The following is a 45,027-nucleotide window of genomic DNA, read 5'->3' as shown; positions in this document are numbered from 1 at the left end:
GCTACAACATATATATTTGCTTTTATACTCATTTATTCGCTGGTGTAGAACTAGACACTTGGGAACCAGAAATAGCAGGTTACAGGGCTGTTATGGCGCAGTTGAAACAATATTCTGCTCAGATTTATTTGGATATGGTTCAGCAGACGGTGCAAAACTTGAGGGAAACCCATACTCGGCCGGATTTGTTAATAGGCGAGGCCTACGATGAAACGGTGATGATTCCCAAGCACTATCAGGATAATGAATTTACGGCGATCGCCTGTGCCTGCATCTTCAAACTGCTGCTTGCTTACTGCTATGGCAATTACACGGCTGCCCTAGACCACATTACCCAAGTCAAACAGTATTTGATGGGAGTATCGGGATCGATTTTTGTTCCCCTTTTCCATTTTTATGCCGCCCTCACCCACCTGGCACTTTTTCCCACACAGCCAGAAACCGAGCAAGCTTCCATTCTTGCCCTGGTGAAAACCCATCAAAGCACGCTGCATCAGTGGGCGCAAAATGCTCCCATGAATTATTTGCATAAATGGTATTTAGTAGAGGCTGAACGACATCGAGTTTTAGGTCAAAATATGGATGCGATGGATGATTACGATCGCGCCATTAAACTCGCTAAAGAAAATCAGTACATTAACGAAGAAGCACTTAGCAATGAGCTGGCAGCCAAATTCTATTTAACCTGGGGAAAAGAAAAAATTGCCCAAGTCTACCTAACTGATGCTTACTACGCCTATGCACGCTGGGGCGCCCAGGCAAAAGTTGAAGATTTAGAAAAGTGCTATCTCCAATTACTTGCGCCTACTTTTAACTCTGAAACGAGCTTAAAAAGAGGTCAGACACTTGCCAAAATGATGACGGAAACTGTGGCCAGTACCAGTTCAGGTGTTTCACAAGTTCTGGACTTGGCAACAGTAATCAAAGCATCTCAATCACTTTCAGGAGAAATCAACATCGATAAGTTGCTCTCCACTTTGATGCAAGTGATGATTGAGAATGCGGGAGCAGAAAAAGGAGCTATGATTTTGAGAGAAAAAGATTCTTGCTTCGTCGCGGCTCAATGTGCGATCGGTAAATCGTGCAACCTGCACTCAACTCCCGTTGCTGAGTCTAACGAAATTCCGATCGCGATTATTAACTATGTCTCGCGCACCCAAGAAACTTTGGTAATTAATGATGCGACGATAGAGGCTACCTTTGCTGCTGACTCTTATATCATCCAGCATCAACCCAAGTCGGTTTTGTGTCTGCCGATTCAACATCAAGGAAAGGTGATCGCCATTCTTTACTTAGAAAATACTCTCGTTACAAATGCCTTTACTCCCGATCGGTTGGCAGTCTTAAATATCTTAGCCTCCCAAGCTGCCATCTCCATAGAAAATGCCCAACTGTATGCCAACTTAGAAGCAAAAGTAGAAGAACGCACCCAAGAATTATCGCAAGCTTTAATCAATCTCGAAGCCACCCAAGAAGGATTGATTCAATCAGAAAAAATGGCAGCTTTAGGACAACTTGTGGCAGGAGTTGCGCACGAAGTCAACACTCCCTTGGGTGCAATTCGCTCGTCGGCAGGAAATGTTTCTAAGTTCTTGAATCAAACTTTAGAACAGTTGCCCGCACTTTTTCAATCTCTCTCCTCAGAAGAAGCACAGAATTTCTTGAGTTTACTTCAGCGTTCCCTCCAACAAGAAGCAAGCTTATCAACCAAAGAAGAACGTAAATTGAAGAGAGCTTTGAGAAGCCAACTGGAAGAATTAGAGATTTATAGTTCCGATACCGTAGCCGATCGCCTAGTGATCATGGGCGTTTATAATGAAATTGATACCTTTGTCCCTTTGTTGCAAAGATCGGATAGTTTACATCTCCTAGAAATAGCCTACAAGATTTCTGAATTAAAAAGAGGCATTGCTACTATCAACACAGCTACGGATAGAGCATCAAAAGTAGTTTTTGCCTTGAAAAATTATGCCCGCTACGAACAGTCTGGCGAAAAAATAGTAGCCAGTCTCACAGAAGGTATTGAAACAATCTTAACCCTGTATCAAAATCTACTCAAACAGGGAGTTGAGGTCATCAAAAACTATGCCGACATCCCGCCGCTACTGTGCTATCCGGACGAACTCAATCAAGTTTGGACGAATTTAATTCACAATGCTTTGCAAGCCATGGATTATCGAGGCACGTTAACAATTGAGTTAACGGCTCAAGATGACCAGGCTAAGATTAGCATTAGCGACAGCGGCAAAGGGATACCAGAAGAGATAAAAGGGAAAATATTTGACCCGTTTTTTACTACTAAGCCGGCAGGAGAAGGCAGCGGATTAGGACTAGATATTGTGAAGAAGATTGTTGACAAGCATCAGGGAAAAATTGAAGTCGAATCAATTCCGGACAAAACTACATTTAATGTTTTCCTGCCAATGAGCGGTGTATAATACCAATTTTATATGGGGCTGCATAGAATCTGATCCCCCCTAACCCCCCTTAATAAGGGGGGGGGACAAGAGCTTGGTCAAAGTCAACCCCTACTCCCCTTATTAAGGGGGATGCAAGGGGGATCGAAATATATGTAATTTCACATTAAATTGGTATAAGCAGGTGAAGGATATCGCCAACGATGTAAAGCAGTAAGTAGGTCGGGTTTTAGTTGGTTACACCTCACATCTTGCACCATTGTCAATAAACCTTTTATGAACAGGCTTTCCGGTCTGTTCCACAAAAAAAATTATCTCTCGTGGAACAGGCCGGAAAGCCTGTTCTTGAGAATGGTGCAAGATGTCAGTTACACCCAACCTGCAATCTACCCAACTGGGAGGATTTTAAAAGTTAAAGCGTTATGATGCCAATAAGTTGGATTCCACAGGAAACGGATGTAAAACAGCACTACAATGCGTTATGCTTACGCATATAAATTGCTTGGTTTCGGCGACTGTGGAGGGGGAGAGGATTGGGCGAGCCGTGGACTTGTGACATCTTAAGATAAGATGGGGTCGACTAATACACTTTACTACTGTGACTACTTTTGCTACTAATAACAAGTAAAAAGGAGAAAAAATAGATGTCTAAACCAGTTATTTTGTGCGTTGACGATGAGAGAATGGTATTAGACAGTCTCAGGACGCAGCTAGCAGCAGAATTTGGCAATGCCTACACCTACGAAGCAGCCGAAGATGCTGAGGAGGCTTTAGATGTAATCAGCGAACTTTCTGACGAACAAACCCACGTGATTCTGATTATTTCGGATTGGTTGATGCCCGGTATTAAGGGAGATGATCTACTAATTCGCATTCATAAGAAACACCCGCATATTATTAAAATTATGCTGACTGGTCAAGCGGATGAAGTAGCAATTAATCGAGCCAAAAAACTGGCTAACCTTCATTGTTGCTTGTCTAAACCTTGGTTGGAATCCGATTTACTAGAAACTATTAAATCTGGTTTATCTAAACTATGAGCCAACAGGTAATTATCTGTGTTGATGATGAAAAAACTGTACTCAGGAGTCTTAAAGCAGAACTGCAAGAGGCTGTTGGCAATGATTATATAATCGAAATTGCTGAAGGTGGGCAAGAGGCATTAGAGTTAATTGAAGAATTGCTAGAGGATGGGGATGAAATTCCTTTAATTATTTCCGACCATATTATGCCTGAAATGAAGGGAGATGAGCTGTTAAAACAGGCTCATATAATTTCGCCTAAAACTATAAAAATTATGCTGACAGGACAAGCAGATATTGGGGCGATCGCCAATGCTATTAACTCTGCAAACTTATATCGTTATATTACTAAACCTTGGCAAGCTGAAGACTTGAAATTGACGGTTAGAGAAGCACTAAATAGTTATCTTCAACATCAACAACTCGCACAACAAAATGCCCAACTCCAGCAAATAAATCAGGAGTTTGCCGAGTTAAACAGCCAGCAAACCGTACTCATTGCTAAACTACACGAAGATGAAAATCGGTTGACGCAGTTTTTGGAAGCAATGCCGATTGGTGTGGGTGTCCTAGATGCGGACGGCCAACCTTACTACATTAATCGGAAAGCAAAAGAGATATTGGGTAAAGGAGTTTTGCCGGATACCCGTTTCAAGGAATTGTCAGAGGTTTATCAACTCTATCAAGCAGGGACAAATCAAAAGTATCCTACGGAGAATTTGCCCATCGTGCGCGCCTTGAAGGGGGAAAGTGCTACGGCTGACGATGCAGAAGTTCATCAAGGCGATAAGATTATTCCCTTAGAGATATTCGCTACTCCAATCTACGATCAACAAGGAAATATTGTTTATGCTATCAACACTTTTCAAGATATCACGGAACGCCAAGAAGCTGAGGCAGAACGCAAAAAGTTCATTGAGGATCTCTTTGAGGTCAATTGCAATTTGGAACTTTCACTGGATGCAGAATTAGAAATTGCGGAGGCGACAAGTCGCTTTGTACCCAATGAGTTTTTAGCTTTTTTGGGATGTGATAGTATTGTTGATATTAAATTGGGAGAAGCGGTGGAGTTAGAAATGTCAGTTTTGTTTTCTGACATCCGCGATTTCACTACTCTCTCGGAAAAGATGACACCGGAAGAGAATTTCAAATTTATCAATTCTTATCTGAGTCGAATGGAACCGCTGATTGTGGAACATCAGGGGTTTATTGATAAGTATATTGGCGATGCAATTATGGCTTTGTTTAGTGAGGGGGCGGATGATGCTGTGAAAGCCGGAATTGCGATGCTGCATACTCTGGCTGAATACAATCGAGATCGCGCTTCTGTGGGTTATGTGCCAGTTGAGATTGGGGTGGGAATTAATACTGGTTCTTTGATTCTGGGTATAGTGGGCGGAAAAAGCCGCATGGAGGGTACTGTGATTAGCGATGCGGTTAATTTGGCTTCTCGGATAGAAAGTTTGACGAAGAATTACGGGGTGTCGCTGTTAATTACTCAGCAGACTTTCGATCGCTTGACAAATCCTGCTGATTATGGAATTAGGGTAATTGATAAAGTTCAGGTTAAGGGTAAGTCTGAATGGGTGACTGTTTATGAAGTTTTCGATGCAGATTTCCCCGAAGTTAAAGCGGGGAAGTTAGCGACTCTGCAACTATTTACTGAGGCTTTGTCTTTGTACAATATGAATAATTTTAGGGAAGCTGCGGGACTTTTGGCGGATTGTTTGGGGCAAAATCCGAGGGATAAGGTGGCTCGAATTTATTGGGAAAGGTGTCAGTAGTTAGTTGGTAGTTGGCAGTTGGTAGTTGTTAGTTGGCAGTTGGCACTTGTCAGTTGTTATTAGTCATTAGTCATTGGTTAGCGATCAAGCGTCATCAGTCAACAGTCAACAGTCAACAGTCAACAGTCATAAATAACCAATAACTAATGACTAATGACTAATGACTAATAAATGCTGACTACGGTTGTTCGATCGGCAATTCTATGATAAACTCGGCTCCGTGGCCGAGTGCGGAAACGCAGCTAAGTTTGCCACCGTGTTCTTGGACAACTTTGTAGGAAATTGACAGGCCTAAACCGGTGCCTTTGTCGGCGGGTTTGGTGGTAAAAAAAGCCTCGAATAACTGCTGGGAAACTTCTTCTGGCATACCGGGGCCGTTGTCAGAAATCCTAATTACAGCATGGGAGTTTTGGACTTCTGTCCTAATTTTAATCTTGCTGCGGTTAGCTTTGACTTCGGCAACTGAACGCCCTTCGTTGTATTCCTCGATCGCGTCGATCGCATTTCCGATCAAATTCATAAATACCTGATTGATTTTTCCAGCATAACACTCAACCAAAGGCAAATTTCCATAGTCCTTAATTACTGCAATTTCGGGATAGTTGCCTCTGGCTTTCAGGCGGCTTTGCAGGATCAGCAACGTTCCTTCAATCCCTTCGTGCAGGTTAACTTTGCTCATTTGAGAATCATCTTTGCGGGAGAAATTTCTGAGCGATCGCACGATTTCCCGAATGCGATCGGCCCCAACCTGCATCGAAGACATCGCTTTCGGCAAATCTTCTAGCAGAAACTCTAATTCGATATCCTTAATTTTATTTTGAATTGCTGCTGGCGGCTGCGGGCAGTGCTGCTGGTACATATCGAGCAAATTCAGCAAATCTTCCGTGTAGTGGCCAACGTGAACGAGATTGCCGCAAACGCTGCTAACGGGATTGTTAATTTCGTGAGCAACACCGGCTACCATTTGACCGAGAGTAGACATTTTTTCAGTGTGAATCAATTGAGCTTGAGTTTGCTGCAATTCGTGCAAAGTATTTTCAAGTTGAAGTTTTTGTTGGGTTAACTCTGTTTGTGATCGCCGCAAAGCTTCTTCACTGCGTTTCTGCTCGGAAATGTCAGTAATTAACCCTTCCAAAGCTATCAATTCTCCCGAGTCGGAAAATACTCCCAAACCTTGCTCCCAAACCCATTTTAATTCGCCATTTTTAGCAGTAATTCGGTAATTTAGCTGATAGGGTCGATTTTCTTGCAAAGCAACTTGCACGGCATTCCACAAATTCTCACGATCGTCGGGGTGAGTCAATTCCGATATAGAAACTTGCCGAGTGCCGATAAATTCTTCAGGAGAATAGCCGGCTAACTGATAGCAACCTTCGCTGACAAACTCCATACTGCGATCGGCATCGTTGCGAAAACGGTAGGCCATTCCCGGCAAATTGCTCATCAGCGTCGCCAAGGCCCGCTGGCTTTCCCGTAGGGCTTCTTCGGCGTGTTTGCGATCGGTAATATCCGTCATCACGGCCAGCATACAGAGTTCGCCGTCCAAATTAATCAACTCTGCTGACAGCAAACATACCACCACCGATCCCGACTTCATCCGAAACTCGCATTCCTGATTGCGAACAACACCTTGTTCGTGCAAACTTCGCCTAAAATTAAGTCTGTCTTCAGGCCTTACCCAAATATTTAACCCCGGTACTGTATTCCAGGTCGTTTCTTCTAAATCGTAACCAGTCATCGACAGAAAACTATCATTAACTTCAATAAAACGACCCTCAGCAAAAGTAGTAATAATCATCGGATCTGGGCTCGATCGAAAAGCCTTAGAAAACTTTTCTTCCGATAAACTTAACTTTTTAATAGCCTCTTCCAACTGACTTGTCCGCTCTTTAACCCGGCATTCCAATACCTCATTAGCCTGCTTCAGGGCTTCCTCAGCCTGCACCCGATAAGTGATATCGCGCACCACGCCTTGCAGCCCAATTTTGCCGCCGATATCCATAGAAGTTAGCAGCACTTCCGCCGGAAACTCAGAACCATCCAAACGACGGTGCCGCCAGTCAAAACGGCAATTTCCCGATCGCAGAGCCGTATTAATTCGCTCTTGAGAAAGACTCCTAGAATCTTGTCCATCCGGTTGCAACGGCGGGCTGAACTCCGAAGGATGCTTGCCGCAAAACTCCGACTCAGTGCTGCATCCAAATAAATTTAAAGTAGCCGGATTGCAATCCAAAAAACCCTCTTCATCTAGCAGCATTACCGCATCAGTCGTCGATTCGTACAAAGTGCGAAACTTTTTTTCCGACGCCTGCAAAGAAGCAATCAACTGCATCTTTTCCTCAGCCGCCCGCTTTTGCTCAGTAATATCCTGCATTACTTGAGAAAAGCCCTGCAACTTTCCCCTTTCATCGCGCAAAGGAGTAACAATAATATTCGCCCAAAATCGCGATCCGTCTTTGCGAAGCCGCCAGCCTTCATTTTCGTATCGACCTTCTGCCACCGCCAGGATTAATTTTTCTTCGTGCTTGCCGATTTCAAGATCTTCTTTAGTGAAAAAACACTCCGAATTATTGCCGACTATTTCATGAGATCTGTATCCCAAAATGCGTTCTGCACCAGAATTCCAGCTAGCTACATACCCCTCAGGATCTAACATGAATATAGCGTAATCCTTAACGCCTTCAATTATTAAGCGCAGGCGTTCTTCGCTTTCTCGAAGTGCAGATTCTGCTTGCTTTCGCTGGGTAATATCTTCTACAAAACCTTCGTAGTAGAGCAATTTTCCTGCTTCATCGCAGACAGCGCGCGCATTCTCAGCGATCCAAATTATTGTTCCGTCCCGCCGATAAATCTGCGACTCAAAATCCGATACGATGCCCTGTTCTTGCAAAGCAGAAACAAACTGATCGCGCCGATCGGGATTGACGTAAAGCTGATCGCTGATATCAGTCAGACAGCCCATTAATTCTTCGGCGGAATTATATCCGTAGATGCGAGCCAAAGCTGGGTTAGCGCTGATGTAGCGACCGGATTGGGTTGTTTGAAAAATACCCGACACAGCATTTTCAAACATACTATAATATTTTGCTTCCATTTGGTGCAGTGCCTCCGCGACATTCAGGCATTCTATCGCTTTATTTCCTAATTTTTGATTTCCCACTTGTGAATACCCTGCTCTTGTGTGTGAGTTGAATATTTTTGGTCTACCGCCTGTTAAATTTGAGCCGTTATTTAGGCTGAAAGATGGTGTATCGCAGCCGGAGACGAGTGTGTTTATTCATCTGTCCTACTGGACTGTTAGTTATTAGTGATAGTTGCGGAAAGTTTAGCTAATCCCGTATTTATTTGATGCTTCACTGGCTGTCACGATCGCATTGGCACATCGATCGGCTTGCGGTGCAGGTGTTCGAGCAAAACCCGCTCCTTGAAATCTCCCTGAATATATTAGCAGTTGAATACCCTGAAATAATTTAGTAGCAAGGATGTTCTTACAATAAAAGGCAGCGACTTCTACAACCGCAAGATCCTATTTTTAGGATTTGGGTGAGAGTACGGCGATCGACTCTTACCCAATGCCACAAACCCGCCTGCAAGAGCTAAACGCTCGCTGTCCTTGCTGTCAATCGATTTGAGATTTGAGATTTTAGATTAAAGAATTGACTCCACAGATGAATCTTGGGCTCCCTAATGTCTAAAATTTTTTGGTCTCCAGAACTCCTGTCGGAAACTTTTATCGGTCTTTGGCTGCTCTGAGTTAGTGTTAAGTATTATTGCTGATAGATAATACAGCAGACTGCTAGCAGTTGTACGATTTGGGGTTTCTATGTAAAGTTGGCACAACAATAGGGTAATTGTTGTATCAAAAAATTCATATTCTGCTACTGCGGGCGGAAAAATTCTGTAGCGGTGCTGGCATTTGAGCAAAAATCGGGGCCCGATCGCGCAAAATGTGGTCGGCAAGTCTGGTAAAATCCCGATCGATTCTCGGTTTGGCCACAAAGCTCGATCAAGCTAAATTTGACTAAAAACTAATAAATGACAAATTCTCCTCTACTAGCAACGCCAGAGTTATCCCCTGCTTCAACCCAGACGCCGGATTCTCCTGTGTGGCCAGCCCTCCTGCAACAACTATTAGACAGACAATCTCTCTCACGCACCCAAGCAGCCGACTTGATGCAGGGATGGCTAGCCGAAGCTATTCCCCCCGTCCTCTCAGGAGCCATTTTAGCGGCTATCCAAGCCAAAGGCATCTCAGCCCAAGAATTGGCAGGAATGGCTCAGGTATTGCATTCTCAGTCGCTTGCAGGTGAATCAGAGAGCATTTTCAATCCCAAATCCTCAATCTCCAATCTCAAATTAATTGATACTTGCGGCACAGGTGGCGACGGCGCTTCCACGTTTAACATTTCCACTGCTGTAGCTTTTGTGGCCGCCGCCGGCAAAGTTCGAGTCGCGAAACACGGAAATCGCTCCGCATCGAGCAAAGTGGGTTCTGCTGACGTGTTGGAAGCACTCGGAGTCAACCTCAACGCCGATCCCGCGAACGTAAGATCTGCGGTAGACTCTGTGGGCATCACCTTTTTATTTGCCCCTGGGTGGCATCCCGCACTTCAGGCTGTAGCGCAGCTCCGGCGAACCTTGAAGGTGCGGACTATTTTTAACCTATTAGGGCCCCTTGTCAATCCTATGCGCCCTACAGGGCAGATAATCGGGGTGTTCGATCCTAGTCTGGTATCAACTATTGCTCAAGCTTTGGGCGAGTTGGGGACTGAGTTAGCTTTAGTCGTTCACGGCAGAGAAAAATTGGACGAGGCGGGTTTGGGTGATGTGACTGATTTGGCGGTTTTGTCTGATGGCAAAGTGGAACTCACTACTTTAGACCCGGAAAAGGTAGGATTGACACCAAGTGCGATCGGCTCGTTAAAAGGCGGAAATGTTGAGGAAAACGCCGAGATTTTGCGGAACATTTTGCAAGGGAAAGGTACGCGCGCGCAAATGGATGTTGTAGCTTTGAATGCGTCTTTAGCTTTTCAGGTGGGAGGTGCAATTCCTATGGGTTCTCACGCAGCAGGAGTTTCTCTGGCTAAGGAGATTTTATTGAGCGGCGAATCTTGGTTGAAGTTGCAGCAGTTGATTGAGTTTTTGAAATGAAGGAAGAAGGAAGTTCGGCAACGGATTTTGCAACGGATGTAACGGAAGGAAGAAGGAAGAAGGAAGTTCGGCAACGGATTTTGCAACGGATGTAACGGATGGAAGAAGGAAGAAGGAAGAAGGAAGAAGGAATTTTTTGTTTTAACTAACCCACAAGAAAAATTATTTAATTTTCCATTTTTCTTTACTTCTTCCCTTTCCCTCCTCCGTTCTTGTTAAGAGCGCGATCGAAATTCAATGACATCTTGCTTAATAGTCACATCTTTATTACCAAAAAAGTCGTGACCCAACAGTCCGATATCTAGGGATGGCGAGACTGCGACAACTACATTGTTAACAGCTAGACCACCTGCTTCCATAGAGCTCAGGCGACCGAGGGGAAAAGTAGCCACTCCGTTGGGAGTTTGTGCTTGCACTGTTCCCTGGAGAACAACGCCCAAGGATTTAGCCATTGCTGGTGTAATTACTGTGCCACTAGCTCCAGAATCTACCATCATCTCGAACTTTTGTTTGCCGTTAAACGTGACTTCTATGACGGGGATATTAGCCTCTCGGCGTTTGATTTTTGCCTGAAACACTCCCGACTTTGCCGCCGCCGAAGTGGGGGGAGTCAATTCTTTGGGGAGAAAACCGCAGACTGATTGGCTGAGGTTGACGGTTCGGCCTGACGAGCTCCGCATGAAGCATCCCTCACTTTCTTGAGCCACTGCTGGCGACGAGTTGGCAACACTCCCTACTAAAATTGAACTGCTCAGAGAAATAACCCCTGCTAAAACCAGTAAAGGTTGGCGCAGGTTTTGAGGGATCGGTAGAGGCTTTTTTGAGTTTGAGAGTAAAGGCAAGGGTGATTTACTAGCCATAGTTTCGTTAAACGCTGTAGCTCGATCGTAACAGCGACAACTGCCTTTTGGTATAGATATAGAATTTCCGCCCGCCTCATAAGCTGCTTGCAGATAAATTGCTGGCGCGGGGGAGATGGAAAATTTGCACGCACTTATAGCCTTTCTCAGTAACATGAGGTACACGCTTTATAAGCGGGCATAGGGCATAGGGCATAGGGCATAAGGCATAGGACATAGGGCATAGGGCATAGGGCATACCTCACCAAGATTGAGAACTGCTGTATTGCTGCTTTTTGATTACCTGCGGCATAAGTGCCTTGCTTTTCCGAAGCCTTGCACAAATTAAAATAATATCTGTATATTGCCGACTAGCATCAAATCCCTGGCAGTGGTAAGAATGAAACCAAACGAAAGTAATTAAGGATGCCATGTCACTTTCAACTGCACAACCCGCTCTCCTAGTCCTGGCTGACGGTACTGCTTACCGCGGCTGGTCGTTTGGCGCTGACGCCACCGTCGTTGGCGAGGTAGTATTTAATACGGGAATGACGGGCTACCAAGAAGTATTGACCGATCCCAGCTATTGCGGTCAAATTGTAACTTTTACTTATCCAGAATTGGGCAATACCGGGGTAAATCTCGAAGACGAAGAATCCTCGCGCCCGCAAATTCGGGGTGCGATTGCCCGGAACGTATGCAGCCGCCCCAGTAACTGGCGCTGCTCGCAATCTCTGCAAGACTATCTGAAACAGTACGATATCCCCGGAATTTACGGGATCGACACCCGCGCCCTGACTCGCAAAATTCGCACGGTGGGAGCGATCAACGGTGGCATTTCGACCACGATTCTCGACCAGGCAGAGCTTTTGGAGCTAGTGCAAGACGCCCCCAGCATGGACGGGCTGAATCTAGTCCAGGAAGTCACCACTCGCGAGGTTTACGAGTGGTCTGAAGCCACGGACTCGGTTTGGGAGTTCAGTCCTACAGTCAAACCTGCTAACGGCAAAATGTGGACTGTGGTAGCGCTAGACTTTGGGATCAAGCGCAACATCCTGCGGCGTCTGGCGAGTTACGGGTGTCGGGTCATCGTTGTCCCCGCTGACACGTCGCCGGAGGAAATTCTCAAATACAACCCGGACGGCATTTTTCTGTCCAACGGCCCTGGAGATCCGGCGGCGGTAACGGAAGGGATAGCGACTGCGAAAGCTTTATTAAAGTCGGACAAACCCGTATTCGGCATCTGCATGGGACACCAAATTTTGGGACTTTCCTTGGGTGCAGAAACTTTTAAACTTAAGTTCGGCCATCGGGGATTGAATCATCCAGCGGGTTTAACTGAGCAAATAGAAATTACTAGCCAAAATCATGGTTTTGCGATCGACCCCGATTCCCTAGCCCCCGAAGTAGAGATTACTCATCTCAATTTGAACGATCGCACCGTAGCCGGATTGAAGCATAAAACTCTGCCACTGTTCTCAGTGCAGTACCACCCAGAAGCCAGTCCGGGCCCGCACGACGCCGACTATTTATTCGATCGATTCGTGCAGTCAATGCGAGACAATCATAAAGTAGCCAGCAGTAAGTAGTCAGCACTCAGCAGTCATTAGTCAGTAGTCATCAGAGGCTGTTTGTGTCGATCGCTTCTGACTAATGACTAATGACTAATGACTCATAACTAAAAAACTGTAGACAAAAAACCAAAAAACTCCTATAATGAAGCCTCGACTTTAAGCCATATCTAGCTAGGAGGGTGTCATTTCTGAGTCATTGACCCTGACCGTTAGCCTCAGAGGCACTCGCGAAGTCAGGAATAACTGTCAGTTATTTCGCCTGACGGGCCTGCTGGACGCTTTTTCTGAGGCCACTTTTCGGAAGGTAATAAGCAAATGTATTGACGACGGCCCAAAACACGTAATTTTGGACTTGTCTCAGATAGACTTTGTGGATAGTTCAGGCTTGGGCGCACTTGTGCAACTTGTCAAAAAAGCCCAGACCTTGGAGGGGACATTGCAAATTGTCTCAAATCCCCGCGTAACTCAGACTGTTAAACTGGTTCGCTTAGAGAAATTTTTGTCTTTGCAGCCTTCGGTTGATGAGGCGGTAAAAAACGTCAAGGATGCTTGACGCCAAAGTGGATTAAATTAGCTATCCGGTTCTCAACGCTGGATAGCAAATTTTTATTTTTTTGCGGGTAAAATAATACTGATTTCCCAGAAGCTGCGACACGCGCCAGCCGCTATTTCCCCGATGCTTAGAGTTTCGGTGGATGGGCAGTAAAATATGTGTGGCAAACACGCGAAAAAATGGTATAAAAATTAGAGCATCCCGATCTGGTAAAAAGCCTTTTTTAGGAGTGCGATCGTCACGCCAAGCTTTGCCTATATATCTCGCTTCGCGATCGGACAGCGAACACTCCTGTGAAAGCTATAATTGCTGAAGTAACGAAAGACGAAATAAGTAAGTGACTAGAAAAACCAAGCTGTGCGGAAGTTTTATTTAAAAAAGTATGTCGCCGATCGCAGATGACGGACTCAAACTGAGTCTGACGGATATCAGTTTAAATCGAGTGCATCCTGCGAGGGCTACACCAGCAGAAATAGAAAGAATTTCGCCCGCAGCCTGGGCATATTTGGGAGATGCAGTGTACGAACTCTACGTTCGGAGTTCGTACTTAGTGCCACCCAGAAGATTGCAAGCTTATCACGAATTAGTGGTGGGGCAAGTACGAGCCGAAACTCAAGCGCGTCATTTGCGATCGATCTCTCCTTACTTGAACAGTACAGAATTAGCAATTGTCAAGCGCGGCCGCAATGCTGCAGCGGGCCGTTCTAAGCGAGCAGATCCAGAGATATACCAACAAGCCAGCAGCTTAGAAACCTTGGTCGGATATCTGTATCTCACCGATCCCGAAAGATTGACCGAACTTCTGGCACTTTTAGATCTTGAGACTTAAAGGATTTAGCAAAGAGTTGGGAATGGGGAGGGATTAATTAACCATGCTTGCACGGCTAACATAAAACCGCAAAAATTTCGATGGCAAAACAGGATTTATCAGTTATTAACTAGCAATTTGAACACAGCAAAATCCTTGCTCCCTCGCTAGACTATCTAAAATCTCAAATCCCCAAGATTGCTCCCTCAATCAAGAATCTCACATCTACAATCTACAATCGATTAGCCTTCAGCCAAAACGTTTTGAGCACAATAAACCAATGAGAAAATTTACCAAACCCAACTTTTCGCGATCCAATTCCGACAGCAAGCCATTCAAAAGCGAAGGCCGCCGTCAGGACTCACAACCATCCTCTCCTCGGTTTGAACGCAAGCCCCGTCCCGACACTCGCGGAGTAGATGCGCCTCAAAAGCGATCGACCTTTGCCCCGCAATCGCGAGAAATGCCCGTGAGAGCAATTTTCAAACGGAGAGTCGATGCCGAGGGCCAACCGGAAATTCGCAGAAATAATCATTTTAAGGACAGAGACAGCAGCCCGCAGGAATCCCGGAGCAATTATTACCAAGACAGAGATAGCAGCAGCCCGCAGCCGACCCGCAACAATTTCCGAGACAGAGACAGAGATAGCAGCCCGCAGCCGACTCGCAATAATTTCCGAGACAGAGACAGAGACAGCAGCCCGCAGCCAGCCCGCAATAATTTCCGAGACAGAGACAGAGACAGCAGCCCGCAGGAATCCAGGGGCAATTATTACAAAGACAGAGACAAAGACAAGATCCCGCAGGAATTCCGGGGCAACCATTTCAGAGACAGAGACAAAGACAGAGACACTCGCCCTGTTGACACTGCCTCAAATACAGTCGTGCAACCAGACGCAGACACAGACGACATGATTTACGGCCGCCATGCGGTGCAAGCAGCTTTAGAAACAAACCAAGTCCTCAACCGGATCTGGGTTGTTCCCCACCTGCGCTACGATCCTCGCTTTCATAGCTTGCTAACCGAAGCCAAGGCCAACGGCAGCATCATTGATGAAGTTGACGATTTGCGCCTCGACTACATCACGCGCAAAGCAAACCACCAAGGCGTAGCTGCTCAAGTATCAGCCTACGAATACCTGGATTTGAGCGAACTGATCGCAAAGGCTAAGTCGGCTTGCGAAGATCCAGTAATTGTGGTAGCCGAAGGACTCAACGACCCGCACAATCTAGGGGCGATTATTCGCACCGCAGAAGCATTGGGATCTCAGGGCATGGTGATTCCACAGCGGCGGGCTGTTGGGATTACCTCGGCAGTGAGAAAAGTAGCAGCAGGGGCATTGGAAAGCCTTCCCGTGGCGAGGGTTGTCAATCTTAACCGGGCGCTGGAAGAACTCAAAGAGGCTGGATTCTGGATTTATGGCACTGCAGCAGGCGTCGGTCAATCGATAGAGACAGTTAAGTTCTCCGGGCCCACTGTTTTAGTGGTGGGTGGTGAAGCTGACGGTTTGAGCCTTTTGATACAGCGGGGATGTGACGGATTAGTTTCAATTCCTTTAAGAGGCCATACTCCTAGCCTGAATGTCTCGGTAGCAACGGGGATGGCTTTATACGAAATTTACCGCCAGCGTGGGCCCAAAAAGTTTCATGTACACGGTTCGTAAAGGTGCTTGAAAAAAAGAGTACAACAGAGTAGTTTATTGTGAATGCCATCCAGAATGGAGTGGCACCACACCCTGAACAAGTAAGGATAGCCGATCGACTGTCGTTACTTGTTCAGGCAAAAATAGAAGGGGCCTTGCCCCTAGGTTCAAACAGGAATTCGACACCCATCTATTTAAATATCACCTTTAAATAGTTTTGGATCGGTTCTTGGCAGCAGTCAGCCACGTGTAAATAACAAAAGCCTAGGCGTGTTCGCAGCACCCTGAAAACACCGTCAAATACATTAGAAAAGCACATGAAAGAATTCTTGATTAGCTTGCTCAACTTTTTCGGATTGGCTTGGTGGGTTGAAGTTAAAACTTCAGCGCCGCGGTGCATTTACTATTTTGGCCCGTTCTTAACCGATGGAGAGGCGGAAGCTGCAAAAGCAGGATATGTAGAAGACATAGAAAATGAAGGGGCAGAAGGTGTTAGTGTTTCGATTCACCGCTGCAAACCACTTACTTTAACTGTTGCAGAAGATTTGGGAAAGCTTGGTGATGGAGGGCTGTGGCCGGTTTTGAGCGGTCAGTAGAAGCTGGGGGAATTTTGAGTTTTGAGATGGCTACGCTTCCCTCGCAACGCTGTGCGGTTTTGAGTTGTGAGTTGTTGTAACTTCAAAACTCTTGAGTGTTGGGTAATAAATTGCTTGTGACAAACTCAAAACTCAACACTCGCAATTGCCAACTGCTTCGGGGTGACTCTCAATCCAGCGATCAATGTCTGCGAGTACCCGATCGGGAATTTCCCAAGGGAACAAGTGGGCTGTATTGGGATAGCACTGCCACTGACAATCCTGGAGGTGGCGGACGGTTTCTAAACTGGATGCTGAGGTGATGTGCCGATCGCCCTCTCCGGCCAACACCAAGCTGGGACATTGAATGTCGTCAAGGTGCAGCAGTCGATCGTATCCAGCCCTCAGAGCGGTATTTAACGCCTTGGTGGCAGTGTTGGAAGTCTTGAGGTAGGCGGGAGTACCTGCCTGTGCTAAGTAGCGGTAAGGGGTGGCGTTATGCTGCTGTATCAAGTAGCGAAAGAGCGATCGCCTAGCAAAAGTATCAATATTCCACTGCCAACCGGGTAGGGCCCAATTGATAATTCCCGCTAAACCGGTGTAAAGGTTATCTTGCCAAGAGATGGGAGGGTGGCTTCCTCGTGGCTTGGCTGCAGATGCAAGGAGAATCAAACCGGTGACTCGCTGGGGATATTTCATGGCTAATTCCAGGGCTAAAATGCCTCCCAAGGACCATCCGATCACCAAACACCGATCAACTCCTAATCTGTCTAATAGTGCTTCTAAATCCACCAGATGATCGGTCATTTCAAAGAAAGTTGAGGTGCGACTGTTGCCGTAGCCGCGCAAGTCTGGGGCGATCGTCTGGAAGCGTTTTGATAAGTGTTCTGTGAAGACGGACATACAATCGCCGGAACCTGGATGACCGTGCAAGCAGAGAATAGGAAATCCTTTGCCTTTGACGGAAACACTGAGTTGTTGATGCGACATTTTTTAACTGTTTGGGCGGTGCGTTGTCCCCCGCTATAAATTGTATATTCCAGCGGGTGAAATACCCAAACTCAACGGAGTACCGTTATAATTCGGGCTTCGTGTCTCGTTTGCTGTCGCTCTATTGGGGATATTCATTGCTGAATATTCGTCATCAAAGACGAGCGGAGTCTTACACAGCATCTCTGGGCTTTTACGCCCTTTATCCCCTCCTAGGGAACCCACGCAGAAGTCCTATTTCCTAAGACCAAAAACTCTTTTCGTACAACAAACATGGGTTATTTTTTACAGCAGGGCATATCATACTAACCAGCGGTCTGCCTTTTCCTCCTTTCTCTCGCAGTTTCCCGGTAAGCATATTACTGCCACTATGACCGTTGTGTTATTACAGCCGAGTGAGTGGGTCGCAACCATCTATATATTAACTCAAATCAACTCTATATGCCAACTCTTTCTATATTTTTGTTTTGCTTATATCCCAACACCGAACCGGGTACAGTTACGGTGTGGGACTTACGCCAATTGAGTTAAAAGCTGGGGTTTTGTACCATGTAATCTGCAATTTTAGAAATAGACTGGCGCATTTGTAGCTCGCCGCTGCGGCTGTCAATCACCGTAATCACATAGGCCTCGTCGTCAATGCTCATCGCTAAAGTTGTGCCGAGTACCCAGGAATTTTGACCAGTTTTTTCCCCCAACCACTGAGCTTTAGTTCCTTGCAAGGCAGCAAATCCCAGAGCGTGATCGTACTGGCGGTTAAGAGTTTCTATTAACAGTTTAGCACCGGGTGTTTCACCGTTGTAAATTTGCACCATCATTTCGGTGAGTTCGTTAGCAGTCACGCGGTTGCGACCCGAACCGGGGTTGGAGGGCATAATTCTTTCCCCCATCAACTTGAAGTTGACGCGGGTGACTTCGTAGCCGCTATTATCTAAATATTGATTGATGTAATCCGAACCTAAATAATCGATTAGTTGATTGGTGGCGATATTGCTGCTGCGATAGATCATTTCTTCTAACAGTATCTGTAGCGGGTAATTGCGATTAGACCTAATCTTTGCCGATGCGTCTTCTGTGAAATTACCGCGAGTGACTAATACTTCCTGGTTCAGACTAATTTTTTCTTTATCGACTTTTTGCATCAGGGCGACAGCAATCGGCAGTTTAATTAAGCTGGCTGGACTGACAGGAGGTACATCGCCCCGGAGGTTTACGCATTCTCTAGAAAGGTTGCAAATACCGATCGAAGCTTGAGCCGACAAACCGCTTTCTCGGGCAAGCGCACCCAAAACATCAGATTTTGCTTGCTGCAGTTGAAAGGTTGCTGCTGTTAAATTTTCCCGGTATTCTTGAGTTTTTGAGGCAGTGACGGAAGCTAAAAATGAATTTTGAGGAACTTCCTGCAAGTTGTTGAGCGCCTGATGCCAGAAAAATTGAGTTTGCTGCGAAGATTCGATCGACTTATTTGGCTGCCGTTTAGTTTCTACGGCTCTGTTGGCTAAACGGACTGCTTGCTGTAAGTTGTCGTTAGCCCTCTGTTCTACTAATATTTGAGCTTCCACCGCTTGCAACTGCTGTAGCAGTTGTTCTTGAGGATTAGCTGCGAAGGGAACTAAGCCGGAAAGGATGGTTGGTTCTGGGGAGGGAGATGAGGGTTGTTCTAATTCGGTGATCAGCCCATCGCGAATTTTGTAGAGTTCGTCGAGGGAACGTGGGTTAGATGATTGAGAGAATGAACTTGCGATGGTTAACATCTGAACCAGTCCAATGCCGGCTACTACTGCCGCCATCTTGTTGGCGATCGACAAAAAACACCTAATATCTCGCATATTTAACATCCTCAACACCACCACATTCAATATAAGCAGCTATTGTTACATCAGTCAAAGGGTTTTAGATTTTAGATTTTAGATTTTAGATTGAAGAATAAATCTAAAATCTAAAATCTAAAATGGTTTTGATCGCGCCAATGTGGCAAAATAACCAAAATAAAGGGAGCGATCGCACCAAAGCAATCAACCCCCTCTAAATATTGCGAACTATCTACTTTCTGCGCCGCCGTCGCCAGTCAGCACCCAACCGCTTGAGGTAATCCCAGCCGCGTTGGGGCCAGACATGATCGCTACCAATCTTTTCGGCAATCCAGCGAGCGACTTTGGGGCCTGTCCAGTCTCCGCCGTCGGGGGCAGGGCCTTGCAGCGCTTGTCGCAGTTCTTCTTGCTGTTCAGGATTCAGCAAGGATTTTGCAGGAGGGGGCTGGCGGTCTCCGCTGCGATTTCTCACAGAGTTAGGCCCTTCTCGGTTGTAGCGCTGGACAATTTCTTTGGCGTAGTCGTAGTTGAGGCCTACAACTTGGGCTGCTTGTTTGATAGTCCAATTTCGGGACACTAACAGCAGCAAGTGCCAGCGGCGCGACTCTGTGGTGTTTTGTGCCTGCCGGTAGCGAATTTTGAGTTCCTCTGCCGTCAGGTGGGATTCTAAGTGAGCTTTAGGTGGCATTCCTCCAACGGGGCATCGGGAACTTCTTACCATATATCTTGGGTTTTGGGGATAATTCCGGATGAAATTATTTTCCTGGGGATCGATCGGGCAAATAAGTAGCTTTTTTTACCGCAGATGCACGCAGCTAGTCGCAATTGAGGAAGGACTGCTGTTTTTTTGCAGGTGCGCGCAACAGGAGACCACGGCGTGGCGGTGAGCGTTCCCAGCTTTTTTGTGAACCCCAGATTTCTGACAGGCTTGTTGACCTCTGGCACAAGGGGTGTGGAGCGGAAAAGGTCGATCGCTATTTTCTTCGATCTGGCAGCGGCCCTTAATTCACTCGGCTGAATGATAACTTTTAGTCATTTTTGAATAAAAAAGTATTCTTCATAATCTGATACTAATTATTAGGCTATAGACCGCCATAATCTAATATTTATTATCATATTTTTTATTTTAAATTAATTTATTTATGGATTTACTGGAGATTAATTTTTTATAAAATCAGCTTGAAACACTGCTAATTATGCTCTTTAAAATAACTTCAGCCTCATAAAAAATATGTATTGTGAACTATAATAGTCTGAATAATCCCCGGAATAAAGCATTCACAATCGGGAATTGGTTTATTTTCTATGCCATCTTTTTCTTCCCTAAATACTGGGTTGCGTCGAAGAGAAGCTAGGTTCTAATGTTTGAGAGTTTAGATTGCAGAATTGGGAATGACTAATTTCCTAATGATTGTGATCTTGCATACACATTCTTGGAGGCAGAACCTAATTATGTAGGGGTCTCATTGCACACATTACCCCTTCCTCACATAATTCGTGCGTCCAACCACTTGTTGCATAAGTTTTGATACAGTTGCATTCTTGGTTTGTTAAAAGATGAGGTAAAAAACTCGATCGCTATTTTGTGTTCGGTGGGATTTGGGGAATTTAATCTATTGTAGATAAAATGACCTATCGCCCGTTAGCGGAGTCCTCTTTGAGGCTCGAACTTTCGCCACAAAAATAGCCGACTTTGCCTTCGGGCTGTAAGCAGGTACAATTGCCAGTTATATTAACTGTATTGTCTCAAAGTAGAAATAATAAAGGTACGAGCATGGCATCCATCCGCGAGTTGCACCGACAACTGGTCAATAAAGAACGCTCTGCTGTGGAAATTACTCAAGAAGCATTAGACCGAATTACCCAGCTAGAGCCGAAGTTGAAAAGCTTTCTGTGCGTGACGGCAGACAGCGCATTGGCGCAGGCCCATAAAGTGGATGCCCAAATCGCAGCCGGAGAGCAAATTGGCCTGTTGGCCGGCATCCCGATCGCCGTTAAAGATAATATGTGTACCGAGGGCGTTCCCACAACCTGCGCCTCTCGGATTTTGGAGAATTTTGTGCCTCCCTACGATGCAACCGTCGTCTCCAAACTCCAAGCAGCCGGTGCGGTGATTGTGGGTAAGGCGAATATGGACGAGTTTGCAATGGGGAGCTCGACAGAAACTTCTGCCTATCAAGTTACCGCGAATCCTTGGGACTTGGAGCGCGTGCCAGGAGGGTCTTCTGGCGGTTCGGCCGCAGCAGTAGCCGCCGGAGAATGCGTCGTGAGTTTGGGTTCGGATACAGGGGGCTCGATCCGCCAACCTGCTGCTTTTTGCGGTTTGGTGGGGCTGAAACCGACTTATGGGTTGGTTTCTCGCTACGGTTTGGTCGCCTATGCTTCTTCTCTCGATCAAATCGGGCCGTTTGGCCGGACTGTTGAGGATACGGCGATTTTGTTGGGGGCGATCGCCGGTTACGATCCGAGAGATTCCACGAGTCTTAATGTCCCAATTCCTGACTACGCTCAAGCTTTAAGACCCAGTTTGCGACCCAAGGGTCAAATTAGAATTGGTGTAATTAAAGAAACTTTTGGTGTAGGGCTGGACTCGGGGGTTAAAGACGCTGTTACTAAGGCGATCGAGCAATTTCAACAATTGGGCGCAGAAATTCAAGTCATTTCTTGTCCCCGGTTCCGCTACGGTTTGCCCACTTACTACATCATTGCTCCCTCGGAAGCTTCGGCAAATTTGGCGCGATATGATGGAGTGAAGTACGGTTTCCGATCTCCAGACTCCGATAATCTTTTGGATATGTATGCCAAAACCCGCTCTCAGGGGTTCGGTGCGGAAGTTAAACGCCGGATTGCGATCGGCACTTACGTATTGTCGGCTGGATATTACGATGCCTATTATCTAAAAGCTCAAAAAGTTCGGACTTTGATTAAAGAAGACTTTGAAAAAGCTTTTTCTCAAGTTGATGTTTTAGTCTGTCCCACTGCTCCTACTACCGCATTTAAGGCAGGCGAAAAATTCAATGACCCTCTGAGTATGTATTTGTCAGATTTGATGACTATTCCCGTGAATCTTGCTGGTTTGCCAGCTTTGAGTTTGCCCTGCGGATTTGATGATAAAGGACTGCCCGTGGGTATACAACTGATTAGTAATGTTTTGCAAGAATCTCGGTTGTTTCAAGTGGCTCACGCTTACGAACAGTCTACGAATTGGCACTTACACCACCCGGAATTGCATTAATTTTTGAAAATCGGCGGAATACGGTGGCGGAAGTTAGTAATCGATCTTGGCTAATTGTCTGAATTAATAATTTGCCATTAGCTTTTGAGCGATCTCTAATTTCCCGCGTGCTCTATCTATGAACAATTTGCTAGTATTCCTTTTGTCTAAATCGCTAATAGCTTTTGGGATAGTTTTGGCCGTTGCTTATTCTGCTGCTTGTGTATTCCTATTTGTAGCGCAAGGTAAGTTTATCTTTTTTCCTGCGCGGGCGATCGAAACTACGCCAGATGATTTTCAGTTGAAATATCAAGATGTCTGGCTACCAATTCCAACTAAAACAGGCGCGGTGGACAGCGTGCACGGGTGGTGGATTCCTGCCTCGGAAAATCCCCCCAGCCCCCCCTTAGCAAGGGGGAGAGCAAGAAAGGGAGAAGCTGTTCCCTCTGTTAACACGGGAGACTCGGATACCCCCCCCAGCCCCCCCTTGCCAAGGGGGGGAGCTAGAGGAGTCGGAACGTCCCCGCAAAGTGAGAGACGGGCAGTCGCTCCGGTTCCCCCCCTTAACAAGGGGTTAGGGGGGGTAGTTTTGTACCTGCACGGCAATGCTTCAAATGTGGGAGCAAATGTCGAACACGCTTATCGATTTCATCGGTTAGGTTTGTCGGTATTTGTGATGGATTATCGTGGTTATGGAAAAAGCCAGGGCGATTTTCCGAGTGAATCTCAGGTTTATGAGGATGCTCAACTTGCTTGGGATTATTTGGTAAAACAGCGGGGGATTAACCCGAATCAAATTTATATCTACGGTCATTCTTTGGGAGGGGCGATCGCGATCGATCTAGCCGTGCGTCACCCGGAGGCGGCCGGGTTAATTGTAGAAGGCTCTTTTACTTCGACGCGGGCGATGGTGAATTTTCAAAAAGGGCTGTTTTGGATGTTTCCGATCGATTTTTTGCTGACACAGCGGTTTGATTCTCTTTCAAAAGTCGATCGCCTGCAAATGCCCGTGCTCTTTATTCACGGGACTGCTGACAATGTAGTTCCAGTGGAAATGAGCAAAAAAATGTTTGAGGCAGCACCTGAACCCAAACAGCTTTACATAGTTCCTGATGGAGGTCACACTAATGTGGCACAGATCGGGGGCGCAGAATATCTGCAAATACTGAGCCAATTTTTAGGTTCTTCAAAGTAGATAAAAGCTATTGGCGGTAACAGGTTAAGTTTGATATCTGTACCGCCTGCTCGCACTTCTAACAGTACATATTAAACACAGTAGTGATGACGATGATACTGCTTAGTAGAACCTTAATACATTTAGCCACCAGTCATTCAAGGCATAGCAGTAATTACAGTAATTGTTTGTGTTGAGCGCTGGTTCTTTCTTAACTTCGCAGCCTCGCCGAGAGGTTTTTCTGTTCGGCATCCGGGCGCCACAGAGATTGGCATCTGTGAGATTAGCTTTGTTCAATCTCGCATCCGTCAAGTCGGCCGATCTAAGGTCGGCACCGCTGAGATTTGCACCGCTTAAATCGGCTTCTTTGAGGTCGGCACCGGTGAGATTTGCACCGCTTAAATCAGCATTTCTCAGGTCGGTTCTATTTAGTTTAGCGGCGCTCAAATTACTGCATTTTAAGTTAGCCAACTGGAGGGATGCGCCTCGCAGAAAACTCTCGCTGAGGTTGGCATTTTCTAAGTTGGCTCCCCTGATGTCGGCTCTGCTCATGTCGGCTTTGGTGAGGTCGGCGTCAGCCAAAAAGGCGTTTCTCATGTTGGCGTTGTTTAAATTAGCTTCCATTAAGTCAGCCGCAGTCAAGTCGGCATCAACTAAGTCGGCCCTGCTGAGAGTGGCGCGGCTCAAGGAAGCGCCAAACAAATCTGCACGGCTCAAGGAAGCGCCAAATAAGTCGCATCCGGGACATCCTCTGGTTTCTAGCAGCCGCTTGACTAGAGACAGATTTTGAGCTTGCAAGGGAAGTGCGGCGCAAAATGGGAGTAGCATTATCGCAGCAGTCAGAATTTTCAGTTTGATTTTGGTCATAGTCTTGGTAAGTCCTGTAATTGCCTTTCATCACCGATTTGTCTGCGGGACTTACGCGCGGGGGACCAAAAACCCGGTTTCCTCGTTAATTCCTCGCTGCCAAACCCAATATTCTAAGCAGAAACCGGGTGGTTTGCGTAAGTCCTAGTCTAGTGGATGGACGCGACTCGACGGTGTAAGGTTCGTAGGCGTAAGCCGGGGCGTAGCCATCGCCCTCACGGATATTACATACACGTTGGGGATGAAAGCGCGCACCTCAAGGCTTCTTTGCAGCGAGCGGCCAACGGCCGGATGCCTTGAATACCAGGGATTCGGGGGCTTGCGACGGCTGGAACAAGTGGCTGACTCCGACAGCGGATAAGTATTTGTAATCGATGCAGTTGGATTTTGCTGCCGAGGGCGATCGTTCTCCGTACAGGCGATCGGTAAATAAGCCAATTGGCTTAGACTCTTAAGACATATTGCTGATGCGCTGCCTTCTATAAAAAAGATAGCATTTTTGTGTGATCCCCGAAATAATACCGAGCCAGCAAGTATAAAAAAGATACCGGGTGTCTCGGCGGGCGGGAAAATAGGGTACAGATAATACTTTCATACGAGGAAAATAGATGTCTAACAGCATAGATCAACTTGCAGAAGGCGGCAGGGGGATCAAACTCATGTGGCAGATTGCAGACGAGCTCAGTTACACCCGGACTCTCGACAATCGAAACTGTTTGTCGCTAAGAAAAACTTACGAAGTAGAAAATCGCGATCGCTCCCAAAATATAAAAAAAGCTAGCATTTTAGATGGGTTAATGAATTTATTAAACACCTGGGATTGGCAGAATGAAAAACAGCAGGAAGAAGAGCTGAATGAAACTTGTATTCAACATATTAGCCTGCAAGTCAACACAGATGTCAATGCTTTAACCCAAGTTTTGTTGTGGTTTGAACAGTTGAAAGATATATCGCTCCCCAATGAAGTTTGGTGGAACTTGCAGTTGGCGTTGGCTGAAGGTTTCACTAATGCAGTTCGCCACGCTCACAAAAATCTGCCAGTAGAAACTCCTGTTCAACTGGAAATTAGGGTATTTAAGGGACGGTTGGAACTCAAAGTTTGGGATTGTGGCCCGTGTTTTGATTTTGATTCTAAGCTGAAGGAAATTCTGGCAGCAGATAGAAATAATGGCTTGGATTTAGAGGTTGTGAACGATACTTGCTTGATGCCTACCAGACAGAAAACTGTGGAACAGTCTCTATTTCTAATTGCTGGGTAGCTTGGGAGTGAGGGACAATTAACAGACTGGCACGGTGAAAAATGTGTTATGCTAAAAACGGTGTTAGGGGAAAAGTAACGGGTTTTGTCTCCGAGTGGGTAAGGGGGTTTGAATACTGCCAACCTGCTGCGGCTTGGGTTAAGAGCTATGGTCTTGGGTGATTCTATAGGGGTTTGATAGAAACGGGTGCATCTGTCTAATTAAATATTAAAAACTAAATATCAAAAATTAAAAATTATTCACACTAATTTTTGAATTTTTCACTTATGATAGTATCTGGTCGCTCACCAATTACTAATGATTTCCAAAGAAACTTTATTTATTCTGTCTCTATTTCCCTACTTGGGATTTCTCTGGTTTTTGACTCGATCGGGACAAACACCCCGTTTAGCTCTGATGGGATTTTACGGCACTCTCGTTTTTGTAGCGGTGACGATTCCCGCCGCAATTTACGCAAAAGTTGCCTACAACGAGTCACTAGCAAATGTCGATTGGCTGCACGGTTCTGCGGAACTATTCTTAACACTTGCCAATATTTTATTAGTTTTAGGCTTTAGAGAAGCGGTGATTAAAGCCAAAGCATCCTCACAGAAGGGGGGTGAGGAGCCAGAGTGTCTTTTAGATGGGGGAGAATAGCCGGGAGCATCTCAGTTTGGTATTTACTCTCTGCAGAAATGCTCCAGAATAGCCGTAGTTAACAGTTAAGTGTTGACCTATCAGTTTGTGCTCCGCCAACCTGCAAAGTTTTAGGAAAGCATTAGAATATATGGAAACTCACATCAAGCACTTCTAGTGTCCTCACTTTGGTTTCTTGCCACGGGCTCAACTTGAGAGCCGAGATTTTGGGTCAAGAAAGCGAGTTTCTCAGGTATTGTCGAGAATGGTGCTCTGGGCGTGAGTGGAAACAGACTACCATGTTGCTAAGTTTAGCTGTGGTGGGAATCTCCAGGCCGGAAAAAAGATGAGCTATTGCCTCAATCCCCATTGCCAAAAGCCGCAGAATGCTGACTCAACCAATTTTTGTCTGGCCTGCGGCTCTAAATTGCTACTGAAAGAGCGTTACCGCGCCATTCAACCTATCGGTGAAGGAACATTTGGCAGAACTTTTTTAGCTGTCGATGAAGATAGGTTGAAAACTCCCTGCGCCATCAAACAATTTTTCCCCCAAGTTCAAGAAAAAGCTGAATTAGAAAAGGCAACTGCACTGTTCAAACAAGAAGCTCACCGGTTGCACGAACTCGGAGAGCACCCGCAGATTCCAAGTTTGCTGGCTTCTTTTGAACAAGCCAAACGTCTGTATCTTGTGGAAGAGTTAATCGAGGGAAATAATTTGTTTCAGGAGTTGCAGCAGCGGGGAGCTTTTAGCGAGGAACAGATTTGGGAATTGTTGATCAATTTGTTGCCTGTTTTGCAATTTGTTCACGAGCAGCAGGTGATTCATCGAGATATTAAGCCGGAAAATATTGTGCGGAGAAATCCCCAAACCTTGGGGGCGGCGGGATATCCCAGTTCCACTACTGGTAAAGGAAAAGGATGGGCCAATTTACCTCAATCTTCTGCTGGTATGAAAGGGCTAATTGTCGCTGAATCTCCTGCTGTACAGGGGAATGCCAGGGGGGGTCAGTTTGTGCTAGTTGATTTTGGAGTTGCTAAGCACATTACCGGCCTTTCTGAGGCGCAAACTGGGACGATAACTGGAACTGCGGGCTATGCGCCCATCGAACAAATTCGCAGCGGCAAGGCGTATCCGGCGAGCGACCTTTACAGTTTGGGCGTTACCTGCATTCACCTGCTAACTGGGGCAGTATTGAAGGATTTGTTCGATGCTTTGGAATGCAAATGGATTTGGCGATCGCACTTGGCGCAAAAAGGCATAAAAGTCAGCCAAAAATTAGCAACTATTTTGAATAAATTGCTCAAAGATTCGGTAAGAGAGCGATATCAATCCGCTGCTGAAGTGTTGCAAGACTTGGTAAATGTTGGGCAATATCCCCGCTCTCAAATCAGTTATAATTCCCCAACAAAAATAGCTATTAATTCGCCAGTAACTAACTCGCAGCCAAATACAGCAACCGCCATCTCTGCCGCGCCGCCCCAGAAGATTCATGTTGTGCCATCCGCTGATCCGAGATTATTATCGTCTAATAACTGGCGGTGCGATCGCATTCTCCAAGGCCATTCAGCCCCGGTTAATGCTGTGGTTATTAATCCTCAAGGCAATATTCTCGCTAGCGCCAGCGACGATAAAACAATTAAGCTGTGGGATCTGCAAACAGGTGAATTCATCCATACCTTTTTCGGCCATTCCGCAACGGTTGATGCTGTGGCAATCAGCCCAGACGGAAGAATGATGGTTAGCGGCAGTTTTGACAGAAAAGTTATTGAGTGGAAGCTGGATAAAAAGGCGATGATTCGCGAATTTTACAGCGATTTTGGTTCGCCGTACAGTCACCGGTACGGGTCGGTGTACTCGGTGGCTTTTAGTTGCGACTCTGGAGCGATTGCGAGTGCCAGTGGCGACAAGAGTATTAAATTGTGGAACCAGCGCAACGGAGCATTAGTTCAAAAGCTTTCGGGACATTCTGACAAGGTTTTATCTGTTAGTTTTCGACCTCAAAGTATGATGCTTGCCAGCGGCAGTGCTGACACAACTATCAAGATGTGGCTGGTAGGTATTGGGGAGAGTGTACGGACTTTTGTCGGTCATTCAGATTGGGTTTATGCGATCGCATTTAGTCAAGATGGAAAGACAATTGTCAGTGGAAGTGCCGACGCTACTGTTAAATTGTGGAATGCCGATACAGGGGAATTGATTAATACTTTGAGGGGGCATTCTGATGCGGTAATTTCGGTGGCGATTAGTCCAGATCGCGAAACTATGGCTAGCGGCAGTCGAGACGGTACGGTTAAACTCTGGAACCTGGAAACAGGAGAATGTTTGTGCTCTCTTGCTGGGTGCAATCCGGTGGCTTTTAGTCCTGACGGTCAAACTTTAGTCACCGGTGGGGATGGCGGCGAAGTGTTAATTTGGCGGGCGTCTGTTTAGTTGGGCGAGATAAGTGACATACTTGTGAAGGCGATCGGTGTTAGTGTCAAGTAAGCGACTGGCCCAAGAATGTACATTAAGTTGCGATCGCATTTCTCGAAACACCGCAGCATCCCCGCGATTGTCTAGAGGAAAAACCCAAGCATCAAATCCAGCCGACTTAAGACGGCTAACAGTTCCCTCGCCATCTTGCACCCACAATTGAGAGTTAATGCGAACGGGTTGACAGGAATATTCACCGACAACAATTCCCCCCACAGAAACGCTAGCACCTTCTCCACGATTGGAAAGTTCTTGTAAAATAGCTTTGAGAGAATTGAGTTTTTTCCCGTCTTGTATTTGCTGGGGTGTCAGCTTGACAATCACCATTTCTAAAACTTCGACAGGTTTTGTCGATCGTACAACGTTGACTGGTTCCGCCGCCCAAGAATTTTGTGTTTCCGGTTGCGCCGCCCAAGAGTTTGGTGTTTCCGGTTCCGTCGCCCAAGAGTTTGGTGTCTGCAGTTGAACCCTCTCGATTTCCTCTGCAACCTGTACTGTTTCCACCGGCTTTGCAGTGTCTACAATTATCTGAATTTCCTCGCCATCTTTCTCAATTTTTCCACTAATCTGTAAGATAGCATTCTCTACAATGTAAGGCTTTACTTGTTCGTAAGCCTTGGGGAACACAACAGCTTTTATTTGATGTGTCAAATCTTCTAATTGCAAAATTGCCATCGCATCGCCTTTTTTTGTCACTACCATTTTGATAGCGCTGATCATGACAATAACTGATACTTTCCCCTTTTTATCTGCTAACTGTTCGAGAGTCACCACATCGGGGTCTTCGTTTACTTGCATGAGAAACTTTAGGGGATGTTCTGATACATAAAAGCCAAGGAGTTCTTTTTCTAAACGCAATTTCTCCTGTTTTTCATAATCTGGTACCAATTTAGATTTTGGCGCCGACTCATAGGTATTGACCGACTTCCCGAAGCTATTGGCACCTAACAAGTCAAAAAGATTACCTTGACCGCTTTCTCGGTCTCTTTTGCGCTCTTGCGCCCATTTAATAACCCCTTCGAGGTCGTGTACTAATTGATTGCGGTTGGGTTCAATTTTATCAAAAGCACCGCATTGAATTAATGCTTCTAAAGCGCGGCGGTTGACAGAATGGAGATTTACGCGATCGCACAAATCAGCCAGCGATTTAAACTTACCCCCTTCCTGTCTCGCTGCCAAAATATTTTCAATCGCCGCTTCTCCCACATTTTTAACAGCAGAAATTCCGAACAAAATTTTATCCTTTGCAGCTCCAGTCATCAGTTTGGGCAGCGGTGTAAAAGTAAGTTCCGAGCTATTAACATCTGGCGGCTCAACCTCAATACCAAGCTTGAGACAATTGGCAATATATTTCTGTACTTTATCCTGATCGCCCCTGTTAGCAGTCAGCAGTGCAGCCATGTATTCTAGAGGATAATTCGCCTTTAAATATGCCGTTTGATAAGTGATATACGCATAGGCCATTGAATGGGATTTATTAAAACAATATTCCGCGAATTGCAGCATTTGCGCGAACAGTTTATCAGCAATTCTTTGACTGACTCCATTCTTAGTTGCGCCGTCGATAAACGTTTCTTTTTGCTTCTGCATTTCATCAGCTTTCTTCTTGCCCATTGCGCGCCGCAGCAAGTCAGCTTGACCCAAAGAATAGCCCGCCAAATCTTGAGCCATCCGCATAATTTGCTCTTGAAAGCAAAGCGTGCCGTAAGTCTCTTTTAAAATCGGTTCTAATAGCGGATGATCGTACTCAACTGTTTTACCGTGCTTGCAGTCAATAAACTGAGGAATCAAACCTGCATCCAGCGGGCCAGGTCGGTAAAGTGCCAAAATAGAAGAAATATCATCCAGACAGGAAGGTTTGAGTTTTTTTACTACATCCAGCATTCCAGAGGATTCTAACTGAAAAATACCTTCTAAATCTCCTCTTTCTAAAAGTCTATAGGTTTTATCTACATCATCGGGTAACTTTTTGATTCTGCCAAAAGTCTCTTGAGCTCTGCGCTCTATATCAGAAGGTAGCATTTCTGGATCGACAATTAGATTTTGGGTTTGCTTAATGTAATCAACAGTTTTCTGAAGCGTTGTTAAATTTTTCAATCCCAAAAAGTCCATTTTCAGCAGCCCCAAAAATTCCAAATCTTCCATAAAATATTGGGTAATCACAGCACCCTCATTATTCTTTTGCAGCGGTACAAGTTCATCCAACGGTTCTGAAGAAATTACCACACCTGCCGCGTGAACCCCATAGGTTTTGTTGGTTCCTTCAATACGAATTGCCATGTCAATCCACTGACGAACGGGGACTTCAGTACCAGTTTCTGCATTTATGCAAATTGTATTTTCATAGTTGTCTTTAAATTCCTGTGCAGGTGTGTCATCGGAAATCATCACTTTAAGTTTTTCCGGTTTTCCCCTGGAGACGGGAATTAATTTTGCCATTTCGTCGGCTTTTTTGTAGGGAATACCTAACACTCTGGCAACATCTTTCAAGACAGCTTTTGATGTCATCCTGTTGAAAGTAATAATTTGCGCTACGCGCTCGCTACCATATTTTTCAGTAACGTATTTAATCATGTCGTCCCGCCTTTCTATGCAGAAATCGCTATCAATATCTGGCATAGATTTCCGTTCGGGATTGAGAAATCGCTCGAATAGTAGTCCGTGGTGTACGGGGTCGATATTGGTGATTTTGAGGACGTAGGCAACTAGAGAACCTGCGGCAGAACCGCGTCCTGGTCCTACTGGAATATCGTTATCTCTAGCATATTTTATGTAGTCCCAAACTACTAAAAAGTATTCTGAAAAGCCCATCTGCTGAAGCATCTTCAGTTCGTATTCTAGTCTCTGTTTGTAGACTGGGGGGATTTCATTTCTGGTGCGGGCCTTGAGGCGTTCTAACAGTCCCAGCCAGGATATTTCTTCTACATAAGTATCGGCTGTATGTTCTGGGGGAATCGGAATTGTGGGAATTCGAGCTTCTCCTGTGAGCTCGTATCTCGATACTTTATTTGCGACCTCTAGGGTATTTTCGATCGCCTCTTTGATCGTTTCATCATCCAAATGGTCTCGAAACAGTTGCGCCATCTCCTCTGCGGACTTAAGATATTCAGTACCGCTGTAGCGCATCCGCTTGTCTTCTTCAATCAGTTTGTTGGTGTTAATGCACAGTAAAGCATCGTGTGCTTCTACGTCGTTGCAGGAAATATAGTGAGAATCATTGGTGGCAATTATTTTAATTTTGAGTTCGCGGGCAATTTTAACGATTTCAACATTAACAATCCGGTCTTCCGGGGAACCGTGGTCTTGAATTTCTATATAGTAATCTTCCCCAAATACTTCTTTATACCATTTGGCTACTTCACGGGCAGTATCTAGCTTGTTTTGGAGAATCATTTGGGGAACTTCGCCACCCAAACAAGCACTGGTGACAATTAAACCTTCGGAGTATTGTTTTAGTAGTTCCTTGTTGATGCAGGGGCGGGCAAAAATACCTCTTTCTGGCATTCCCTTTAAGTGGGAAATTGTGGTTAGTTTGACGAGGTTTTTATAACCTTGAGTATTTTTAGCTAAAACAACTTGATGGTATTTTCTTCTACCTCGAACTTTTACTTCTATGTCGCCGTTGACGACATACATTTCGTTGCCAATAATCGGCTTGATATTTTTATTTCTGCAAACTTTGATGAGTTCGATCGCCCCGTACATCACCCCGTGGTCTGTAAGGGCAATCGCGGGCATCCCCAATTCCACCGCCCGTTCTGCGAGCTGTTGTAGCTGAGAAGCCCCATCTAGTAAGCTATAATCGCTGTGAATGTGCAAACCAACGAAGGACATAGGGATTTAAAATATAAGATTTGAGAATTTAGATTTTACACCATTGCCGTGTCAAAGCGTAAAATAAAAAACAAAATTTTATATCTCTTTTGAGCTGGTTTGGGTTGGGGGTCTGATGTTGTAGCAGCGCATCAGTTCGCCTCCGCCATATTTGTTAACAATTATCAATTGTTGAGTTAGGAGTTCAAAGTTATGGGTTAAAATCTTGAGCGGTACAGTTAAGCATTTGCTGTTATTTTTTAAGTAGCTAACCAGGTAATTAAATGCTGCACAATTATCAACTAGCTCTCGAACAAATTCCCCCACTGGCTCAAACTATTGGGGAGCAGTTTAGCAGTTTGCCTCAAGTTGTAGCCGTCGTTTTAGCAGGTTCTCGAACAACTCTAGTTACGGATGAGTCATCGGATTTTGATTTTTACGTGTATGTTGAAGAGGAAATTCCTGTTGACATACGGGAGGCGATAGCGAGACAATTTTCCGATCGCATTTCAATCAACAATCAATTTTGGGAACCCGGGGACGAGTGGATAGATATTAACACTGGCTGCGGTATAGATATTATGTACCGCCAGCCCCAATGGATCGAAGAAGAACTCGATCGCATCCTGGTAAAACATCAAGCATCAGTAGGTTATTCAACCTGTTTTTGGTGGAACGTTCTCACCTCAGTATCATTGTATGACAGAGACGGTTGGTTTCAGCAATTTCAAGCAAATGTCGATCGACCTTATCCAGAACAACTCCGTCAAGCGATAATTGCCAAAAATTATCCGATTTTGCGCCACCAGATTTTTTCATTTCGCCACCAGCTAGAATCCGCTGTTTTCCGCCGCGATTCAGTAAGTATTATCCATCGAACAGCCGCTTTTTTAGGCAGTTATTTTGATATTGTTTTTGCTATTAATTCTATCCCTCATCCGGGCGAAAAGCGCCTAGTAGAAAGGGCAACAGCTTTGTGTTCAAAATTGCCGGAAAATTTGGAGAGCCAAATTCACAGTCTAACTAATTCTATTTCGTTACCTGCGGGCGATCGCCAAATTTTAGATTGTCTTGATGGACTGGTTGACAGTCTCGATCGATTGTTGATTGAGGCAGGTTTAATTGCTACTAATTCTGTGGCGTTGCAATTCTGAAAGATTGGTGAAGTAGATTTTTTTACAAATACAGGCGGGACGCCTGTGCCACAAATACAGGCGGGACGCCTGTGCCACAAACCGAGCACCTCCCTAAATAGCGATCGAACTTTTACAAATTTGCTTGTTTCAAATAACCTTCCAAATCTTTAATCCGTTCTTGCGTCACTCTTGCCCTGCAATAACCGTAGGTAGAAGCAGCCAAACTACCGCCTTCAAACTGCCCCATTTCATAATTGCAAGATTCATCTCTAAACTTGAGCCAACTACGCTGTGCTACTATCAATCTTTGCTTTTGTTTGCTGTTGAGTTTCGGCTGAAGTTGCTTATATACTTGATTGAGCTTTTTGTCGGCAGCCTCAAACTCTTGACTGGAACAGACATTCATCTCTACCGTGGTTTGAGGATTTTTGCAGTTAGGCTGTTGGGCGAGTTCCAAGGAAGTGTTGCTGGCTTTGCTGGGCAGCAAAAATCCGGCTGTTAACAACAGCGAACTCGCGGCTAATTTGACCCAAATAGTGATTTTTTTCAAAATATTTACCTCTTTTTCAATCTTTAATTTTTTCTGGTTGAGCCGATCGCCAAATCCACCAAGCCGCCGCCCACAAAGTAAAATTGCCGAAGAGAGTCATCGCCGCTTGCAGGGTAACGATCCATTCTAGGGCTGGGGAGTTGTCAAAATAGTGCCACGTACAGGCACACATAGCGCTGACAAGAGCGGGCAGCATTGCGGCGGAAAGGGCCCACCAAGCTCGGTTTTGAGTGACTTCGCCGTAAGTCCAAATTAACCAGATGGCGGCAATCCACTCGACGACGCTAGAGACGTGAATAATCCAGGTGGGAATTGACAAAGCGTGCATTTTTTGTATTGTGAACGAAGATGAAAGATTTATCGATCGGGACTTACACAACAGTCATATAAAGTATGATGAGTCAGTCGATTTTAGATTTTAGATTTTAGATTTTAGATTTACTCCACAGATAAATCTTGGAGATTGAGCTTTGGTCTAAAATTTTAGGAGCATCCACGACTTAAGTCGGGGCTTGTACCTGTTTTTGGGCTGGTCATACAATTTTAGATTAGCGATTGGAGATTTTATTAGATTTGCGATTTGAGCTGAATGATGACGTAAAGCCTTGAAGCTTGATGACAGTAGCATTTTTTTGGTAGTAGCATCAAATTTCAAATCTCAAATATCAAAAAAATCTAAAATCTAAAATCTAAAATAGTTAGATTCCCCATCACAAACAAAGAAAAGAGTAGAAATGCGAGCAATTTTGTGCGGCTATTACGGTAAAGGCAACGGCGGCGACGAGGCGCTGTTGGCATCGCTACTGCAAATGTTACCAGATGGCGTGACGCCGATCGTCCTGTCTGGCAATCCTGTCGAGACAAATCAGCGGTACGGGGTAGCAGCGCGCGATCGCATGAATGCCTTTCAAGTTCTCGAAGCACTCCGCACCTCCGACGCGCTAATTTGGGGCGGCGGCAGTTTAATTCAAGACGCTACTAGCATTGCAAGCCCTTTCTATTATGGGGGTTTGATGGGAATAGCGCAGCGGATGGGCTTAAAAACTGTTGCCTGGGCCCAGGGAATTGGCCCTTTAAAGCGGGAAATGACTCGCAAGTTATCTCAGCGGTGTTTTGCTGGATGCACGGCCGTCAGCGTGCGGGATAAAGGTTCAGCTACTTTACTTGCAGATTGGAAAATTCCCTTTACTTTAGCGCCCGATCCCGTGTGGGCTTTAGAGAATTCTCCCGTGTCGGGTTTGTGGGATTTACCTGCGCCCAGAGTTGCTGTTTGTTTGCGTTCTCATTCTACACTAACTCCCGCCCGTTTGTCAATCTTAACTCAAGCTTTAGTTGACTTTCAAAAAGCAACTCGCACCTTAATTTTGCTGCTGCCTTTTCAAGCGTCTCACGACTTAGAAATTGCCCAACATTTGCACGAATCCCTGCCGAAAAGGAGCCGCATCCTCAGTTTAGACGACCCCAGAAAATTGAAAGGAGTGTTCCGGGGAGTCGAAATGGCGATCGGGATGCGCTACCACAGTTTAATTATGGCAGCATCCGAAGAATGCCGCTGTTTTGCCCTCAGCTACGATCCCAAAGTCAGCCAGTTAATGGAAGAGCTAGAAATGCCAGGATACTTATTATCAGAATTGCCAGAAGATCCTTATTTAATCAGTAAAACCTGGATCGAACACTATGCTAACGGCGACGCCTTATCGCCAGACAGGATAAAATTTATAGTAGATCGATCGCTCTTTCATCGCGAAGTATTGCGAGCCGCGCTCCAGTAATCTCATTCAGAGGTGAAATACAATGACAGTCAGTACAGCCGACTTAAAAATTACCTGGGAAAAATTGCCAGACGACTTCATTTTAGACGAGGAACCAGTGGAAAATATCGACCAGCCCTTGCTCGCTGCCACCTTGCGGGAAATCTTAGAAATCGCAGGGCTAATTGTAACAGGAATATTAGTTGCCCCAAACATGAGAATTTGTGCGACAGTAGACAGCAAGCTAGTAATCAAAGCTCCAGATTGGTTTTATGCCCGCAACGTACAGCCGCTTTCTAGTCAAGAAATTCGCCGCAGTTACACTCCCAACTTAGAAGGAGAAGTCCCGGCGATTGTGATGGAATTTTTGTCAGCTAGTCCCAACGATGAATATTCGATAAAACCAACGTATCCGCCGGGAAAATGGTTTTTTTACGAGCAAGTATTGCGAGTGCCAATCTATGTACTTTTTGAACCTGCCGCCGGAGTTCTCGAAGTCTATCAGTTGAATTCATCAGGACGATATCAAGTACAGAAGCCGGATTCAAACAATCGTTATTGGATTGAAGAAATTGGTTTATTTTTGGGTGTTTGGCAGGGAACAAAAGCTGAAAGAACGGGATATTGGTTGCGCTGGTGGGATGAAAGCGGAGAGATGTTATTGTGGGGAGCAGAAATGGTAGAAAGGGAACGGCAGGAAAAAGCAAATGTTCAACAGCGGGCTGATCGACTAGCCGCCCAATTAAGAGCAGCAGGCATTGAACCAGAAGCCTAATGCAATAATGAGCAATTAAACTTTGCCGAGTAAAAATTTGAATAGCTCATTAATTAAAAAGTATTGAACAACATCGCAAACATCAATATTTATCGGCGTTAATCAGCCTTCATCAGCAGTTAAAAATTACATTCAGGAGACAGCAAAATTGGCAAGAGTAAGAGTGCGGGAACACGTCAATCCCCTATCAATAAGATATCAAGCATCTGCAAGTCCCCCGGATTGGACTAAAATCTATGCCGACTTAAAATTACCGCTGCATTTAGATATCGGCTGTGGCAGAGGACGGTTTTTGTGGCATATGGCGCAAATCCAAACAGACTGGAATTTTTTAGGATTAGAAATTCGGGAACCTCTGGTAGAGGAGGCGAATCTTTGGCGGGACGAAAAAGGCTTGACAAATTTGCACTATTTGTTTTGCAATGCGAATAGTTCCCTGAAACCAATTTTAGAAACTTTACCCGCAGGTATTTTGCAGCGAGTTAGCATTCAATTTCCCGATCCGTGGTTCAAAAAAAAGCACCACAAACGGCGGGTGGTGCAGCAAGAATTAGTCAACGAATTGGCAACTTATCTGGCAATTGGCGGCGAAGTTTTTATCCAGTCAGATATTGAGGAAGTAGAAAGGGAAATGTGCGATCGCTTTTCATCTCACCCCAGTTTTAAACGTCAAAACGGCGACAACTGGCTAGCAGAAAATCCCCTACCTGTTGCTACAGAAAGAGAAATTGCTACTCTGAAACGCGGTGAACCAGTTTATCGAGCACTGTATCAAAAATAATGCTCGCTTTTGCCAACTCACCTTGGTAATAAACGTTATAAGTTACATCTTGCACCTTGGTTAGGAACAGGCAAGATGCCTGTTCCACAAAATTTAATTTTCTTGTGGAACGGGCCGGAGAACCCGTTAATAAAAGACTTATTTCTAACTTAAACCCAAGACGGCAGCCACATCCTAATTTTCCATTCCATTTGCGACAAAGGCAGTCCCAAATAGATAGGCATCCAGAAAATAAAAGCACCCAAAACTAGAAAAATAATTGTTACCCCCATCCCTCGGAGTCGAGTTTGAGGGCTGTGCAGCCACCTGTCAGTCCACCAAGCAAGTGCTAAGGCTGCAAACACAGAACAGCCCATATAATGGTACAAAAATATGCAGCGAGTCACCTTCACCCAAGGCAGCAAATTAGCTGCCCAATTAACTATTAAATATAACCCCAGCCACATTTCAGCAGTCGGCGGAAACAAAATCGGCTGCTGCTGTTCTATCGTGTCAAGAGAATCCTCGCTGCGCGTTTGCAGCCATACCAAAATCCGGTGAACTAAAACTCCTATTACTAGCACTAAAGCTAAGGTTGACAGCCACCAAAGGAAGGGATTTCCCATTGCGTGAACGTCAAAAATTACCTCAGTTGCACCTTCAGGTAAAGGCGGCAAAACCGGATCTGATTGTGCATTGTTGCTAGCTTTTTTGAAGAAGTAAACTATCGGGCGCAGCATCAACGGCCAACCGTACCACGCGGAACAGTAAGGATGCACATCTGGGCCACTTTTAATCCGCTGGTGATAAGTCAAGATTTCCGTTTGCATCTGCCAGAAATTGGGAGTTGGATTAAAGTGCAGGTGAGGAATCCAAGAGATGCTGTAAACTAGAATAGGAATAATAGCTAGACTCAAGCAGAGTTCTATAAAATTGAGTTGAGTCAGTTTTTGTACGGGACTTTCGGCAGGAATTAGAGGTGAATCTACCTCGCGGCTTTGTTCTTCATTTCCTCTGTTACCCTGGATAAAACGAACTGCCCAAGCACAGATTAAAATTAGATAAGTACCGAAAAGAAACCATAATCCGTTCCATTTGATAGCCGCAGATGCGCCGAAACCTATTCCGGCGAGTACCAGCCCAAGCCAGCGCTTTTTGCCTTCTGCTTCTACGGCTTTTAAAATAAATAACTGACCTAAAATTCCAAATAAAACCAGATAAATGTTGTTCAGCGCGTAGCGAGACTCAACTAAAAACAGACCGTCGCAGGCGATCAATAAAGCAGCAATAAAAGCAAAGGTGTGGCGCGGAACTAGCTGATAAGCTAGCGCTCCCACAACTAGGGGAATAAAGGAACCTGTGAGAGCATTCAGCCAGCGGTAATCCCAAGGGGAAAGCAGGGAGCCAGCCTTACTGTTGACGGCTGTTTGTCCGAAGGGAAGGTGAGTGCCGATCCAAATGCCGATCGCAATTATGTACTGGCTCAGAGGCGGGTGAGCGTTGAAAAACGGAGTTTTGGTGAGATAATCGTTAGCAAATTTAGCGTAATAAACCTCGTCAAATACTAAAGTGTTAAATCGCTCTAGTTCCCAAAAGCGTAGTGTTAAGGATAGGAGGAACACACCGAGCATTGCTAGGGAAAAAATAACATTCGATTTGTTAAATTGTTTTTTCTTGCTTTTCATAAAACAGCAGCAAATAATAGATACTAAATTTGAGGGCGATCGCTAATTTTAAATTCGTGAGTTGAGAGTAACGTAAAATAGGACTTGTGCAGAAACCGAATTTTTCATGAGGAACCGGGTTTTTTGGAAACACCCGGTTTCTTAAACCCGGATTCTAATAATGCTTGGAGAGTGCAGCGAGAAGCAGTAGCGACTATTGTTTCACCAAATGCTCCAGATCTAATTGGCAAGCAGGAAGGAAAAGGGTGCATCACAAGGTGCGATAGATTATGATAGCAGCTAATCATGTCTTTTTTGAGCGAGTGCTTATGAATCCCATACTTTCGATTTGGGGGCGTTGGGGGTTAGCTGTAGGTGCGACTATCCTGATGGGATCTGCCGCCGCGCCAAATCCCCAAACATTTGAAAGTTTTGCTGATTTTTGTACAAACAAAGAGAATTTGCCCCCTGAAACCAGACATACGGTGGAGGTGTTGCTATCAAAAGCAAAAACACAAGAGTGCGATCGCGCTCAAAAAACCCTGACTAATCTCACAGAACTTTCCCTAATTCGCAATCAAATAGTCGATATCAAACCATTATCAAAATTAACCAATCTGAGAGAACTCAACCTCAGTAGAAATCAAATAACAGATGTGCAACCCTTATCGGGACTGACTAATCTGAGATTTCTCACCCTCACTTCCAATCAAATCTCTGACGTGAAACCATTATCGGGACTGACTAATCTCACACTACTTTACCTAGCTGACAATCAAATAGTCGATATCAAACCATTATCAAAATTAACCAATCTGAGAAGGCTCAACCTCAGTGTAAATCAAATAACAGATGTGCAACCCTTATCGGGACTGACTAATCTGAGAGCCCTCGTCCTCAAATTCAATCAAATCTCAGACGTGAAACCCTTATCGGGACTGACTAATCTGACAGAGCTTTTCCTCGAAGCTAATCAAATCGTAGATGTAAAACCTTTAGCGGGATTGACTAATCTAACAGGGCTGTCCCTCGCATCTAATCAAATTGTAGATGTGACACCTTTATCGACAATGACGGAGTTGAATTTTCTTTATTTGAGTGGCAATAAAATAACAGATGTGAAACCATTATCGGGATTTGCCAATCTGATACTGCTTTTCCTCGAATCCAATCAAATCGCAGATATCAAACCTTTAGCGAGATTGACAAATCTGACCGCCCTACACCTCAGTAGAAATCAAATCGCAGATATCAAACCTTTAGCGGGATTGGTATATCTGACCACCCTCGATGTCAGTAGAAATCAAATCCCGGATGGAGAAGCCGATCGATTAATTCAGAAAAACAAACAACGATTAAATCAAAAAACAGATGAAGCCGAGCGATTGGTTGAGGAAGCTGGGCGACTATTCGATCAGGAAACAGCAGCATCTTACCAGGAGGCATTGCAAAAGTTTGATGCAGCGCGTTCGCTTTATCAAATGCTTAGAAATCGGGACAAGGAAGCTGAGACGCTGAATATAATGGGCTTGATTAGTAATAGATTAGGAGAAAGACAGCAAGCCCTGAACTACTACCAGCAAGCCCTTTCTGGGTCTCAGACTGTAGGCGATCGCCAGATGCAAGCCCTCATCCTCAACAATATCGGCGCTTTCTACTATGCTTTGGGAGAGAAACAGCAAGCCATCGACTACTATAACCAAGTCCTTTCCTTAATTCGGGAAATAGGCGATCGCCCTGAAGCAAGTATCAACCTCAGCAACATCTCGAACCTACCCGCAAACAGCGATACATCTTTGGGCGATCGCACTGCGGAAGCCACCACACTCAACAACATCGGCTTAGCCTACAACGATTTGGGAGAAAAACAGAAAGCAAAAGAGTATCTTAACCAAGCCCTTCCCTTATTCCGGGCTATGGGCGATCGGACTAAGGAAGCCACTATCCTCAACAATATTGGCATAGTCTACTATGATTTGGGAGAAAAACAAACAGCCCTCGACTACTACAAACAAGCTCTCGATTTGAGACAAAAAGTGGGCGATAGGCGTGGAGAAGCCAACAGCCTCAACAATCTAGGTAATACTTACTCAGAATTAGGAAAACTGGAGAAAGCAGAAGAATATTTCAACCAAGCCCTGCCACTGTTTCGCACTGTGGGCGATCGTCCTGGGGAAGCCCTCACCCTCTACAATAGGGCTATTCTCAAAGGCGATCGAGGCAATTTAATCGCAGCCCTCACTGACATTGAAACCTCCATCAAAATCATCGAAAACCTCCGCACCAAAATTACCAACCACGAGCTCCGCATATCATACTTTGCCACCGTACAACACTATTACCAGTTATACATTGACCTGTTAATGGAACTGCACAAAACCAATCCCAACTCTGGTTACGATCGCAAAGCCTTAGAAGCCAGCGAAAGTTCCCGCGCCCGCAGCCTTCTCGAACTTCTTCAAGAAGCAAACGCCGATATTCGCCAAGGTGTAGCCCCGGAATTATTGCAGCAAGAACGCAATTTACAACAGCAACTCGATGCCTTAGAAACACGGCGAATCGAAACTATAAGCCGCCCCAATCATACCCCTGCAGAAAAAGCAGAATTAGACCAAAAACGGCAAACTTTACTAGGACAATATCAGGACATTCAAGCCCAAATCCGCTCCACCAGCCCCCGGTACGCCGCCCTCACCCAACCGCAACCTTTAACCCTGGCACAGATTCAACAACAAATCCTCGATGACAATACCATTTTACTCCAGTATTCTTTAGGGAAACATCGTAGCTATCTCTGGGCTGTGACTAAAACCAGTATCACCAGTTATGAATTGCCCAAACAGGTTGACATCGAAAAAGCCGCCCGCAATTTCCGCAATGCTGTGACTAACCCGCGCTACCGCAACATTCCCGATCGAGTTGCTGAAGCTAACAACACGCTCAGTCAAATTATTTTACAGCCCGTAGCAGCACAACTCGGTCAAAAACGCCTGCTGATAGTTGGCGATGGCATTCTCAATTACCTCCCCTTTGCCGCCCTCTCACTCCCGGAAACACCCGGTAAAAATCCGAATCCGCCTTTAATTGTAGACCATGAAATTGTGCTGCTGCCTTCAGCTTCCACCTTGGGAATCTTAAGACAAAACTACAATGACAGACAACCCCCAACTCGGACTTTAGCAATGCTCGCCGATCCAGTTTTTAGCGCTAAGGATGAACGAGTCAGAACCCAGTCTAATAGCGGCCATCCCCAAGCAATAGAATCAGTAAATCTCGGTTTAAGCCGCTCTAGCCGCGCCAATAACATACAGTTGATCCGTTTAAAATTTACACGCCAAGAAGCTCAAATCATTCAAGCATTAGTACCAGCCAATTCTCGTACCGAATCTTTGGATTTTGCAGCCAGCCGCGCCGCAGCAACCAGTCAGAACTTAAGCCAATATAAAATCATTCATTTTGCCACTCACGGTTTAGCGAATAGCACTAACCCGGAACTATCGGGAATTATCTTGTCACTGGTAGATGACAAGGGCAATCCCTTAAACGGATTCCTGAGACTTACTGATATTTTCAATCTCAAATTAGCAGCAGATTTAGTAGTGTTAAGTGCCTGTCAAACCGGAATGGGGCCGATCGTTCAAGGCGAGGGCATGGTAGGATTGACACGGGGATTTATGTATGCAGGGGCTCAGCGAGTGGTGGTGAGTTTGTGGAGTGTGGACGATGAAGGAACGGCTAAGTTAATGTCGAGTTTCTATCAGGGAATGCTGCAAAAAGGGTTAACGCCAGCGGCAGCATTGAGGGCGGCGCAAGTGGAAATGTTGAAGCAGGAAGAGTGGCGTTCTCCTTATTATTGGGCGGCTTTTACGCTTCAGGGGGAATGGCGATAAATTTTATGAAAAACAGTTATGATATCAAGTTTGATTAATTGCTGATAAATCTTATATGGTAATAGTCGAGCAAATTTTTGCGATGTGGCAGAAGGCTTTTTGTGATTTTTTTTGTACGCTGCTACTGCCATTCTATCCATTGCCTCACAATATTTTCTAGTTCCCCAGCAAACGAATCAGTTGCATAAAGATCAAAGTTATTAATCATCTCGCTTTTTTCTAAGGGAGACTCAGCTTGAAATATAGATTCATCTAAGTTAAAAAGTGATAATTGGCGAGACTCGTCATCCGATGGATTCTGGTGTAGGGATGTTTGCTGGCTGACAAAATCGCCCATCCGTTCGCAACCCTTAGCAAAACGGCGCAAAGTAGTTGAGATCGCCTCAGAACTATTATCAATTCCTATCCATCTCCTCCCAAACTCCGAAGCAACACTCAAAGTCGTACCCGAACCGGCAAAGCAATCCAGCACTAAATCATCAGGATTTGATGAAGCTCGAATAATTCTACTAACTAGATCACGGTTTTTCTCTGTTGGATAACCTGTAATTTTAATATTCTGATTGTGAGCATCGCGAAACTCTAGCCAAATATCTTGTACGGGAATCCCGCTACTGCTATCCAAATATATCTTGCGACGGGGATTTCCTGTTGCAGACCAATATATTTCCCCTCTAGCATCCATTTCATCTAGTGTTTGAGGTGGAAATTGCCAATGCTTTCCCGGTGGCGGATTCATCCCTCGCCACGACTTTCCAGTTTCGCCATTTCGCACTCCCGGCGCATGAATCGGAACCTTTTTATATCGCCGTCCAGTTTCCTTTTCAATATATTCATATTCTTTGTTGGCGCGCTTATCAGTCCATTCTTCAACAGGACGATTCCAGACATAAGTATCTGATTTACTATAAAACAGGATAAAATCTGAAACATTGCCGTAAGTCTTTTTTGTGTAGTTCTTGGGATTACATTTTTTGCGAGTAATCCAATTTCTAAAATTGCGTTGACCAAAAATTTCATCCATAATCACCTTGATATAAAATGCCATTTTATCATCAAGATGGACATATATTGAGCCGTCATCAGCTAATAACTCTCTCAATAGTATCAACCTCTGACGAATAAATTCAATATAACTGTTCCCTCCTAATAAGTCAGAATAAGCCGCAGTCTGAGAACGCGATTGAAACACACTTTTAGTTGCAAAAGGCGGATCTATATAAATTAATCTTACTTTACCTTTTACTGAACTATCTTTAAGTAAAGATGCTAAAATTGGTAAATTATCACCATAGTAAAGACGGTTTTCATTTGCCAGACTTAGCTGTTCATTGCTAGACCACAGTTTTACACATTCAGCTTGATGAGTGTCTAAAACTTCACTTGCAGGCACTTTTCCTGGATAGGAAAAGCACGCATCCAAGCTATTGTTTAATTCGCTTTCACTAAAATTAGATGCAGCTTGACCCTGCGATTGTTTTTTAGAAATACCCGTAGCCATTGTCACTCCTATTTTCAAGAACGCAGCCATTCCACTGTAATCCGATCTGGAACCATACGCAGTGTCAATACAATAATCTTGTCTTGCCAGCTATTTTCAATATTTGCGTAGTCATCCCACATCGATCCGAGTAAGAGACCAGGCCCATCATTCAGGAAAATTACTTTAGTTCTTAAGTTATGATTTTGTGTATAGCTGAGGATTTCATCAGCGCAGCTACGATAACCACCTGTTCGGTCGTCTTCTTGTGCACCGCCTCTATCTGAATCATATCTTGCCAATCCTATTGCCAGCAAGTCATTTTCATTAATATCGTAAATCACAAAATCAACAGGACGTTTCGGGGGTAGTGGCCAAGAAGTAATGATGGTAAGATAGTAGCCTTGATAAGTTTTTTGTGAACTATGCCGAATTGTCCC

Annotated in this window: 31 protein-coding genes and 1 pseudogene; 19 read left to right on the top strand and 13 right to left on the bottom strand. The window is 45.1% G+C overall.

The window, feature by feature from the left end; translation table 11 throughout:
- The 3 genes from QUA10_RS21480 to QUA10_RS21470 form a co-directional block, all read left to right on the top strand.
- On the top strand, window positions 1–2,438 hold a 2,438-nt coding region (locus QUA10_RS21480; protein WP_333086362.1), incomplete at its 5' end, for an ATP-binding protein.
- 623 nt (window positions 2,439–3,061) lie between these two features.
- A complete protein-coding gene (locus tag QUA10_RS21475; RefSeq protein ID WP_333082731.1) occupies window positions 3,062–3,457 on the top strand; it encodes a response regulator in 396 nt (131 codons plus the stop codon).
- Window positions 3,454–5,223 carry an adenylate/guanylate cyclase domain-containing protein gene (locus QUA10_RS21470; RefSeq protein ID WP_333082732.1) on the top strand — a complete coding sequence of 590 codons (1,770 nt, stop codon included), beginning with the start codon at window positions 3,454–3,456 and terminating at the stop codon, window positions 5,221–5,223. The genes QUA10_RS21475 and QUA10_RS21470 overlap by 4 nt, the downstream gene beginning before the upstream one ends.
- Window positions 5,224–5,401: 178 nt before the next feature.
- On the opposite strand, the gene QUA10_RS21465 is transcribed toward QUA10_RS21470, so the two are convergent.
- Window positions 5,402–8,383, bottom strand: a complete 2,982-nt coding sequence (locus QUA10_RS21465; RefSeq protein WP_333082733.1) for a PAS domain S-box protein — start codon at window positions 8,381–8,383, stop codon at window positions 5,402–5,404.
- Between the two features lie 875 nt (window positions 8,384–9,258).
- On the opposite strand from QUA10_RS21465, the gene trpD reads away from it, so the two are divergent.
- Window positions 9,259–10,374, top strand: coding sequence for an anthranilate phosphoribosyltransferase (gene trpD, locus QUA10_RS21460; protein ID WP_333082734.1), 1,116 nt, complete (start codon window positions 9,259–9,261; stop codon window positions 10,372–10,374).
- Window positions 10,375–10,589: 215 nt separating this feature from the next.
- Here trpD and QUA10_RS21455 read toward each other — a convergent pair whose 3' ends face one another.
- Entirely contained in the window at window positions 10,590–11,390 is an 801-nt protein-coding gene (locus QUA10_RS21455; protein ID WP_333082735.1) for a retropepsin-like aspartic protease, read from the bottom strand.
- A gap of 254 nt (window positions 11,391–11,644) precedes the next feature.
- On the opposite strand from QUA10_RS21455, the gene carA reads away from it, so the two are divergent.
- The 5 genes from carA to QUA10_RS21430 all read left to right on the top strand — a co-directional run bounded on the left by carA (window position 11,645) and on the right by QUA10_RS21430 (window position 16,386).
- Window positions 11,645–12,802 carry a glutamine-hydrolyzing carbamoyl-phosphate synthase small subunit gene (gene carA, locus QUA10_RS21450; RefSeq protein WP_333082736.1) on the top strand — a complete coding sequence of 386 codons (1,158 nt, stop codon included), beginning with the start codon at window positions 11,645–11,647 and terminating at the stop codon, window positions 12,800–12,802.
- Window positions 12,803–12,983: 181 nt separating this feature from the next.
- A complete protein-coding gene (locus QUA10_RS21445) occupies window positions 12,984–13,340 on the top strand; it encodes an STAS domain-containing protein (RefSeq protein ID WP_333082737.1) in 357 nt (118 codons plus the stop codon).
- A 382-nt stretch (window positions 13,341–13,722) separates the two neighbouring features.
- Window positions 13,723–14,169, top strand: coding sequence for a ribonuclease III domain-containing protein (locus QUA10_RS21440; RefSeq protein ID WP_333082739.1), 447 nt, complete (start codon window positions 13,723–13,725; stop codon window positions 14,167–14,169).
- A gap of 259 nt (window positions 14,170–14,428) precedes the next feature.
- Window positions 14,429–15,811, top strand: a complete 1,383-nt coding sequence (gene rlmB / locus QUA10_RS29170) for a 23S rRNA (guanosine(2251)-2'-O)-methyltransferase RlmB (RefSeq protein WP_445243574.1) — start codon at window positions 14,429–14,431, stop codon at window positions 15,809–15,811.
- A gap of 296 nt (window positions 15,812–16,107) precedes the next feature.
- Window positions 16,108–16,386 (top strand): DUF1816 domain-containing protein, encoded by a 279-nt coding sequence (locus QUA10_RS21430; RefSeq protein ID WP_333082740.1) that lies wholly within the window; start codon window positions 16,108–16,110, stop codon window positions 16,384–16,386.
- A gap of 132 nt (window positions 16,387–16,518) precedes the next feature.
- Here the strand turns inward: QUA10_RS21430 and QUA10_RS21425 are convergent, their stop codons facing one another.
- The 3 genes from QUA10_RS21425 to QUA10_RS21415 all read right to left on the bottom strand — a co-directional run bounded on the left by QUA10_RS21425 (window position 16,519) and on the right by QUA10_RS21415 (window position 19,854).
- Complete coding sequence (locus QUA10_RS21425; protein WP_333082741.1) at window positions 16,519–17,355, bottom strand: alpha/beta hydrolase; 837 nt, start codon at window positions 17,353–17,355, stop codon at window positions 16,519–16,521.
- Window positions 17,356–17,882: 527 nt separating this feature from the next.
- Window positions 17,883–19,184 carry a serine hydrolase gene (locus QUA10_RS21420; protein WP_333082742.1) on the bottom strand — a complete coding sequence of 434 codons (1,302 nt, stop codon included), beginning with the start codon at window positions 19,182–19,184 and terminating at the stop codon, window positions 17,883–17,885.
- 214 nt (window positions 19,185–19,398) lie between these two features.
- A complete protein-coding gene (locus QUA10_RS21415; RefSeq protein ID WP_333082743.1) occupies window positions 19,399–19,854 on the bottom strand; it encodes a helix-turn-helix domain-containing protein in 456 nt (151 codons plus the stop codon).
- 1,086 nt (window positions 19,855–20,940) lie between these two features.
- Between QUA10_RS21415 and gatA the strand changes: the two genes are divergently transcribed.
- Window positions 20,941–22,401: an Asp-tRNA(Asn)/Glu-tRNA(Gln) amidotransferase subunit GatA gene (gatA, locus tag QUA10_RS21410; RefSeq protein WP_333082744.1), complete on the top strand. Its 1,461-nt coding sequence runs from the start codon at window positions 20,941–20,943 to the stop codon at window positions 22,399–22,401.
- Between the two features lie 118 nt (window positions 22,402–22,519).
- Window positions 22,520–23,575, top strand: a complete 1,056-nt coding sequence (locus tag QUA10_RS21405; RefSeq protein ID WP_333086361.1) for an alpha/beta fold hydrolase — start codon at window positions 22,520–22,522, stop codon at window positions 23,573–23,575.
- A 102-nt stretch (window positions 23,576–23,677) separates the two neighbouring features.
- Here QUA10_RS21405 and QUA10_RS21400 read toward each other — a convergent pair whose 3' ends face one another.
- Entirely contained in the window at window positions 23,678–24,421 is a 744-nt protein-coding gene (locus tag QUA10_RS21400) for a pentapeptide repeat-containing protein (RefSeq protein WP_333082746.1), read from the bottom strand.
- A 144-nt stretch (window positions 24,422–24,565) separates the two neighbouring features.
- Complete coding sequence (locus QUA10_RS21395) at window positions 24,566–24,859, bottom strand: hypothetical protein (RefSeq protein ID WP_333082747.1); 294 nt, start codon at window positions 24,857–24,859, stop codon at window positions 24,566–24,568.
- Between the two features lie 170 nt (window positions 24,860–25,029).
- Here QUA10_RS21395 and QUA10_RS21390 point away from each other — a divergent pair, with 170 nt between their 5' ends.
- From QUA10_RS21390 to QUA10_RS21380, 3 genes are all read left to right on the top strand, one after another.
- Window positions 25,030–25,680: an ATP-binding protein gene (locus QUA10_RS21390; protein ID WP_333082748.1), complete on the top strand. Its 651-nt coding sequence runs from the start codon at window positions 25,030–25,032 to the stop codon at window positions 25,678–25,680.
- A gap of 297 nt (window positions 25,681–25,977) precedes the next feature.
- Window positions 25,978–26,316: a DUF3593 domain-containing protein gene (locus tag QUA10_RS21385; RefSeq protein ID WP_333082749.1), complete on the top strand. Its 339-nt coding sequence runs from the start codon at window positions 25,978–25,980 to the stop codon at window positions 26,314–26,316.
- A 325-nt stretch (window positions 26,317–26,641) separates the two neighbouring features.
- Entirely contained in the window at window positions 26,642–28,726 is a 2,085-nt protein-coding gene (locus QUA10_RS21380; protein ID WP_333082750.1) for a serine/threonine-protein kinase, read from the top strand.
- Here QUA10_RS21380 and QUA10_RS21375 read toward each other — a convergent pair.
- Window positions 28,703–32,602 carry a DNA polymerase III subunit alpha gene (locus tag QUA10_RS21375; protein ID WP_333082751.1) on the bottom strand — a complete coding sequence of 1,300 codons (3,900 nt, stop codon included), beginning with the start codon at window positions 32,600–32,602 and terminating at the stop codon, window positions 28,703–28,705. The two genes, QUA10_RS21380 and QUA10_RS21375, sit on opposite strands and share 24 nt — an antisense overlap.
- Before the next feature lie 263 nt (window positions 32,603–32,865).
- Here QUA10_RS21375 and QUA10_RS21370 point away from each other — a divergent pair, with 263 nt between their 5' ends.
- Complete coding sequence (locus QUA10_RS21370; RefSeq protein WP_333082752.1) at window positions 32,866–33,735, top strand: DUF4037 domain-containing protein; 870 nt, start codon at window positions 32,866–32,868, stop codon at window positions 33,733–33,735.
- 112 nt (window positions 33,736–33,847) lie between these two features.
- On the opposite strand, the gene QUA10_RS21365 is transcribed toward QUA10_RS21370, so the two are convergent.
- Window positions 33,848–34,267: a lysozyme inhibitor LprI family protein gene (locus QUA10_RS21365; protein WP_333082753.1), complete on the bottom strand. Its 420-nt coding sequence runs from the start codon at window positions 34,265–34,267 to the stop codon at window positions 33,848–33,850.
- 16 nt (window positions 34,268–34,283) lie between these two features.
- Window positions 34,284–34,595, bottom strand: a complete 312-nt coding sequence (locus tag QUA10_RS21360) for a DUF2499 domain-containing protein (protein WP_015176609.1) — start codon at window positions 34,593–34,595, stop codon at window positions 34,284–34,286.
- 406 nt (window positions 34,596–35,001) lie between these two features.
- Between QUA10_RS21360 and csaB the strand changes: the two genes are divergently transcribed.
- The 3 genes from csaB (at window position 35,002) to trmB (ending at window position 37,574) form a co-directional block, all read left to right on the top strand.
- Complete coding sequence (gene csaB, locus QUA10_RS21355) at window positions 35,002–36,039, top strand: polysaccharide pyruvyl transferase CsaB (protein ID WP_333082754.1); 1,038 nt, start codon at window positions 35,002–35,004, stop codon at window positions 36,037–36,039.
- Window positions 36,040–36,061: 22 nt separating this feature from the next.
- Entirely contained in the window at window positions 36,062–36,793 is a 732-nt protein-coding gene (locus QUA10_RS21350) for a Uma2 family endonuclease (RefSeq protein WP_333082755.1), read from the top strand.
- A gap of 148 nt (window positions 36,794–36,941) precedes the next feature.
- A complete protein-coding gene (trmB, locus tag QUA10_RS21345) occupies window positions 36,942–37,574 on the top strand; it encodes a tRNA (guanosine(46)-N7)-methyltransferase TrmB (RefSeq protein ID WP_333082756.1) in 633 nt (210 codons plus the stop codon).
- A 149-nt stretch (window positions 37,575–37,723) separates the two neighbouring features.
- Here the strand turns inward: trmB and QUA10_RS21340 are convergent, their stop codons facing one another.
- On the bottom strand, window positions 37,724–39,238 hold the full coding sequence (locus tag QUA10_RS21340) for a phospholipid carrier-dependent glycosyltransferase (protein WP_333082757.1): 1,515 nt from the start codon (window positions 39,236–39,238) through the stop codon (window positions 37,724–37,726).
- 308 nt (window positions 39,239–39,546) lie between these two features.
- Here QUA10_RS21340 and QUA10_RS21335 point away from each other — a divergent pair, with 308 nt between their 5' ends.
- Window positions 39,547–43,107: a leucine-rich repeat domain-containing protein gene (locus tag QUA10_RS21335; protein WP_333082758.1), complete on the top strand. Its 3,561-nt coding sequence runs from the start codon at window positions 39,547–39,549 to the stop codon at window positions 43,105–43,107.
- Window positions 43,108–43,228: 121 nt separating this feature from the next.
- Here QUA10_RS21335 and QUA10_RS21330 read toward each other — a convergent pair whose 3' ends face one another.
- On the bottom strand, window positions 43,229–44,608 hold the full coding sequence (locus QUA10_RS21330) for a site-specific DNA-methyltransferase (RefSeq protein WP_333082760.1): 1,380 nt from the start codon (window positions 44,606–44,608) through the stop codon (window positions 43,229–43,231).
- A gap of 14 nt (window positions 44,609–44,622) precedes the next feature.
- Window positions 44,623–45,027 (bottom strand): annotated as a pseudogene (locus QUA10_RS21325) (hypothetical protein); the annotation flags it as partial.

Origin of the sequence: Microcoleus sp. Pol8_D6 (genome assembly GCF_036700965.1) — a bacterium.
Taxonomy (GTDB): domain Bacteria; phylum Cyanobacteriota; class Cyanobacteriia; order Cyanobacteriales; family Microcoleaceae; genus Microcoleus.
Note: the sequence above shows the minus strand (reverse complement) of the source record. Positions and strands in the feature narration are given on the sequence as shown.

Coding starts and splice junctions, on each gene's coding strand:
- QUA10_RS21335 (WP_333082758.1), top strand. CDS start 39,547: ATGAATCCCATACTTTCGATTTGGGGGCGTTGGGGGTTAGCTGTAGGT.
- trpD (WP_333082734.1), top strand. CDS start 9,259: ATGACAAATTCTCCTCTACTAGCAACGCCAGAGTTATCCCCTGCTTCA.
- QUA10_RS21375 (WP_333082751.1), bottom strand. CDS start 32,602: ATGTCCTTCGTTGGTTTGCACATTCACAGCGATTATAGCTTACTAGAT.
- QUA10_RS21425 (WP_333082741.1), bottom strand. CDS start 17,355: ATGTCGCATCAACAACTCAGTGTTTCCGTCAAAGGCAAAGGATTTCCT.
- QUA10_RS21380 (WP_333082750.1), top strand. CDS start 26,642: ATGAGCTATTGCCTCAATCCCCATTGCCAAAAGCCGCAGAATGCTGAC.
- QUA10_RS21420 (WP_333082742.1), bottom strand. CDS start 19,184: ATGCGAGATATTAGGTGTTTTTTGTCGATCGCCAACAAGATGGCGGCA.
- QUA10_RS21475 (WP_333082731.1), top strand. CDS start 3,062: ATGTCTAAACCAGTTATTTTGTGCGTTGACGATGAGAGAATGGTATTA.
- QUA10_RS21405 (WP_333086361.1), top strand. CDS start 22,520: ATGAACAATTTGCTAGTATTCCTTTTGTCTAAATCGCTAATAGCTTTT.
- QUA10_RS21340 (WP_333082757.1), bottom strand. CDS start 39,238: ATGAAAAGCAAGAAAAAACAATTTAACAAATCGAATGTTATTTTTTCC.
- QUA10_RS21390 (WP_333082748.1), top strand. CDS start 25,030: ATGTCTAACAGCATAGATCAACTTGCAGAAGGCGGCAGGGGGATCAAA.
- csaB (WP_333082754.1), top strand. CDS start 35,002: ATGCGAGCAATTTTGTGCGGCTATTACGGTAAAGGCAACGGCGGCGAC.
- QUA10_RS21350 (WP_333082755.1), top strand. CDS start 36,062: ATGACAGTCAGTACAGCCGACTTAAAAATTACCTGGGAAAAATTGCCA.
- QUA10_RS21415 (WP_333082743.1), bottom strand. CDS start 19,854: ATGCCACCTAAAGCTCACTTAGAATCCCACCTGACGGCAGAGGAACTC.
- QUA10_RS21455 (WP_333082735.1), bottom strand. CDS start 11,390: ATGTTACTGAGAAAGGCTATAAGTGCGTGCAAATTTTCCATCTCCCCC.
- QUA10_RS21330 (WP_333082760.1), bottom strand. CDS start 44,608: ATGGCTACGGGTATTTCTAAAAAACAATCGCAGGGTCAAGCTGCATCT.
- QUA10_RS21440 (WP_333082739.1), top strand. CDS start 13,723: ATGTCGCCGATCGCAGATGACGGACTCAAACTGAGTCTGACGGATATC.
- QUA10_RS21400 (WP_333082746.1), bottom strand. CDS start 24,421: ATGACCAAAATCAAACTGAAAATTCTGACTGCTGCGATAATGCTACTC.
- QUA10_RS21370 (WP_333082752.1), top strand. CDS start 32,866: ATGCTGCACAATTATCAACTAGCTCTCGAACAAATTCCCCCACTGGCT.
- QUA10_RS21430 (WP_333082740.1), top strand. CDS start 16,108: ATGAAAGAATTCTTGATTAGCTTGCTCAACTTTTTCGGATTGGCTTGG.
- gatA (WP_333082744.1), top strand. CDS start 20,941: ATGGCATCCATCCGCGAGTTGCACCGACAACTGGTCAATAAAGAACGC.
- QUA10_RS21470 (WP_333082732.1), top strand. CDS start 3,454: ATGAGCCAACAGGTAATTATCTGTGTTGATGATGAAAAAACTGTACTC.
- QUA10_RS21385 (WP_333082749.1), top strand. CDS start 25,978: ATGATTTCCAAAGAAACTTTATTTATTCTGTCTCTATTTCCCTACTTG.
- rlmB (WP_445243574.1), top strand. CDS start 14,429: ATGAGAAAATTTACCAAACCCAACTTTTCGCGATCCAATTCCGACAGC.
- carA (WP_333082736.1), top strand. CDS start 11,645: ATGTCACTTTCAACTGCACAACCCGCTCTCCTAGTCCTGGCTGACGGT.
- QUA10_RS21360 (WP_015176609.1), bottom strand. CDS start 34,595: ATGCACGCTTTGTCAATTCCCACCTGGATTATTCACGTCTCTAGCGTC.